Annotated in this window: 52 protein-coding genes and 2 tRNA genes (2 of these 54 running past the window's edge); 24 read left to right on the forward strand and 30 right to left on the reverse strand. The window is 70.1% G+C overall.

Features of this window, described 5'->3' with window-relative positions; translation table 11 throughout:
* From IF655_RS01540 to IF655_RS01570, 7 genes are all read left to right on the forward strand, one after another.
* A protein-coding gene (locus IF655_RS01540; protein WP_199581566.1) for a DUF3662 and FHA domain-containing protein crosses the window boundary here: on the forward strand, positions 1 to 491 show its 3' portion. 358 nt of this gene lie to the left of the window's left edge; the window shows 491 of its 849 coding nt (coding positions 359–849); the start codon falls outside the window, past its left edge; its stop codon occupies positions 489 to 491.
* A 10-nt stretch (positions 492 to 501) separates the two neighbouring features.
* Positions 502 to 1,038 (forward strand): FHA domain-containing protein, encoded by a 537-nt coding sequence (locus IF655_RS01545; RefSeq protein ID WP_199581567.1) that lies wholly within the window; start codon positions 502 to 504, stop codon positions 1,036 to 1,038.
* Between the two features lie 132 nt (positions 1,039 to 1,170).
* A complete protein-coding gene (locus IF655_RS01550; protein WP_206775275.1) occupies positions 1,171 to 2,703 on the forward strand; it encodes a Stp1/IreP family PP2C-type Ser/Thr phosphatase in 1,533 nt (510 codons plus the stop codon).
* A gap of 27 nt (positions 2,704 to 2,730) precedes the next feature.
* Positions 2,731 to 4,206, forward strand: coding sequence for an FtsW/RodA/SpoVE family cell cycle protein (locus tag IF655_RS01555; RefSeq protein ID WP_199581569.1), 1,476 nt, complete (start codon positions 2,731 to 2,733; stop codon positions 4,204 to 4,206).
* A 187-nt stretch (positions 4,207 to 4,393) separates the two neighbouring features.
* Positions 4,394 to 5,869, forward strand: coding sequence for a penicillin-binding protein 2 (locus tag IF655_RS01560; protein ID WP_199581570.1), 1,476 nt, complete (start codon positions 4,394 to 4,396; stop codon positions 5,867 to 5,869).
* Between the two features lie 170 nt (positions 5,870 to 6,039).
* Positions 6,040 to 8,031, forward strand: a complete 1,992-nt coding sequence (gene pknB / locus IF655_RS01565) for a Stk1 family PASTA domain-containing Ser/Thr kinase (RefSeq protein ID WP_199581571.1) — start codon at positions 6,040 to 6,042, stop codon at positions 8,029 to 8,031.
* A 98-nt stretch (positions 8,032 to 8,129) separates the two neighbouring features.
* Positions 8,130 to 8,804: a restriction endonuclease gene (locus IF655_RS01570; protein ID WP_199581572.1), complete on the forward strand. Its 675-nt coding sequence runs from the start codon at positions 8,130 to 8,132 to the stop codon at positions 8,802 to 8,804.
* A 3-nt stretch (positions 8,805 to 8,807) separates the two neighbouring features.
* On the opposite strand, the gene IF655_RS01575 is transcribed toward IF655_RS01570, so the two are convergent.
* From IF655_RS01575 to IF655_RS01595, 5 genes are all read right to left on the reverse strand, one after another.
* Positions 8,808 to 9,560, reverse strand: a complete 753-nt coding sequence (locus tag IF655_RS01575) for a class E sortase (RefSeq protein ID WP_199581573.1) — start codon at positions 9,558 to 9,560, stop codon at positions 8,808 to 8,810.
* A gap of 31 nt (positions 9,561 to 9,591) precedes the next feature.
* Positions 9,592 to 10,698: a class E sortase gene (locus IF655_RS01580; RefSeq protein ID WP_199581574.1), complete on the reverse strand. Its 1,107-nt coding sequence runs from the start codon at positions 10,696 to 10,698 to the stop codon at positions 9,592 to 9,594.
* Entirely contained in the window at positions 10,695 to 11,336 is a 642-nt protein-coding gene (locus IF655_RS01585) for an aminodeoxychorismate/anthranilate synthase component II (RefSeq protein WP_199581575.1), read from the reverse strand. The genes IF655_RS01580 and IF655_RS01585 overlap by 4 nt, the downstream gene beginning before the upstream one ends.
* Positions 11,333 to 11,515: a hypothetical protein gene (locus IF655_RS01590; protein ID WP_199581873.1), complete on the reverse strand. Its 183-nt coding sequence runs from the start codon at positions 11,513 to 11,515 to the stop codon at positions 11,333 to 11,335. The genes IF655_RS01585 and IF655_RS01590 overlap by 4 nt, the downstream gene beginning before the upstream one ends.
* A gap of 204 nt (positions 11,516 to 11,719) precedes the next feature.
* A complete protein-coding gene (locus tag IF655_RS01595; RefSeq protein ID WP_199581576.1) occupies positions 11,720 to 12,505 on the reverse strand; it encodes a DUF881 domain-containing protein in 786 nt (261 codons plus the stop codon).
* 151 nt (positions 12,506 to 12,656) lie between these two features.
* Between IF655_RS01595 and crgA the strand changes: the two genes are divergently transcribed.
* Complete coding sequence (gene crgA, locus IF655_RS01600) at positions 12,657 to 12,911, forward strand: cell division protein CrgA (protein ID WP_199581577.1); 255 nt, start codon at positions 12,657 to 12,659, stop codon at positions 12,909 to 12,911.
* 274 nt (positions 12,912 to 13,185) lie between these two features.
* Here crgA and IF655_RS01605 read toward each other — a convergent pair whose 3' ends face one another.
* Together IF655_RS01605 and IF655_RS01610 are read right to left on the reverse strand one after the other, a co-directional pair.
* On the reverse strand, positions 13,186 to 14,088 hold the full coding sequence (locus tag IF655_RS01605; RefSeq protein WP_199581578.1) for a rhomboid family intramembrane serine protease: 903 nt from the start codon (positions 14,086 to 14,088) through the stop codon (positions 13,186 to 13,188).
* Between the two features lie 147 nt (positions 14,089 to 14,235).
* Entirely contained in the window at positions 14,236 to 14,811 is a 576-nt protein-coding gene (locus IF655_RS01610) for a peptidylprolyl isomerase (RefSeq protein WP_199581579.1), read from the reverse strand.
* Between the two features lie 319 nt (positions 14,812 to 15,130).
* Between IF655_RS01610 and IF655_RS01615 the strand changes: the two genes are divergently transcribed.
* The gene (locus IF655_RS01615; protein WP_199581580.1) at positions 15,131 to 15,832 is read left to right on the forward strand and encodes a DUF5324 family protein; all 702 of its coding nucleotides are present in this window, start codon (positions 15,131 to 15,133) and stop codon (positions 15,830 to 15,832) included.
* A gap of 86 nt (positions 15,833 to 15,918) precedes the next feature.
* On the opposite strand, the gene IF655_RS01620 is transcribed toward IF655_RS01615, so the two are convergent.
* From IF655_RS01620 to IF655_RS01630, 3 genes are read right to left on the reverse strand one after another with little or no spacing between them, the layout of a single operon-like run.
* A complete protein-coding gene (locus IF655_RS01620) occupies positions 15,919 to 16,605 on the reverse strand; it encodes an SDR family NAD(P)-dependent oxidoreductase (RefSeq protein WP_199581581.1) in 687 nt (228 codons plus the stop codon).
* A 30-nt stretch (positions 16,606 to 16,635) separates the two neighbouring features.
* A complete protein-coding gene (locus IF655_RS01625; RefSeq protein ID WP_199581582.1) occupies positions 16,636 to 17,028 on the reverse strand; it encodes an ester cyclase in 393 nt (130 codons plus the stop codon).
* Positions 17,029 to 17,043: 15 nt separating this feature from the next.
* The gene (locus tag IF655_RS01630) at positions 17,044 to 17,784 is read right to left on the reverse strand and encodes an SDR family NAD(P)-dependent oxidoreductase (RefSeq protein ID WP_199581856.1); all 741 of its coding nucleotides are present in this window, start codon (positions 17,782 to 17,784) and stop codon (positions 17,044 to 17,046) included.
* Positions 17,785 to 17,876: 92 nt separating this feature from the next.
* Between IF655_RS01630 and IF655_RS01635 the strand changes: the two genes are divergently transcribed.
* A complete protein-coding gene (locus IF655_RS01635) occupies positions 17,877 to 18,485 on the forward strand; it encodes a TetR/AcrR family transcriptional regulator (RefSeq protein ID WP_199581583.1) in 609 nt (202 codons plus the stop codon).
* A gap of 103 nt (positions 18,486 to 18,588) precedes the next feature.
* Here the strand turns inward: IF655_RS01635 and IF655_RS01640 are convergent.
* Positions 18,589 to 18,661: transfer RNA gene (locus IF655_RS01640), tRNA-Ala, on the reverse strand.
* Positions 18,662 to 18,841: 180 nt separating this feature from the next.
* On the opposite strand from IF655_RS01640, the gene IF655_RS01645 reads away from it, so the two are divergent.
* Entirely contained in the window at positions 18,842 to 19,393 is a 552-nt protein-coding gene (locus IF655_RS01645; RefSeq protein ID WP_199581584.1) for a helix-turn-helix transcriptional regulator, read from the forward strand.
* A gap of 84 nt (positions 19,394 to 19,477) precedes the next feature.
* Positions 19,478 to 20,770, forward strand: a complete 1,293-nt coding sequence (locus tag IF655_RS01650) for a serine/threonine-protein kinase (protein ID WP_199581585.1) — start codon at positions 19,478 to 19,480, stop codon at positions 20,768 to 20,770.
* Here IF655_RS01650 and IF655_RS01655 read toward each other — a convergent pair.
* Together IF655_RS01655 and IF655_RS30955 are read right to left on the reverse strand one after the other, a co-directional pair.
* Positions 20,734 to 22,158, reverse strand: coding sequence for a hypothetical protein (locus IF655_RS01655; protein ID WP_206775276.1), 1,425 nt, complete (start codon positions 22,156 to 22,158; stop codon positions 20,734 to 20,736). The genes IF655_RS01650 and IF655_RS01655 overlap by 37 nt on opposite strands.
* Before the next feature lie 216 nt (positions 22,159 to 22,374).
* Positions 22,375 to 22,503, reverse strand: coding sequence for a DLW-39 family protein (locus IF655_RS30955; protein ID WP_003999697.1), 129 nt, complete (start codon positions 22,501 to 22,503; stop codon positions 22,375 to 22,377).
* A gap of 370 nt (positions 22,504 to 22,873) precedes the next feature.
* Here IF655_RS30955 and IF655_RS01665 point away from each other — a divergent pair, with 370 nt between their 5' ends.
* Positions 22,874 to 23,257, forward strand: a complete 384-nt coding sequence (locus IF655_RS01665) for a DUF6344 domain-containing protein (RefSeq protein WP_199581586.1) — start codon at positions 22,874 to 22,876, stop codon at positions 23,255 to 23,257.
* 128 nt (positions 23,258 to 23,385) lie between these two features.
* Here the strand turns inward: IF655_RS01665 and IF655_RS01670 are convergent, their stop codons facing one another.
* The gene (locus IF655_RS01670; protein ID WP_199581587.1) at positions 23,386 to 23,574 is read right to left on the reverse strand and encodes a ferredoxin; all 189 of its coding nucleotides are present in this window, start codon (positions 23,572 to 23,574) and stop codon (positions 23,386 to 23,388) included.
* A 539-nt stretch (positions 23,575 to 24,113) separates the two neighbouring features.
* Between IF655_RS01670 and IF655_RS01675 the strand changes: the two genes are divergently transcribed.
* Positions 24,114 to 28,307: an AAA family ATPase gene (locus IF655_RS01675; protein WP_199581588.1), complete on the forward strand. Its 4,194-nt coding sequence runs from the start codon at positions 24,114 to 24,116 to the stop codon at positions 28,305 to 28,307.
* Positions 28,308 to 28,508: 201 nt separating this feature from the next.
* The gene (locus IF655_RS01680; protein WP_199581589.1) at positions 28,509 to 29,756 is read left to right on the forward strand and encodes an MFS transporter; all 1,248 of its coding nucleotides are present in this window, start codon (positions 28,509 to 28,511) and stop codon (positions 29,754 to 29,756) included.
* Between the two features lie 13 nt (positions 29,757 to 29,769).
* On the opposite strand, the gene IF655_RS01685 is transcribed toward IF655_RS01680, so the two are convergent.
* The 10 genes from IF655_RS01685 to dnaA all read right to left on the reverse strand — a co-directional run bounded on the left by IF655_RS01685 (position 29,770) and on the right by dnaA (position 43,451).
* Positions 29,770 to 30,198 carry a hypothetical protein gene (locus tag IF655_RS01685; RefSeq protein WP_199581590.1) on the reverse strand — a complete coding sequence of 143 codons (429 nt, stop codon included), beginning with the start codon at positions 30,196 to 30,198 and terminating at the stop codon, positions 29,770 to 29,772.
* 183 nt (positions 30,199 to 30,381) lie between these two features.
* A tRNA-Ile gene (locus IF655_RS01690) sits at positions 30,382 to 30,455 on the reverse strand.
* Between the two features lie 89 nt (positions 30,456 to 30,544).
* A complete protein-coding gene (locus IF655_RS01695) occupies positions 30,545 to 31,342 on the reverse strand; it encodes a DUF3566 domain-containing protein (protein ID WP_199581591.1) in 798 nt (265 codons plus the stop codon).
* 15 nt (positions 31,343 to 31,357) lie between these two features.
* Positions 31,358 to 33,976, reverse strand: a complete 2,619-nt coding sequence (gene gyrA / locus IF655_RS01700; RefSeq protein WP_199581592.1) for a DNA gyrase subunit A — start codon at positions 33,974 to 33,976, stop codon at positions 31,358 to 31,360.
* A 42-nt stretch (positions 33,977 to 34,018) separates the two neighbouring features.
* On the reverse strand, positions 34,019 to 36,091 hold the full coding sequence (gene gyrB / locus IF655_RS01705; protein ID WP_199581593.1) for a DNA topoisomerase (ATP-hydrolyzing) subunit B: 2,073 nt from the start codon (positions 36,089 to 36,091) through the stop codon (positions 34,019 to 34,021).
* Positions 36,092 to 36,462: 371 nt separating this feature from the next.
* Complete coding sequence (locus IF655_RS01710) at positions 36,463 to 37,005, reverse strand: DUF721 domain-containing protein (RefSeq protein WP_199581594.1); 543 nt, start codon at positions 37,003 to 37,005, stop codon at positions 36,463 to 36,465.
* A 13-nt stretch (positions 37,006 to 37,018) separates the two neighbouring features.
* Positions 37,019 to 38,140, reverse strand: coding sequence for a DNA replication/repair protein RecF (gene recF, locus IF655_RS01715; protein WP_199581595.1), 1,122 nt, complete (start codon positions 38,138 to 38,140; stop codon positions 37,019 to 37,021).
* A 75-nt stretch (positions 38,141 to 38,215) separates the two neighbouring features.
* Positions 38,216 to 39,091 carry a phosphogluconate dehydrogenase (NAD(+)-dependent, decarboxylating) gene (gene gnd, locus IF655_RS01720; protein WP_199581596.1) on the reverse strand — a complete coding sequence of 292 codons (876 nt, stop codon included), beginning with the start codon at positions 39,089 to 39,091 and terminating at the stop codon, positions 38,216 to 38,218.
* Between the two features lie 231 nt (positions 39,092 to 39,322).
* On the reverse strand, positions 39,323 to 40,453 hold the full coding sequence (dnaN, locus tag IF655_RS01725) for a DNA polymerase III subunit beta (RefSeq protein WP_199581597.1): 1,131 nt from the start codon (positions 40,451 to 40,453) through the stop codon (positions 39,323 to 39,325).
* A 1,090-nt stretch (positions 40,454 to 41,543) separates the two neighbouring features.
* Positions 41,544 to 43,451 carry a chromosomal replication initiator protein DnaA gene (gene dnaA / locus IF655_RS01730; RefSeq protein ID WP_199581598.1) on the reverse strand — a complete coding sequence of 636 codons (1,908 nt, stop codon included), beginning with the start codon at positions 43,449 to 43,451 and terminating at the stop codon, positions 41,544 to 41,546.
* A gap of 396 nt (positions 43,452 to 43,847) precedes the next feature.
* On the opposite strand from dnaA, the gene rpmH reads away from it, so the two are divergent.
* The 9 genes from rpmH (at position 43,848) to IF655_RS01775 (ending at position 50,754) form a co-directional block, all read left to right on the forward strand.
* Positions 43,848 to 43,985 (forward strand): 50S ribosomal protein L34, encoded by a 138-nt coding sequence (rpmH, locus tag IF655_RS01735; protein ID WP_018547628.1) that lies wholly within the window; start codon positions 43,848 to 43,850, stop codon positions 43,983 to 43,985.
* 21 nt (positions 43,986 to 44,006) lie between these two features.
* Positions 44,007 to 44,378: a ribonuclease P protein component gene (rnpA, locus tag IF655_RS01740; RefSeq protein WP_199581599.1), complete on the forward strand. Its 372-nt coding sequence runs from the start codon at positions 44,007 to 44,009 to the stop codon at positions 44,376 to 44,378.
* Positions 44,375 to 44,737 carry a membrane protein insertion efficiency factor YidD gene (gene yidD, locus IF655_RS01745; protein WP_199581600.1) on the forward strand — a complete coding sequence of 121 codons (363 nt, stop codon included), beginning with the start codon at positions 44,375 to 44,377 and terminating at the stop codon, positions 44,735 to 44,737. The genes rnpA and yidD overlap by 4 nt, the downstream gene beginning before the upstream one ends.
* 3 nt (positions 44,738 to 44,740) lie before the next feature.
* A complete protein-coding gene (gene yidC / locus IF655_RS01750) occupies positions 44,741 to 46,036 on the forward strand; it encodes a membrane protein insertase YidC (RefSeq protein ID WP_199581601.1) in 1,296 nt (431 codons plus the stop codon).
* A 15-nt stretch (positions 46,037 to 46,051) separates the two neighbouring features.
* Positions 46,052 to 46,567 carry a R3H domain-containing nucleic acid-binding protein gene (locus IF655_RS01755; RefSeq protein ID WP_199581602.1) on the forward strand — a complete coding sequence of 172 codons (516 nt, stop codon included), beginning with the start codon at positions 46,052 to 46,054 and terminating at the stop codon, positions 46,565 to 46,567.
* A 123-nt stretch (positions 46,568 to 46,690) separates the two neighbouring features.
* Positions 46,691 to 47,407 (forward strand): 16S rRNA (guanine(527)-N(7))-methyltransferase RsmG, encoded by a 717-nt coding sequence (gene rsmG, locus IF655_RS01760; protein ID WP_199581603.1) that lies wholly within the window; start codon positions 46,691 to 46,693, stop codon positions 47,405 to 47,407.
* A gap of 342 nt (positions 47,408 to 47,749) precedes the next feature.
* Positions 47,750 to 48,823, forward strand: a complete 1,074-nt coding sequence (locus IF655_RS01765; RefSeq protein WP_199581859.1) for a ParA family protein — start codon at positions 47,750 to 47,752, stop codon at positions 48,821 to 48,823.
* Positions 48,820 to 49,908: a ParB/RepB/Spo0J family partition protein gene (locus IF655_RS01770; protein WP_199581604.1), complete on the forward strand. Its 1,089-nt coding sequence runs from the start codon at positions 48,820 to 48,822 to the stop codon at positions 49,906 to 49,908. Before IF655_RS01765 ends, IF655_RS01770 begins: the two co-directional genes overlap by 4 nt.
* 228 nt (positions 49,909 to 50,136) lie before the next feature.
* The gene (locus tag IF655_RS01775; protein ID WP_199581605.1) at positions 50,137 to 50,754 is read left to right on the forward strand and encodes a GNAT family N-acetyltransferase; all 618 of its coding nucleotides are present in this window, start codon (positions 50,137 to 50,139) and stop codon (positions 50,752 to 50,754) included.
* 61 nt (positions 50,755 to 50,815) lie between these two features.
* Here the strand turns inward: IF655_RS01775 and trxA are convergent, their stop codons facing one another.
* The 6 genes from trxA to murJ all read right to left on the reverse strand — a co-directional run.
* Positions 50,816 to 51,148, reverse strand: coding sequence for a thioredoxin (gene trxA / locus IF655_RS01780; RefSeq protein WP_199581606.1), 333 nt, complete (start codon positions 51,146 to 51,148; stop codon positions 50,816 to 50,818).
* A gap of 42 nt (positions 51,149 to 51,190) precedes the next feature.
* On the reverse strand, positions 51,191 to 52,162 hold the full coding sequence (trxB, locus tag IF655_RS01785) for a thioredoxin-disulfide reductase (protein ID WP_199581607.1): 972 nt from the start codon (positions 52,160 to 52,162) through the stop codon (positions 51,191 to 51,193).
* Positions 52,163 to 52,345: 183 nt separating this feature from the next.
* Positions 52,346 to 53,221, reverse strand: coding sequence for an anti-sigma factor (locus IF655_RS01790; RefSeq protein ID WP_199581608.1), 876 nt, complete (start codon positions 53,219 to 53,221; stop codon positions 52,346 to 52,348).
* Positions 53,218 to 53,961 (reverse strand): RNA polymerase sigma factor SigM, encoded by a 744-nt coding sequence (gene sigM / locus IF655_RS01795; protein WP_199581609.1) that lies wholly within the window; start codon positions 53,959 to 53,961, stop codon positions 53,218 to 53,220. The genes IF655_RS01790 and sigM overlap by 4 nt, the downstream gene beginning before the upstream one ends.
* 25 nt (positions 53,962 to 53,986) lie before the next feature.
* Positions 53,987 to 55,708, reverse strand: a complete 1,722-nt coding sequence (locus IF655_RS01800; protein WP_199581610.1) for a protein kinase family protein — start codon at positions 55,706 to 55,708, stop codon at positions 53,987 to 53,989.
* Positions 55,709 to 55,825: 117 nt separating this feature from the next.
* Positions 55,826 to 57,671: the 3' portion of a murein biosynthesis integral membrane protein MurJ gene (gene murJ, locus IF655_RS01805; RefSeq protein WP_199581611.1), read on the reverse strand. Its footprint extends 416 nt past the window's final position; the window shows 1,846 of its 2,262 coding nt (coding positions 417–2,262); its start codon lies beyond the right edge, outside the window; it ends in the stop codon at positions 55,826 to 55,828.

Below are 57,671 nucleotides of genomic sequence, written 5' to 3' on the forward strand. Positions count from 1 at the left end.
GCACCCTGGCCTCCTCCAGCAGCCAGCAGGCGCCCGGAGCCCCGCAGCCCGGCGGCCAGCCCCCGGCCGGCCCCCAGGGCGGCTACGGCTACCCGCCCGCCGCCGCCCCGCCCATGCCGTCCGCGCCGCCCCCCGGCGCCCGCCCCGGGGGCTACGGTTACCCGCAGCCCGCCACCCAGCGGCCCGCGGCCGCCCCCATGGGCGGCGGCCAGACCCGCTACTGGATCGAGATCAACGGCACCCGCCACCAGATCTCCCGCGCGACCCTCGTGCTCGGCCGCAGCACCGAGGCCGACGTGCGGATCGACGACCCCGGCGTCTCCCGCCGGCACTGCGAGATCCGGACCGGAACGCCCTCGACGATCCAGGATCTCGGCTCCACCAACGGCATCGTGGTGGACGGGCAGCACACCACCCGCGCTACGCTCCGCGACGGCTCGCGGATCGTCGTGGGCAGCACCACCGTTATCTATAGGCAAGCCGAAGGGTGAAGCGGGGGCAATGTCAGAGCTGACCCTCACGGTCATGCGGCTGGGTTTCCTGGCCGTACTGTGGCTGTTCGTGATCGTGGCCGTGCAGGTCATCCGCAGCGATCTGTTCGGTACGCGCGTCACCCAGCGCGGTGCGCGCCGGGAAGCGGCCCGCCCGCAGCAGGCCGCCCGCCAGCAGGCCGCGCCCCCGCAGCAGCGCGCCCAGCAGGGCCGCCGGGCCCAGCAGAGCGGCGGCGGCCGCCAGCGGCGCAACGCACCCAGCAAGCTCGTCGTGACCGAGGGCACGCTGACCGGCACCACCGTCGCCCTCCAGGGCCAGACGATCACCCTGGGCCGCGCCCACGACTCCACGATCGTGCTGGACGACGACTACGCCTCCAGCAGACATGCCAGGATCTACCCGGACCGCGACGGTCAGTGGATCGTCGAGGACCTCGGCTCCACCAACGGCACATACCTGGACCGGTCCCGGCTGACGACGCCCACGCCGATTTCGCTGGGAGCGCCGATCCGCATCGGCAAGACCGTCATCGAGCTGCGGAAGTAGTACGACAATGAGCGAGCGGAGCGAGCACGCAACGGCGGACCTCACCCCGGTCCCCGGCGCGCTCCCGACCGGAGGGTGGGCAGTGTGGCTCGACACGACCGGCTGTACCCGGAGCCGACGGGCGAGGTGCGCATGAGTCTGTCACTGCGCTTCGCCGCCGGATCGCACAAGGGCATGATCCGGGAAGGCAACGAGGACTCCGGTTACGCCGGTCCGCGCCTGCTCGCCATCGCCGACGGCATGGGCGGCCAGGCGGCGGGTGAGGTCGCGTCCTCCGAGGTGATCTCCACCCTGGTCACCCTCGACGACGACGTGCCCGGCTCCGACCTGCTCACCTCCCTCGGCCAGGCCGTGCAGTACGCCAACGACCAGCTCCGCAGCATGGTCGAGGAGGACCCCCAGCTCGAAGGCATGGGGACCACCCTGACCGCCCTGCTGTGGACCGGCCAGCGCCTCGGCCTGGTGCACGTCGGCGACTCGCGCGCGTACCTGCTGCGCGACGGGATGCTCACCCAGATCACGCAGGACCACACCTGGGTGCAGCGCCTGGTCGACGAGGGCCGGATCACCGAGGAAGAGGCCACCACCCACCCGCAGCGCTCCCTGCTGATGCGCGCGCTGGGCAGCGGCGACCACGTGGAGCCCGACCTCTCGGTCCGCGAGGTCCGCGCCGGTGACCGCTATCTGATCTGCTCCGACGGTCTCTCCGGCGTCGTCTCCCACCAGACGATGGAGGAGACCCTCGCCAGCTACCAGGGACCGCAGGAGACCGTGCAGGAGCTGATCCAGCTCGCGCTGCGCGGCGGCGGCCCCGACAACATCACCGTGATCGTCGCTGACGTCCTCGACCTGGACACCGGCGACACCCTCGCCGGTCAGCTCTCCGACACCCCCGTGGTGGTCGGCGCCGTCGCCGAGAACCAGCTCCACCTGCACGACAACGGCATCATGCAGACCCCGGCGGGGCGCGCCTCCGGGCTCGGCCGCCAGGGCCGCGGCCAGGGCGGCGGCGGAGAGTACGGCGGCTCCGGCTCCGGCGGGGACTACGAGGGCGAGAGCTACACCGACGACGACTTCGTCAAGCCCCGCAAGGGCCGCCGGTGGCTCAAGCGCACGTTCTACAGCGCCCTCGCCCTCGCGGTGATCGGCGGCGGCGTCTACGGCGGCTACCGCTGGACCCAGACGCAGTACTACGTCGGCATCAACGGCAAGCACGTCGCGCTCTACCGGGGCATCAGCCAGAACCTGGCCTGGGTCTCCCTCTCGAAGGTCGAGAAGGACCACCCCGAGATCGAACTCAAGTACCTGCCGACGTATCAGCAGAAGCAGGTCAAGAACACGATCGCGGCGGGCGGCCTCGAGCAGGCCCGCACCAAGATCGACGCTCTCGCGCTCCAGGCGTCGGCCTGCCGCAAGCAGGCCGAACGCGCGGCCGCCGGGAGCGAGAGCGACAAGACGGGCCGGAATTCGGCGACGGGCGGCACCACCACCGCCACCCGCACCTCCTTCACGGCCACGGGGTCCCCGACCCCGAACCCGTCGGGATCGGCCCAGCCGTCCACCGCGTCGCCCTCGAAGTCCCCGACCGCAACCGCCACGCCCCGGCCCGGCCCGAGCCTCTCCAAGGATGAGCAGAAGGTCGTCGATCAGTGCGGCAAGCAGTAGGCAAGCCGTGAGAGGCCCCGTCACACGATGAGCAGTACTACCAACACGCCGACGCACCAGACGTCCACGATCGGCTCCATCGGCGCACCGAGCCGTCGCAACACCGAGCTGGCCCTGCTGATCTTCGCCGTGGTCATCCCGGTGTTCGCCTACGCCAACGTGGGCCTGGCCCTGAACGACGAGGTCCCCACCGGGCTGCTCGGCTACGGCCTGGGTCTCGGCCTGCTGGCCGGCGTCGCCCACCTCGTCGTCCGGAAGTTCGCGCCGTACGCCGACCCGCTGCTGCTACCGCTGGCCACCCTGCTCAACGGGCTCGGTCTGGTGTGCATCTGGCGCCTGGACCAGTCCAAGCTGCTGCAGTCCATCGGCCAGGCGGGCGGCAAGGCGACCAACCAGCTCGTCTACACCGCGCTGGGCATCGTCCTGTTCGCCGTCGTGCTGATCTTCCTCAAGGAACACCGCACGCTGCAGCGGTACACCTACATCTCCATGGCGGCGGCTCTGGTCCTGCTGCTGCTCCCGCTGGTGCCCGGCCTCGGCGCCGACCTGACCTACGGCGCCAAGATCTGGATCAAGATCGGCAGCTTCACCATCCAGCCCGGCGAGTTCGCCAAGATCGCGCTCGCGGTCTTCTTCGCCGGCTATCTGATGGTCAAGCGGGACGCGCTCGCGCTCGCCAGCCGCCGCTTCATGGGTCTCTACCTGCCGCGCGGCCGCGACCTCGGTCCGATCCTGGTGGTCTGGTTCATCTCGATCCTGATCCTGGTCTTCGAGACCGACCTCGGTACCTCGCTGCTGTTCTTCGGCATGTTCGTGATCATGCTGTACGTCGCCACCGAGCGGACGAGCTGGATCGTCTTCGGTCTGCTGATGTCCGCGGCAGGCGCCGTCGGCGTGGCCACCTTCGAGCCGCACGTCCAGACCCGTGTGCAGGCGTGGCTCGACCCGATGCGCGAGTACAGGCTCAGCCGCACGATCACGCACGACGGCATCCCCCACTCCGACCAGCTCCAGCAGGCGCTGTGGGCGTTCGGCTCCGGCGGCACCCTCGGCACCGGCTGGGGCCAGGGCCATTCCGAGCTGATCCGCTTCGCCGCCAACTCCGACTTCATCCTCGCCACCTTCGGCGAGGAGCTGGGCCTGGCGGGCATCATGGCGATCCTGCTGATCTACGGCCTGATCGTCGAGCGCGGTGTGCGCACCGCCCTCGCCGCCCGCGACCCCTTCGGCAAGATGCTCGCGGTGGGTCTGTCCGGCGCCTTCGCGCTCCAGGTGTTCGTCGTCGCCGGCGGTGTGATGGGTCTCATCCCGCTGACCGGTATGACGATGCCGTTCCTCGCCTACGGCGGTTCGTCCGTCATCGCCAACTGGGCCCTCATCGCCATCCTCATTCGCATCAGCGACACGGCCCGTCGCCCCGCGCCCGCCCCCGCCGCCAGTCCCGACGCCGAGATGACCCAGATCGTCCGGCCCGGCGACAACGGACCCGCCGCCGAGGCGTGAGCGCCCGCGACCACGGCGGCGTGGCGGCCCTCAGGGGCCCGCTGCGCCGCCGTACGACCGTCACGGGTCAGCCGGGGCACACAGCCGGTGCCCCTAGACTGTGGGCGGCCGAGGACGAGCGCCAGCACCAGCGACACCGAGAGACTGAAGCAACAGGCGCCCCTGTTAGCTTGTGGAAAGGCCGGACGTGAACAAGCCCCTGCGCCGAATCGCGATCTTCTGCGGACTCCTCGTCCTGGCACTGCTGATCCGCGACAACTGGCTCCAGTACGCCCAGGCCGACAAGCTGCGCACGGACCCCGACAACCGCCGCGTCGCCATCGAGCGTTACGCCTCCCCGCGCGGCGACATCATCGTGGACGGCAACCCGATAACGGGTTCCGTCGAGACCAAGGCCGGCGACTACAAGTACAAGCGCACGTACAAGAACGGGCCCATGTGGGCGCCGATCACCGGCTACTCCTCCCAGGCGTTCGACAGCAGCCAGCTCGAAAAGATCAACGACGGCATCCTCACCGGCAACGACGACCGGCTCTTCTTCCGCAACACCCTCGACATGATCACGGGCAAGCCGAAGCAGGGCGGCAACGTCGTCACCACGCTCAACGCCGCCGCGCAGAAGGCCGCGTACAGCGGTCTGAAGGCCCAGGGCGGCAAGGGCGCCGTGGTCGCGCTGGAGCCCTCCACCGGCAAGATCCTGGCGCTGGCGTCCTACCCGTCGTACGACCCGTCCTCCTTCTCGGGCGACCGCAACAGCGACTCGGCCGCCTGGCAGAAGCTGCAGAAGAAGAACGACTCGTCGGACCCGATGCTCAACCGGGCGCTGCGCGAGACCTACCCGCCGGGCTCCACCTTCAAGGTCGTCACCGCGGCGGCGGCGCTGCAGAACGGCCTGTACTCGTCGGCCGACCAGAAGACGAACTCGCCGCTGCCCTGGGTCATGCCCGGCACGCAGACCGAGCTGAAGAACGAGGGCAACCTGCCCTGCGAGAACGCGACGATGCGTGAGGCGCTGCGCGTCTCCTGCAACAGCGTCTTCGGCAAGATCGGCGCCGACCTCGGCAACGACAAGATGCTCGCCGAGGCGAAGAAGTTCGGCTTCGACTCCGAGCAGTTCGTCCCCGTCCGCTCCAACGCCTCGGTGTTCTCGGACAAGATGAACGACTCGCAGACCGCGCTGTCCTCCATCGGCCAGTACAACACCGCGGCCACCCCGCTGCAGATGGCCATGGTCGCCTCGGCGGTCGCCAACGACGGCAAGCTGATGAAGCCGTACATGGTGGACGAGCTGCAGTCCTCCAACCTCGACCCGATCGAGAAGACCGAGCCGAAGGAGCTGAGCCGCCCGCTGACGGCGCAGAACGCGCAGATCCTCCAGTCGATGATGGAGACCGTGGTCAAGTCGGGCACGGGTACCAAGGCGCTGATCGACGGAGCCACCGTCGGCGGCAAGACCGGTACCGCGCAGCACGGTGTGGAGAACAGCGAGAACCCGTACGCGTGGTTCATCTCCTTCGCCAAGCTCCCCGACAACAGCTCCCCGGTCGCGGTCGCGGTGGTCATCGAGGACGACAACGCCAACCGTGACGACATCTCCGGCGGCGGCCTGGCCGCCCCTATCGCGAAGAGCGTCATGCAGGCGGTCATCAACTCCAAGAAGTGAGCCCGATCACGTCATCTTCACAACGGTGCACGTTGCGATACCGGTCCGGTATCGGGTTACCGGCTTGGCCAGGTCACACAGAGCGGGACGGGTACGGTAGGGCCCGGACGGCAGCCTCCGGCCGCACACACGTGCAGGCCGGGACCGACGGAGAGGGCTGGTAGGTAGCTATGGAAGAGCCGCGTCGCCTCGGCGGCCGGTACGAGCTGGGCCATGTGCTCGGCCGCGGTGGCATGGCCGAGGTCTACCTCGCGCATGACACCCGCCTCGGCCGCACGGTGGCAGTGAAGACGCTCCGCGCAGATCTGGCGCGCGACCCGTCCTTCCAGGCCCGGTTCCGCCGGGAGGCCCAGTCGGCCGCCTCGCTCAACCATCCCGCGATCGTCGCGGTCTACGACACGGGCGAGGACTACATCGACGGGGTCTCGATCCCGTACATCGTCATGGAGTACGTCGACGGCTCCACTCTCCGTGAGCTGCTGCACTCCGGCCGCAAGCTGCTGCCGGAGCGCTCCATGGAGATGACGATCGGCATCCTCCAGGGTCTGGAGTACGCCCACCGCAACGGCATCGTCCACCGTGACATCAAGCCGGCCAACGTCATGCTGACGCGCAACGGCCAGGTCAAGGTCATGGACTTCGGCATCGCGCGCGCCATGGGCGACGCCGGTATGACGATGACCCAGACCGCGGCCGTCATCGGCACCGCGCAGTACCTCTCGCCGGAGCAGGCCAAGGGCGAGCAGGTCGACGCCCGCTCGGACCTCTACTCCACCGGCTGTCTGCTCTACGAACTGCTGACCGTCCGTCCTCCCTTCGTCGGCGACTCGCCCGTGGCCGTGGCCTACCAGCACGTCCGCGAGGAACCGCAGCCGCCCAGCGTGTTCGACCCCGAGATCACCCCCGAGATGGACGCGATCGTCCTCAAGGCGCTGGTCAAGGACCCGAACTACCGCTACCAGTCCGCCGACGAGATGCGCCAGGACATCGAGGCGTGCCTCGACGGCCAGCCGGTCGCCGCCACCGCCGCCATGGGCGCGGTCGGTTACGGCGGCTACCCCGACTCCCAGGCCACCACGGCGATGCGCGCCGAACCGGCCGGGGCGACGACGATGCTCCCGCCGATGTCCCCGGACGACGGCGGCTACGGCTACGACGACCGTCCCGACCGGCGGCGCCAGCCGAAGAAGAGCAACAACACCTCGACGATCCTGCTCGTGGTCGCCGGTGTGCTGGTGCTGGTCGGCGCCATCCTGATCGGCATGTACGCGTTCGGCGGCGACCCCGCGGACAAGCCCTTCGGGGCGCCGAACCTCGTGGGCGTCAAGTACGCGACGGACGCCAAGCAACAGGCGGACAACGTCGGTCTGAAGGTCACCGCCGAACGCAAACCCTGCGAGGACCAGCCCAAGGGCAACGTCTGCTCGCAGAGCCCGAAGGCCGGCGCCAAGGTCAAGAAGGGCGACACCCTCGACCTGGTCGTCTCCACGGGCGCCCCCAAGGTCACCGTCCCCAGTGTGATCGGTCTCTCCTTCGACGACGCCCGCCAGAAGCTGGAGGGCGACGACTACAAGTTCACGGTCAAGAAGGAGACCCGGGTCAGCAGCGAGACCCCCGACCAGGTGCTCGACCAGGACCCGGTGGACAGCAAGCGCGTCCAGAAGGGCTCGACGATCACCCTGATCGTCGCCAAGGCGGCGGAGAAGGTCACGGTCCCGGACGTCACGGGCAAGAGCTGCGACGACGCGAAGAAGACCTTGCGGGACGCGGGTCTGGCCCCGAACGACAACTGCACCGAGACCCCGGTCACCGACCCGAACCAGAACGGCAAGGTCACGACCACCAACCCGCCCGCGAACCAGCAGGTCAACAAGAACACCCCGGTCGCGATCACGATCGGCAAGGCGCAGGACGACCAGCAGCAGTTCCAGCTACCCGACCTCCGCGGCCACCAGCTCAAGGAAGCCCGCGAAACGCTCCAGGGCTTGGGCCTCAACGTCGCGACCCCGAACAGCGGGGAAGACGACGCCACGGTGTTCGGTTCCAACCCCGCCCCGGGCGCCACGGTCAAGAAGGGCGACACGATCACCCTCCAGGCCGCGAAGCAGGGCGGCGGCAACAACGGCGGCTTCCCGAACATCTTCGGCGGCACCAACGGCTGACCACCCCGCCCACTCCAGGCCCCCGGCACCACACGGTGCCGGGGGCCTCGTGCTTTCCGCGCTCGTACCCTCGCCCGCGCGTCGGTCGTTGACAGGACATGATTGATCAGACCGCACTCCTGGAGTCCCGGGCCCTCCGCAGCTCCGTGCTGGATCGCACGGACGTGCTGGACCGGGTGAAGACACTCGCGCTGCTGCCGGACGGGCTGCATGTGACGACGGCGATGGTGGCGGCGTACTTCGGGGTGAGTGTCGAAGCCATCCGACAGATCAAGGCGCGGCACCGCGAGGAGCTGACCGCGAACGGGATGGTGACACTTCAGGGCCGTGACCTGCGGGAATTTAAGCGTGACATCTTGTCACGCTATTCCGGAAGTTATCCACAGCCCCGATCCGGCCTCACCCTCTACTCCCGCCGAACCGTCCTCAACATCGCCATGCTGCTCCGCGACAGCGGGATCGCACGGCAAGTGCGCACCTATCTCCTCGACATGGAGCACCTGGCCCGCACCGGACTCCTGAACGAATCCGCCGACCACCCGGCCGAGCCCGCCACCCCCGAGATCCTCTCGCTGGCCGCCCTGGACGCCCGCATCGACCAACGCGTCCACCACGTCCTCGGCCGCACCGTCGTCCCGATGTTCAACGCGCTCATCGAGACCTCGGGCGAGCACCACCGACGGCTGACCGCGCTGAGCGGTGACGTGCGGCGGGTCGAGAACCGGCTCAGGCTGCACTCGGCGCGGTTGCGGCGGCTGCAGGGGAGCTGGTGAGGGTCAGCGGAGTTCCTTCGGGGGCGTGCGCTTGCTGTCGACCTTCTGGACGCGTTCCAGTTCGCCCCAGACCACGTAGCGGTAGCGGCTGGTGTAGACCGGGGTGCAGGTGGTCAGGGTGATGTAGTGCCCGGGCTTCTTCTTGCCGGATTCCTCGGGGACCTGGTCGATGACGTCGACGTTGTACTTCGAGGTCTCGGGGAGGATCGCGTAGACCTTGTAGACGTACCAGTCGTCCTTGGTCTCGAAGACGACCGGGTCGCCCTCGCGGACCTTGTCGATGTTGTGGAACTTGGCGCCGTGGCCGTCGCGGTGGGCGGCGAGGGTGAAATTGCCCTTCTTGCCGGTCATGGGGAGGACGGCCTTGTCGGGGTCGGTGTAGTAGCCCGCCACACCCTCGTCGAGGACGTCGGTGGAGGTGCCCTTCTCCACCAGCACCGTGCCGTTGTGCATCGAGGGGACGTGCAGGAAGCCGATGCCGTCCTTGGTGTCGAGCTTGCCGGGACCGGTGTCGGCCGAACGGGCCCAGTGGTCGCGGACCTTGTCGGCCTGCCGGTCGGCGTGCCGGTCCGCGACGACGTTCGTCCACCACAGGGAGTAGACGACGAACAGTCCGAGGACCACGCCCACCGTCATGAGGACTTCGCCGAAGAAGCTCACCACCAGGGCGACTGGCCCGGGCCCGGGGCGGCGCGCGCCGCTGCCCGCGCCGGACGCGTCCGTGTGTTCTTCGGTGTCGTCGGCGGTCGCTGCCACTCGTCCTGTGCCCCTGTTCGACTCGGCTCGGCTACTCGATGAGCGCGTCCGGCTTGCCCTTGCTGCGCGGGCGTTCCTCGACCATCTTGCCCCAGACGATCAGCCGGTACTTGCTGGTGAACTCCGGAGTGCACGTGGTGAGGGTGATGTACCGGCCCGGCGCCGTGAAACCCGACCCCTTGGGCACCGCGTCCAGCACACTCGTGTTGGACGGCGGCGTCACCGGAAGCATCGAAGTGACCTTGTACACGAAGTACTTGTCCTGTGTCTCGACGACGACCGGGTCACCCGCGACGAGCTTGTTGATGTACCGGAACGGCTCACCGTGCGTGTTGCGGTGTGCTGCCAGACCGAAGTTGCCCGACTTGTCGTACGGCATCGCGGTCTTCAGCGGCGCCTCGCCGTAGTGCCCGACCATTCCCTTGTCGAGCACCCGCTTGTTGCTGACGCCCTCGGCGATCGGCACCACCACGTCCAGCTTGGGTATGTGCAGGATCGCGAAGCCCTGTCCGGGCTCGAAGACACCCGGCGCCCGCTTGCCGCTCGCCCAGTCGTCCTGGAGCTGATGCGTCTCGCTGCCCGCCTGCGCGTGCGCGCGCACGTTCGTCCACCAGAGCTGGTAGGTGACGAACAGCAGCATCAGCACGCCGGTGGTGATGAAGACCTCGCCGACCGCCCGGCTCGCCACGACCGCCGCGCCGGGCTTGCGCGCCCGCGCCTGCCGCCGGGCCTCGACCCGGGACAGCGGCCGCCCGGAGTCCGCTTCCGCCGAACTCGCCCCGCCCGCCGTGTCCTTGGCCCCGCCGTGCCGTCCGCCGCCCCGCCCGCCGCCGCGCTTGGCGGCCTTTCTGCGGGCCGCGCGGCCCCCCGGAGCACCCGCGGCACCCGACCGCCCCGAAGCGCCCGCAGAGACGCCCTCAGACCCGCTCCCGGGGCTCGGTGACGTCCCGGGGAGCCGCAGCGCCATCGTCTGCTCGTTGGAGGGCGGCTCCATCGCGCCCCCCGGCACGCCCCCGTGCCCGTCCACGGCCGGCATCCTGGCCGTCGGCGGGTCGCCCGCGCCCGTGAACACCGGGCCGTAGGACCCGTACGGCGCCTCGCCGTACACGTCCTCGCGCTCGGGGCGCAGCGCGGTCACGCCGTGGACCTGCCCACCACCGGGGCGAGCCCCGCCGACCTCGCCACGGCACCGCGGTCGCCGCACTCCGCCAGCCAGTTGGCCAGCATCCGGTGCCCGTGCTCGGTCAGCACCGACTCGGGATGGAACTGCACGCCCTCCACCGGGAGTTCCCGGTGGCGCAGCCCCATGACGATCCCGTCCTCGGTGCGGGCGGTGACCTCAAGCTCGGCGGGGACGGTGGCCGGTTCGGCGGCCAGCGAGTGGTAGCGGGTCGCGGTGAAGGGCGACGGCAGCCCGGCGAAGACGCCCTTGCCGCCGTGGAGCACCGGGGAGGTCTTGCCGTGCAGCAGCTCGGGCGCGCGGTCGACCACGCCGCCGTACGCCACCTGCATCGACTGCATCCCCAGGCACACCCCGAACACCGGCACACCGGTCGCGGCGCAGTGCCGGACCATGTCCACGCACACCCCCGCCTCCTCCGGCGTGCCCGGACCCGGGGAGAGCAGGACGCCGTCGAATCCGTCCTGGGCGTGGGCCGTGGTCACCTCGTCGTTGCGCAGCACCTCGCACTCGGCGCCGAGCTGGTAGAGGTACTGGACGAGGTTGAAGACGAAGCTGTCGTAGTTGTCGACAACGAGAATCCGCGCGCTGCTCACTGGTGGTCCACCGTCACATCGTTGAAGGGCAGCAGTGGTTCGGCCCACGGGAACACGTACTGGAACAGGACGTAGACCACGGCCAGGGCGAGCAGGAGTGAGAGCAGGGCCTTCACCCACGTGTTGCCCGGCAGATGCCGCCAGATCCAGCCGTACATGCCGTCCCTTCCGTTCCTCACGGCACAGACTCACGCCGTACGGCACCAGACTAACGGCGCCGGACGGCCTCCCGGCCGTTGTCCACAGGCCGGGTCGACACCCGGACTTACGTGCCCCAGCGTCGATCACCTCAACGTGTGACGGAACGGGTTGCGCGGCACCCTTTGTCGATCTCTTACGAAGCGCCTCGCGCAGCCCGCCTTGCGAGGCTTCGCGTGAAGCTCCTACTTCGCCGGGCGCGCGTAGTGCAGGTCCACGGTGCCCGTGTAGCCGGGCAGGGTCACGTTCCCGTCGTCCGCGACCTGCCAGCCGAGCCCGTAGACGTTGACGTACACCATGTACGTCTGGATCGCCTTGCTGTCGGCCAGCGCCTGCTTGAGCCGGTCCGGATCGCCCACCGCCGTGATCTTGTACGGGGGCGAGTAGACGCGGCCCTGGAGGATCAGGGTGTTGCCGACGCAGCGCACCGCGCTGGTGGAGATCAGCCGCTGGTCCATGACCTTGATGCCCCGGGCGCCGCCGTGCCACAGGGCGTTGACCACGGCCTGGAGGTCCTGCTGGTGGATCACCAGGTAGTCGGGCTGCGGCTCGGGGTAGCCGGGGAGCTTGGCGGTGGCGTTGGGCGGGGCGTCGTTCAGGGTGACGGTGATCGCCTTGCCGGTCAGCGCGTGCGTGCCCGCGTCGCGCTCAAGACCGCCGAGCTTCTCGTCCTGGGTGCGACTGCTGCCGTCGTCGCTCTCGGCCAGGGACTCCACGCGCTCGCGCAGGGTCGCGTTGGACTCGTCGAGACCCTTGTTCTTGCGGCTGCGCTCCTGGATCAGGTCGGACAGCTTGAGCAGCGAGGTGTCGGTGCGGATGTCCGTGCCCTTGGCGGTGTCGAAGCTGGTGAAGAAGATCAGCCCGGCCAGGGCGAAAACGCCCGCCGTGAGAATCCGCACCGGCTTCAGGCGCGCGCGGGGACGGGTCGGACCCGTTGATCCCGTACCGGGGGAGTCGGCAGAATTGCTCAACGTACCCTTATCTCCTTCGGCGCCGTAGAAGCACTACGCTAACGGACGCCCGGGGGAGCGCTCAGTGTGCCCTTACTGTCCCCTTGTACGCTGCCCCGAGCCCGACCCGTTACCTGCGCGGCCACGCAGCGCATCGACAGGAGAGACCCTCGTGCCGAAGTCACGTATCCGCAAGAAGGCCGACTACACGCCGCCGCCCGTGAAGCAGGCGCAGGCCGTCAAGATCGGCAACAGCGCCTGGGTCGCGCCGGTGATGCTGGCCATGTTCCTCATCGGTCTGGCGTGGATCGTGGTCTTCTACGTGACCGACGGCTCGCTGCCGATCGACAGCCTGGACAACTGGAACATCGTGGTGGGCTTCGGCTTCATCGCGGCGGGGTTCGGCGTCTCCACGCAGTGGAAGTAGCGGGTCCGCCCGACGGGGCCCGGACACCTCTGCCCACGGCCCTTCACTGAGTTATCCACAGCCTTGGGCAGAGTTTCCACATGTGCCTGGGGAAAAGAAACTACGATCTGTGGATAACTCATCGATCGTTGACGCCGGTGTGACTGCCCTACCGGCTGCAGAATCGCCACTGCCCCCTGTCTGACCTGCGGGAACTCATCCGAGCGATAGGGGGCACGCCTGTTCCCGCACGCTGTGCACAAGATCGCGCACACGCTGTGGACAACGGTTCGGATCAGGTGAGCTGAGCCGTTCTCACCAGGGTGAGAATCGCCACCACGACGAGCACCAGCGCACAGGCGCCGTACTGGATCAGCGCCCGGCGGTCGCGCGGGGCGTGGATCATCGCGTAGCCGACGCCGAGACCGGCGACCAGTCCGCCGATGTGCGCCTGCCAGGCGATGCCGGGGACCTGGAACGTGATGATCAGGTTGACCACCAGCAGCGCGATGACCGGTCGCATGTCGTAGTTGAGCCGCCGCACCAGGACGACGGTGGCGCCGAAGAGCCCGTAGATCGCGCCGGACGCCCCCAGGGAGGGCTCGTTGGGCGCGACCATCAGATAGCTGAGCGCGCTGCCCGCGAGTCCGGAGACCAGGTAGAGGGAGAGATAGCGGGCGCGCCCGAGGGCGGCTTCGAGCGGGCCGCCGATCCACCACAGGCTGAGCATGTTGAACGCGATGTGCAGGAAGCCGCCGTGCAGGAACATCGCGGTCAGCAGCCGGTAGTACTGACCGTCCGCCACCCCCTGCACGCCGAGCTGCGGGACGAGGGCGTTGCCGATCAGCTCGAACCGGTTGGTGAAGGCGCCCCCGACGATCTGCTGGACCGCGAAGAAGACGACGTTCAGTCCGATGAGGACCTTGGTGACGAGCCGGGGGTCGGCGGTGTGCCGCCCTCCGGCCAGGGTGCGGGGCGCGGCTGAGGGCGGAGCCGGGGTCGCGGCGCCGGGAGCGGGCGTGTGCGCGGTGCCGCGCACACAGTCGGGGCAGTGGAAGCCGACCGAGGCGTCGACCATGCACTCCGGGCAGATCGGCCGGTCGCAGCGGGTGCAGCGCACACCGGTCTCGCGGTCCGGGTGCCGGTAGCACGCGGGCAGGCTCCGGGCGTCCCGGGCGCCGGCTGCGGCCTGGTCCATGAGATCCCCTTGTCCGTCGCGGGACATCACCGGGCGATACCCCGCCCTGCCCATCCTTACGGACGAGCGGTGCGTTTGGTTCCCCTCCGGGTTTTTCGTCCCCGACTCCGCGGTGCCCCGACTCCGCGGTGCCCCGGCTTCGGCGGACTACCCGGCGGTCTCCATGTTCTTGCCCGTCTGGTCCTCTCCCCGCTCCTGCCCCGTCCGCTCCACGACCACGGTCAGGATCACCACGTCCTCCACCGGACGGTGATCGCGCCCGGTGGGCACCGCCGCGATGGTGTCGACCACCTTGCGGCTCTCCGCGTCGGCGACCTCGCCGAAGATCGTGTGCTTGCGGTTGAGCCACACGGTCGGCGAGACGGTGATGAAGAACTGCGAGCCGTTGGTGCCCGGACCGGCGTTGGCCATGGCAAGCAGATAGGGGCGCCCGAAGGACAGGTCGGGGTGGAACTCGTCCGCGAACTGGTAGCCGGGACCGCCGATGCCGGTGCCGAGCGGGTCACCGCCCTGGATCATGAAGCCGCTGATCACCCGGTGGAAGACCGTTCCGTCATAGAGCGGGTCCGTGCTCTCCGTGCCGGTCTCGGGGTTCTTCCAGGCGCGCTCGCCCTGGGCGAGTTCGACGAAGTTCCTGACGGTGGCCGGGGCGTGGTGCGGGAACAGCCGGATCCTGATGTCGCCGCGATCCGTCTTGAAAGTGGCGTAGAGCTGCTCGGCCACGGGGTGCCTTCCCTCTTGCTTCCGTCGTTCGTTTCCGTCGTCATTCCCGGAAAGGCTTCGATCGTCGCACGCCGGGGGAGGGCGAACCCCGGACGAGCACGAGTTCCGCGCCGTACTGCCACCGGTTCGCCGCGGAGAGCGGCGCGCGGCGGGGATTCGTGGCAGGGTCGGCGGTGGGGCCGTTGCCCGGATTTCCGTAGGTGTGAAGCGATCGGCACCCGTATGCCCGCTCGCACATGCCGTGCGGGCCCCGGACAGGCATGATCCGTAACAGGGTGGACAGTCGACATACCGTACCGCCACCGAGGAGGAGGTTCCCGTGACCCGCATCGAGAGCGTGCGCGCCGCGACCGGCTCGGCGAAGGACAGCGTGCTGCACGCCGCGGACGTGGTGGCGCCCTACGCCGACACGGCCAAGGAGCGTGCCGCGTACTACGCGCAGGAGGCACGCGTACGCCTCGCGCCCGTGATGTCCCAGGCCGCCGACCAGGCACGCGTGCAGTACGACGCGCTGCTCGCCCCGCGTCTTGAGCAGGCCCGCGCCCATGTCCCGCCGAAGGTCGACCAGGCCGCCCAGGATGCCGCCGAGCGCACCCGCAAGGCGGCCAAGCAGGCGGCGGAGTACTCGCGCCCGCGGATCGAGCAGGCCGTGGCCGCGGCCACGCCGGTCTACGACGAGGCCGCGACGCGTGGTGCCGCCGCCCTGGTCGCGCTGCGCGGCAATGTCTCCGCCAAGCAGATCAAGAAGCTGGCCCGCCGCAACGAACGCCGCGGCACGGCTCGCACCGTCCTGAAGTACGCGGCCCTGGCCAGCATCGTCGCCGGCACCGCGCTGGCCGTGTGGAAGTGGTGGGACAAGCAGGCCAACCCCGACTGGCTGGTCGAGCCCCCCGCCGCCACCGAGATGCCCGACGCCGCCCGGCTGCACTCGGTGGACGGCACCGGCACCTCTCCCCTGGACCCCGAGGTCCGCGCGAAGCAGAACGAGGAGGACTCGTCCAACGGCGACGAGAACAGGTGACGACCGGCTCGGCCGGCGTCATCGGATCAGCAGGGGCAGGCGAGGTACGCGTCGCCTGCCCCTGCTGATTCCTGTTCCGGTACCGACTACCAGGGCAGTTCCCCGTTCTCGTCCTGGAAGGTCCCCGTCGGGCCGTCCGCGCCGAGCGTCGCAAGGCGTACGACGACCCGGGCACTCGCCTCCGGCTCCCTGCCGATGCCGAACGCCGCGGTCATGTCGGTCGCGGTCGGACCGGGCTCGACCGCGTTGAACTTGATGCCCGGATGAGCCTTGGCGTACTGGACCGTCAGCATGGTGGCCGCCGCCTTGGAGGCGGAGTACAGAGGCAGCGGCAAGGTGGACTCCAGCCGGTCCGGGTTGGTCACCGCCCAGAACGAACCGGCGCTGCTCGACACGTTGACGACGACGGGGTTCGAGGACCCGCGCAGGAGGGGCAGCGCCGCCTCCGTGACGCGCACGATGCCCACCGCGTTGGTGTCGAACGCCTTCAGGGCGGCGGGTCCGTCGATCGGTCCCTCCGCCAGGATGCCCGCGTTGTTCACCAGGACGTCGAGGCGCCCCTCCTCCTCTTCGATCTTCCGCAGCGCGTCGCGCACGGACGCGTCGTCGGTCACGTCGAGCTGGACGAAGCGCGCGCCGAGCGCCGCCGCGGCCTTCTCGCCCCGGTCGGTGTCGCGCGCGCCGAGGTAGACGACGTGGCCCGCCGCCAGAAGCTGCCTGGCCGTCTCGTAGCCGATGCCCTTGTTGGCTCCGGTGATCAGTGTGATGGTCATGAACGTCCTTTCGAATTGCCGGGGGTCGGGTCAGCGGGTCAACTGGCGGCGCAGTTCGCCCGCGTCGTGCAGCGCGGTCATGTGCACGAACCGCCCGTCGCGGACCTGGTAGACGGCGTACTCGGTGATCTCGAAGGAGGCGCCGGTGGGAGCCACGCCGAGCCACTCCTTCACCGGAGTACCCGTGTTGACGAGGCGTGCGGCCAGCCGGTCGCCGTCGAAGAGCAGTTCCCGCAGCTCCCAGTGGAGGTCCGGAACCGCGTCCACGTCGTGCCGCTGCACCGCGAGGAGGTCGGCACGGGCGGCCGGCTCGCCGTTCAGGGTGGTGCGCTCCGCGATGAACTCGTCCATGCCGTCGAACGCGTGGGCGTTGAGCGCGTCGATGTAGCGCAGATAGAAGGCGCGCAGATCGCTGTCGGACATGAGGGACCTCTCCGCTCAGATCTGGTTCATGCCGCCGTCGACGTACAGGCTGGAGCCGGTGATGAAGCTGCTCTGACCGGAGGCGAGGAAGGCCACCGCCGCGGCGGTCTCCTCCGGGCGCGCGAGCCGCCCCAGCGGGACGCGTGCCGCCAGTTGACGTTTGAACTCCTCCGGGGTGGCGGTGAGCCCCACCAGCGCGGGAGTGTCGGTCGGGCCGGGCGTGACCGTGTTGACGCGGATGCCGCGCCCCTTGAGTTCGTTGGCCCAGGTCCGGGCGAGCGAGCGGGTGGCTGCCTTGGTCGCCGCGTACACGCCCATCCCCTCGTCGCCGGTGTCCACGGTGGTGGAGCCGTTCAGGATGACGGACGCCCCGTCGTTGAGCAGGGGCAGCGCCTTCTGCACGGTGAACAGCGTGCCGCGGACGTTGATGCCGAAGAGGGTGTCGACGTGCTCCTCGGTGGCTTCCGCGAGCGGCACGAGCGAGGCGATGGAAGCGTTCGCGAACAGGACGTCCAGGCCCTGTCCCCGGGCGCGGACCGCGTCGTAGAGGCGGTCCAGATCAGCGAGGTCCGCGATGTCGCCGACCACCGGCGTGGCGGCGGGACCGATCGCCTCGGCGGCGGCGTCCAGCTCGGTCTTGCGCCTGCCGGTGATGAACACGTGCGCGCCCTCCGCCGCCAGCCGTACGGCGCTGGCCAGGCCGATTCCGGTACTGGCGCCGGTGACGAGAGCGGTCTTTCCGTCCAGCAGTCCCATGACGAACAGCTCCTCGATTTCCGCATCGATCACTACAGAATTCAACCGTAGCACTTCTGTAGCGATCGATGCGGAAGCAGTAGGCTGGGATCGTGGAGACGAAACGGACCAGCCCCGTCGGCCGACCGCGGGGATTCGACGCGGACGAGGCCCTTGAGCGCGCCATGCTGTTCTTCTGGCGGCACGGCTACGAGGGGGCCAGCACCGCCGGTCTGGCGAAGGCGATGGGGATCTCCACCACGAGCATGTACGCGGCTTTCGGCAACAAGGAGCAGTTGTTCCGCCGGGCCCTGGAGCGCTACACCGAGGGACCGAGCGCGTATCTGGCCCGGGCCGTGGAGGAGCCGACCGCCCTCGGTGTCGCGACGGCGGTCCTGGCCGGGGCGGTGCGCACCACCACCCGCCCGTCCCACCCGCACGGCTGCCTGGGCGTCTCCGGCGCCCTGACCACCAGTCACTCCGGGGAGGAGGTCCGTGACCTTCTCGTCTCCTGGCGCGACAACGGCTACTGCTGCCTCAAGCAGCGCTTCGAGCGAGCCGTCGAGGAGGGCGACCTGCCCGCCGACAGCGACCCCGGCCTGCTGGCCCGTTACGTCACCACCGTCGCCTACGGCATCGCCGTCCAGGCCGCGAGCGGCGTCTGCCGCGACGAACTCCAGGAACTGGCCGACGCCGCCCTGCGCGCCTGGCCGCTGCGCTGAGCGAGGCGAGAAGGCGCGCAAGGTGCCGACGCGGTGCTGACGTTGTGCACGCGAAGATCCCCCCTGATCCGCGTTTCCGCAGGTCAGAGGGGATCTCGGGGGGTGGAGCCTAGGGGAGTCGAACCCCTGACATCCGCCATGCAAAGACGGCGCTCTACCAACTGAGCTAAGGCCCCGTGCAGCAGCGTCCGGCCGGAGAAGCTCTCCCGGCGGTCGCCGCAGACCAGAGTACCGGGTCACCCGGGGTATCCGGCAAAAACTTTGGGGCTCCCCCCGTCCGAACACGCTCCGTAGGATGCTCGACAAGGTTCGCGTGAGCGAACCGCGGTTCAATGGGGAAGCGATGGGGAGACGCAATGGACGCCGCACAGCAGGAAGCGACCGCGAGAGCGCGGGAGCTGCAGCGGAACTGGTACGGGGAGCCACTGGGGGCGCTCTTCCGTAAGCTCATCGAGGATCTCGGGCTCAACCAGGCCCGGCTGGCGGCGGTTCTGGGTCTGTCCGCTCCGATGCTGTCGCAGCTCATGAGCGGCCAGCGCGCGAAGATCGGCAATCCGGCGGTGGTCCAGCGGGTGCAGCTCCTGCAGGAGCTGGCCGCACAGGTCGCGGACGGCAGCGTCAGCGCGGCCGAGGCGACCGAGCGGATGGACGAGATCAAGAAATCCCAGGGCGGCTCCGTGCTCAGCAACAACACCGCGCAGACGACGAACAGTTCGGGCGCGCCGACCGTCAAGCGCGTCGTCCGCGAGATCCAGTCGCTGCTGCGCTCCGTGGCCGCCGCGGGCGACATCATCGAGGCCGCCGAAAGCATCGCCCCGGCCCACCCCGAGCTGGCAGAGTTCCTCCGGGTCTACGGCGCGGGGCGCACCTCAGAGGCGGTCGCGCACTACCAGTCCCACCAGAGCTGACCGCCGCCCGGCGCGCGTCCCGGTGGGGGTCGGGACGCGGACCGGACGGCGCACCGCACCGGACCAGGGGGAGGAGCCGCACGCATGGGTGAGGTGTTCGGCGGCCGGTACGAGCTGGCCGACCCGATCGGGCGCGGTGGCGTGGGCGCCGTCTGGCGCGCCTGGGACCACCGGCGGCGGCGTTACGTGGCAGCGAAGGTGCTCCAGCAGCGCGACGCCCACGCCCTGCTGCGCTTCGTCCGCGAACAGGCCCTGCGCATCGATCACCCGCACGTCCTCGCCCCGGCGAGCTGGGCAGCCGACGACGACCAGGTGCTGTTCACCATGGACCTCGTCTCCGGCGGCTCGCTGGTGCACCTGGTCAACGACTACGGCCCACTGCCGCCCCGCTTCGTGTGCGAGCTGCTCGACCAGCTCCTGTCCGGCCTCGCCGCCGTCCACGCCGAGGGCGTGGTGCACCGGGACGTCAAGCCCGCCAACATCCTGCTGGAGGCGACCGGCACCGGGCGCCCCCGGCTGCGCCTGTCCGACTTCGGCATCGCGATGCGCCTGGGCGAACCCCGGCTGACGGAGACCGACCTCGTGGTCGGCACCCCCGGCTATCTGGCGCCCGAACAGATGCTGGGCGGCGACCCGGACTTCCCGGCCGACCTGTTCGCGGTGGGACTCGTCGCCCTGTACCTGCTGGAGGGCGCCAAGCCGGACGCCAAGGCGATCGTGCGGTACTTCATGGAGCACGGCACACCAAGTGCGCCCGCGCGGATCCCCGAGCCCCTGTGGCAGGTCGTGGCGGGTCTCCTCCAGCCCGATCCAGGGGCGAGGTTCCGCTCGGCGACGGGGGTGCGCAAGGCGCTCGCCTCGGCCGTCGAACTCCTGCCGGAGCCCGGTCCCGACGACGAACCGGTCGAGATCTTCGACCAACTCGGTCCACTGCCGGAGGGGTTCGGGGCGGAAGGTCCGACGAAGCGGGCTTCCGGGATACGTCCCGACGCCGTACGTCCCGATGCCGGGCGTCCGGAGGGTGTACGTCCCGACGCCGTACGTCCGACCGCGCCTCCCACCCCCGACCCCCGCACCGTCCACCCCGCCATGTCCGACACCGGAAGCTTCCATCTGCCTCCCCCCGCGCCCCGGGAAGCGTCCGGCACCCCCGTACCGCAGGCGGCGCCCGCACCCCCCGCTCCGGCCACCGAAGCACCGACCGTCGCTCCTCCCGCCGAACCCCCGACCGCCCCGTACACCGCGCAGGGTCGCCGCGCCCCCTCACACCGCCATCACAGGCGCCGCCCGGGTCCCCCGGCCAAGGTGGCGGTCCCCGTCGTGCTGCTCGCCCTGGCCTGCTACGCCGTCGGCTTCTGGGCGCTGGTACGGATCTGAGCCCGGCGGGACGCCAGGGTCCAGGCGCCGAGACCGAGCAGCAGCGCGGTCCCGGTGCCGATGCCCCCCGCCGCGAGGAGACGCATCGTGGTGCCGTCGTCCCCGCTCTCGCCGGTGACCGCGTCGTGCCAGTCCTGGGAGCTGACCTCGAAGAGACCGTCCGGCACCGACTTCCCGGCGTACCGAGGTCCGTCGTGCAGGTGTCCGTCGAGGCGCACGGTCAGCGTCACCTCGTAGGGACCGGACCCGAAGCTGTCGGCCAGGCGCGAGCTGACGTGGACGACCAGGTAGTACCGCCCGGCGAAACGCACGGTGTTCTCGTCGTCGGTGACGGCGTAGCGGTTGGCGTACTCCACCGGCGGCACGGGCGGCAGGGCGGCGGTGCGCGGGGTTCCGGTGAAGCCGAGGGAGGCGTCCTCGACGCGGCCGCGCGCGGGGTTGTGCAGGGCGAGGTCCAGGGCGCCGCCGACATAGCCGCTGCCGCTGGCGGCGCCGAGTTCGGCGGTGGCGTGGAGCTGCTGACCCCAGCCGACGGGCACCGCGTAGAAGAGGGTGGTGCCGGGGGCGGCACGGGTGCGCCAGATGCCCTCGCCCAGCGGGCGCGCGGTGGCGAATCCGGCGCCGCCGGACCGGGTGCGGGCGGTGCCGACGGGCGGCCGGGGTGTGGCAGAGTCCCAGGTGGCGGGCGGCGTGGTCGGTCCGGGCGTGGTCGGGCGGGACTCCGTGACGGGCGCGATCTCCAGGTCCCAGGTCCGGCGGGATCCGGAGTCCCCGCTGTCCAGGCGCTCGACGAGCAGGTAATAGGTCCCCGCGCCCGCGCACAGGGTCCGCCCGGTGTCGCGCTGGGCGAGCGCGGTCACGGGTCGCGGGCTCAGGGCGGCGCCGATGGTGGCGGAGGCGTAGGAGCAGGCGTTGCCGTCGGTGTCGCGGAGCGAGACCCGGATGCCGTCCGTGGAGGCGACGGGGGCGCCTGCCGGGGGTACGGCGGTGACGGGGGCGTAGGCGGTGGTCTTCGCGGTGAGGTCGAGGCGGTAGTAGAGCTTGCCGTGGGCGGGGAGTGAGCTGCGGTAGGTATGGCCCGCCGTCAGCGGCCGCGCCGCGGAGGTGCCCGGTTCACCGGACATGGTCTCGGCCCCGGTGGCGAAGGCGTACGGCCGGGGTCCGGACGGCGCGGCTTCGGCGGTCCCGGCCGGGGTGGCCGCCAGGACACACAGGAGGCTCGCCGCGAAGAGGGCGGCGGTGCGGTGAGGGCGGTGGCGGTGGCGTCCGGTCCGGGGGTCCGGTGCCGGTGCGGCGTACTGCCGTCGTGCCCGTGCGGTGGTGAACCCCCGCAGTACCCGCCCCGCGCGTCCTCGCCCCCGCATGGACACCCCCGGTCCCTCCCCCATCGTCCGCACCACGCCTGGGGCCCATCCTGCACCGGGAGCCCTTGCTCCATCCGCGCATTCCGCGCGGTCGTCCGAAAGGTCCGGGCCGTCCGGGCCGTTTCCCACGGGGCTACACCAGCCTCCGGAGACCGGCAACCGGAGACGGCCGGGCCCGGACAACGCGGAACCCCGGTCGCTCGGGGCGGCCGGGGTTCGGTTCAGATCGTGGTGCCGGGGTCAGGAACCCGTGGGCACGGAGTCGGTTGCCTCCGTCCACAGATCCTGCTCGGCGCGATCCGCCTGGATCTGGCGGTACACGAGGAGACCGCCGATGGCGGCCAGTGCGACCAGGAGCAGCTTCTTCACCGCGCGACCTCGTCTTTCGTTGGCGTTGGGGACCTCTGGCGCCCGACTATACACACCGGCCGATATCGATCGGTGACCTGCGTCGGGGGCCGCCGCACGCCCCAACTCCCGCTTCTCCGCCCGCGATAGCCGAGCGGAAGGGCGCTCGTCCGGAGGGTGATCACGAGGGCGCTCGCACCCGCACGCACGGTCAGTTTTCTCCCACTTCCTTCTCATCACCTGGTTTTGCGGGGTTTTCCGGGCTCTTGCGGCCATCCGTGTGGTGTTCATCTGAACATCGACGCGCCACGGCGCGAGGTCCACCACTTCGGGACGCTCATACACATCATGAGGAAAGTACGCAAATCGCCCAACCCGAAAGTGAGGGGACATGGCCCGCACCAAGGTCATGAAGCTGTGGACCGCGTTCGTCACCGCCTTCCTGGCGCTGTGCACGGCGCTCGGACTCGTCACCGCGACCGCCCCGACGGCGGCCGCCCGGACCGGAAGCCCGACCGAGAGCCCGAGCCGGAGCACCGAGCACCACACGGCGCCAGCGACCACCGCGGCGGCACAGCACAGGATCTGGCCGCACGCCAGGGCCCTGCCCCCCACGATGAAACAGCGCATCCGGGCCGAGGCCCACGGAAAGTCCCCCCACTGCCGGAGCCGTTCCCGCACCGCCGACGACACCGCGACGAAGATCCCGCACCGGCTGTACGTCCCGGAACAGACGGAGAGCGGCGACCGCCACACCCAGCAGCTCGACTGCTGAGGAACCCCTCGGCCCCACAGAACCGCTGACGTCTCGACACCCGGCGACTTGCGTACGCGACCGTCGATGCGAAACCCCTGGCCGACCCGGCCGGGGGTCAGCGCCGCTTCCACCGCGGCACCGTGCCGCTACTCCTCCAGCACCACAGCCCGGGAGGGACACTTCTCCGCCGCCTCCCGCACCGCCGGATCGTCCCCGGACTCCTCCTGGCCGGGCCGGACCACGCCGTACCCGTCCACGAAGTCGAACACCGCCGGCACCCGGAACGCGCAGTCGGACGAGCCGTAGCAAGCGTCCCGGTCCACGGAGACCTTCATGTGTCCTCCCCTTCTCGGGCGGCGGGCCCGGGTCGTCACGGGAACCGGCTCCCGCGCGGGCTGCCCCCGCGCCCAGCACGACCCTGCCCCCTCGGCACCCGCCTGAACCGGACCCGAGGCAGGCGCGGACACCGCGCGCCACCGCCCGTCCGGCACCGGTCCCTCCCCTCGTGGGGACCGGTACCGAACCGAGCGGGGGTCCGGGAGCCCCGCGCCGCATCGGCATGCCCGGCGCGAGGTCGTGCGGAGCAGATACGGACACCACCCGGGCTCCGAGCCGGGCGACACGGGCCCACCGGGCGCGTCCCGGCGAAGTTGACCGAGAACTTTCGACGCCCCGGGGCTCTGTCCCGGCGGGCGGGCCCTTGGCCTGTCCGAACGGTGTGTGACAGCTCCGCTACCAGGTCGTGATCCTGCCATCCGGTGCGCCCACAGAGGAGATCCCGGTCCCCGAGACCCGGGCTTTCGCGCAGGTCAGCCGTATAGGGTGAGTTTTCCGGTCCGGACGTCCAGAAGCGGGGGAAGTAAGGGGTGGGACCTTGGGTTCCGACTCAGGGGCACGCACAGCCTTGGCCGAGCGCCTCGCCCTGCTCTACCGGGAAGCCGGCAACCCGCCCCTCAAGAGCGTGTCCGAGGCCGTCGTCCGGCTCCAGCGCGTGGACGAACGCGGGCGGCCGGTACGGGTCTCCGCGCAGCGCATCAGCGACTGGCGCCGGGCCAGGAACGTCCCCGCCCAGTTCACCGCCCTCGCCGCCGTCCTGCAGATCCTGATCCCCGAAGCCCGGCGCACACGACCCACCCCGGTCTCCGGCGGGCTGTACGACCTGACGCAGTGGCAACGGCTGTGGGAGACGGCGCTGGCCGATCCGGTGGGCGAGAAGCCGCAGCCGCAGGCGGGGGAGGAGAAGCGGCAACCGCCGTCCCAGGCACCGCCCGTGCCGGGCAGCGTCTGCCCGTACCGGGGTCTCGCGCCCTACCGGCGGGAGGACGCGCAGTGGTTCTTCGGCCGCGAGCGCGGTACGGACGCCCTGGTGAGCCAGCTCCGCGCCGCCGGGCGCACGGGCGGTCTGGTCATGCTGGTCGGTGCCTCGGGTGCGGGAAAGTCCTCCCTCCTCAACGCCGGTCTCGTCCCGGCCGTACGGGACGGCGCCCTGGGCAATGACGGCGGGCCCGTGCTGCACCTGGTCCCCGGCGCCGATCCGCTCGGCGAGCTGATCCAGCTCGTCCCCGCCCTCGAACCCCTCGCCGCCGAGGCACTCGCCGCCGAGCGGAAGGCGGCACGCGATCCGTCGGCGCCCGGCGCGGACACGCCTCGGCTGACTCGGGCGGTCCGGGAGGCGGTGTTGGCGTGGGCTCGGGGCGCGGCGGCGGGCGGGCTCGCCGTTTCACGTGAAACGAAGGTCGACGGCTCCTCTGTTTCACGTGAAACAGGAGCTGGCACTTCCGTCGTTTCACGTGAAACAGCGCCCGGGGTTTCACGTGAAACAGGCGCCGCCATCCCCGCTCCGCGCGCCGAACGACGCCCCCGTCCCGTCCTGATCGTCGACCAGTTCGAGGAGACCTTCACGCTCTGCCCGGACGAGGCCGAGCGCCGTGTCTTCCTGCGCTTCCTGCACGCCGCCTGCACGCCCGGTCCGTACACACCAGATCCGTCCGCACCCGGCGCTGCCGCGCCCGTCCTCGTCGTCCTCGGCATACGCGCCGACTTCTACGAGGAGTGCCTCGGCTACCCGGAGCTGGCCGATGCCCTCCAGCACCGGCACATGGTGCTCGGTCCGCTGACCACCGCCGAGCTGCGCGAGGCGGTGACCGGTCCCGCCAAGGCGGTGGGCTTGGAGCTGGAGGCGGGACTGACCGAGCTGATCGTGCGCGAGGTGACCGCCGACGGTCCGCGCGGAGCACACGACGCGGGCGTGCTGCCCCTGCTGTCGCACGCCCTGCTCGCCACCTGGCAGCGCCGCAAGGGCGGTCGGCTGACCCTCGCCGGATACCGCGCGGCCGGTGGCATCCAGGGCGCCGTCGCCGCCACCGCCGAGCGCGCCTGGTCCGGTCTCGACCCGGCCGCACGCAGCGCAGCCCGGCTGCTCCTGCTGCGCCTGGTCCGGCTGGGCGAGGACACCCACGCCACCCGCAGGCGCGGCACCCGGCGCCAACTGGCCGAGGAGTCCAACGACCCGGGCAAGACCGAGGAGTCGCTGGAGGCGCTGGTCCGCGCCCGGCTGGTCACCCTGGACGCGGACACCGTCGAGATCACCCACGAGGCGCTGCTGCACGCCTGGCCCCGGCTGCGCCACTGGATCGACGACAACCGCACCGAGCATCTGCTGCGCCAGCGCCTGGAGGAGGACGGCCGGGCCTGGGAGTCCTCGCACCGGGACAACTCGCTGCTGTACCGGGGCTCCCGTCTGGAGCAGGCCCGCGACTGGGCCGAGTCGGCGGGGGACACCTATCTGACCCGGGGCGCGAAGGAGTTCCTGGCCGCCTCGGTGCGGCTGCGTCGGCGCACGGTGATCATCAGCCGGGCCGCGGTCGCGGCGCTGGTGGCGCTGGCCGTGCTCGCGGCGGGCTCGGCGGTGATCGCCTCGCGGCAGCGGGACGACGCGGTGTTCCAGCAGGTGCTGGCCGAGGCGGACCGGGTGCAGCACACCGACCCCTCGCTCGCCGCGCGTCTGGACCTGGTGGCCCACCGGCTCCGCCCGGACGACGACGGCGCCTACAGCAGGCTGATCTCCATCGTGAACGCCCCGCTCGCCACCCCGCTGTCCGGCCACACGGGAGCCGTCTACCTCACCACCTTCAGCCCCGACGGCCACACCCTCGCCACCGCGAGCTACGACCGCACCGTCCGCCTGTGGGACACGACCGACCGGAAGCACCCCACCCCGCTCGGCAAACCGCTGACCGGCCACACCGGCTGGGTGAGCAGCGCGGTGTTCAGCCCGGACGGGCACACCCTCGCCAGCGCGGGCGACGACGGCACGATCCGCCTGTGGAACACGACCGACCGGAAGCACCCCACCCCGCTCGGCGCCCCCCTCACCGGCCACAAGGGCACGATCTACCTGGTCGCCTTCAGCCCCGACGGCCGTACCCTCGCCAGCGCGGGCGAGGACCACACCGTACGGCTGTGGAACGTGGCCGACCCGCGGCGTCCGAAAGCCCTCGGCGCGCTGCGCGGCTCCACCGCGGCGGTGCGCTCCGTGGCGTTCAGCCCCGACGGGCACACGCTCGCCTCGGGCGGCGACGACGACACGGTCCGCCTCTGGGACGTGGCCGATGCCCGACGCCCCCGGGCGATCCACCGGGTGCTCACCGGGCACACGGACCTGGTGCACTCGGTCGCCTTCAGCCCCGACGGACGCACCCTGGCCAGCGGCAGCGCGGACGACACGATCCGGCTGTGGAACGTCGCCGACCCGAAGCGTTCGGCTCCGCTGGGCGGACCGCTGACCGGGCACACCGGACCGATCTGGTCGGTGGCGTTCAGCCCGGACGGCGGCCGCCTCGCCGCCGCCAGCGCGGACAGCACCGCCAGTCTGTGGAACGTCGGGGATCCGGCGTCGCCCTCGCAGGTGGGCGAGCCGCTGGCGGGCGGCAGCGGCGAGATGTACGCCCTCGGGTTCAGCCCGGACGGCCGTACGCTCGCCACCGGCAGCGGCGACGGAAAGGTCCGGCTGTGGTCGGTGCCGGTCTCGGACATGATCGGGCGGGTGGGGGCGTTCCGGCCGGACGGCGAGGTGCTCGCCACGGCCGCGCGGGACGGCCGCGTCCGGCTGTGGAAGGTGACGGCGCCCGGACGCCCGGTTCCGCTGTCCGCCCCGTTCATGCCCGCCGACGGCGGCGAGCGCTCGCTGACGTACTCCCCCGACGGACGCACCCTCGCCGTCCTCACCGGTACCGGCTCGGTCCGCCTGTGGAACGTCGCCGACCCGGCCCACCCGGTCCCCGCCGGGCGTCCGCTGCGGCTGCAGACCCGGTTCATGGGCTCGGACGCGCTGGCCTTCAGCCCCGACAGCCGCGTCCTGGCCACCGCCTACGACGAGCACCGGCTGCGCCTGTGGGACGTCGCCGACCCGGCGCATCCGGCGCCGCTCGGCAAGCCGCTCTCCGGCCACCGGGGGTACATCAACGGCCTGGAGTTCGCCCCGCACGGCCACACCCTGGCCAGCGGCAGCGCGGACGGCACGATCCGGCTGTGGAACGTACGCCGCCCGGCGCACCCGGTCCCGCTCGGCCGTCCCCTCACCGGCCACTCCGGTCCGGTCAACGCCCTGGCGTACAGCCCCGACGGACACACGCTCGCCTCCGGCGGCGACGACGACACGGTCCGGCTCTGGAACGTCACCGACCCGTCCGCCGCGACACCCGTCGGCCGGACCCTCACCGGTCACACCGAGGCGGTCACCTCGCTGACCTTCAGCGCGGACGGGCACACACTGGCTAGCGGGGGAGACGACAACACGGTCCGGCTGTGGGACGTCACCGACCCGGCGTCGGCCGCGCCCATCGGCCAGTCCATGAGCCCGTACGCCAAGACGGGCAACTTCCTGTCCTTCAGCCCCGGCCGCCAGGTCCTCGGGGTGTCCAGCGGCGCCGACACGGTCCGCCTGTGGAGCCTGGACACCGACGCGGCGATCCGGCACATCTGCTCCCTCACCCGGGACGTCCTCACCCCGGCCAGGTGGCACGAGTACCTTCCCCGCCTCTCCTACGACCCGCCGTGCCGGGACTGACCCCTCAGGATCAGCCAACTCCCCCAATCTTCAAGCCCGTTGTTCACCCCCCCGGCTCGCTCCACCCTCTCCGACCTTGTACCCTTGGCCATAGCCCGACCGCTGACGCATCCCCCGTCGTCAGCGGTCGGGTCTTTGCGTCGGGCACGAAGTGGCCTGATCGATCCGGGCGTTGACCCTCGCGGGGGTAGGGTCCGCCGAATGGATCTCCGCGCGTCCCTGTCCGTGCTGGGCAACCGGTCGTTCCGCCTCCTGCTGGCGGCCCGGCTGATCTCCGCGAGCGGGTCGGCGATGGCGCCCGTGGCGCTCGCCTTCGCCGTCCTCGGCTTCGACGACCGCCCCACGGCGCTGGCGACCGTCCTCGCGGGCAACACCCTCCCGCAACTCGTGCTCCTGCTGGCCGGGGGCGTCGCCGCGGACCGGTTCTCCCGCCGTGGCGTCATCGTCACCGGCAACCTGGCGGCCGCCCTCTCCCAGGCCGGTGTCGCCGTCCTGGTCGCCACGGGCACCGCCGACGTCGCGCGGGTGGCTCTGCTGGCGTGCGTGACGGGTGCCGCGAACGCGCTGATGAGCCCGGCCATGAACAGCCTGCTGCCCCAGCTCGTGGACGCCCGGCACCTCCAGGAGGCCAACGTCCTCGTCCGGCTGCCCACCAACGTCCTGAGGATCGCCGCCCCCGCGCTGGGCGGCGCGCTGGTCGCCCTGGCGGGACCGCAGTGGGTCCTGGGCTGGGACGCGGCGAGCTTCACCCTGGCGGCGGTGCTGTGCGCGTTCCTGACCCTCTCCGGTGCGGCGAGGACCGTCCCCGGCGCCTCCGTGCTGCACGACTTCCGCACCGGCTGGCGGGAGTTCGCCCGGCGCCCCTGGATCTGGTCGTACACCCTGTCCGGGACGGTCGTCGTGGCCCTGTGGCTCGGCGGTTACCAGCTCCTCGGCCCCCTCGTCCTGGACCACGCGGGCCTGGGCGCGGCGGCCTGGGGGATCGTGCAGGGCAGCTTCGCCGTAGGTCTCGTCCTCGGCGGTCTCGTCGCCCTGCGCTGGAAACCCGAGCGGCTGATGATCGCGTGCGTGGCCACGGGGCTCCCCATGGCCCTCCCCCTCGCGGTGCTGGCGACCGGCCCCCACCTCGCCGTGCTGGCCACCACGGCTGCCCTGGCCGGCATCGGCCTCGACCTGTCCATCGTCTACTGGAACACCGCCCTCCAGCAGGAACTCCCCGCGGACGTCCTGGGCCGGGTGACCTCTTTCAACTCCCTCGGCGAACTCCTCGCCGTCCCCCTCGGCTACGTCCTCGTCGGTCTGACCGCCACCACCACCGGCACGACCCCCGTCCTGCTCACCGCCGCCGCCCTCATCCTCCTGGCCTCGGCCGCCCTGTTCGCCGTCCCCAGCCAGTGGACGATCCACCGCGCACCCCGCACACCGGCACCCCGGCCCGCGACGGCGTGAGCACCACCACCGGTCAGCGCGGACCGCGCCGCGGCGGCCGCAGCAGAGCCCAGACGGCAACAGTCCCGACGTGCCACGCGACCCACCCGGTGAACCGCCGGAACGTGGAACGGCGCAGGGTGCAGAGCCAGACGTAGGCACTCAGCGAAACGCAGAGACAGCCCCAGCTCTGCCACCAGAAGTCCCACCCCACCGGATCCCGGCTGACGAGCAGCCAGAACCCCCAGACCGCCACCGTGGCTCCCTCCCACGCCGCCAGCCCCGCCCCGAGCACATGCCCTTGAGCCGCCCACCGGGAGGCGAGCAGCCCGACGGGAATCTGGACGCCCACATGAAGCATCAGCACCCAGAGCATCAGCGCGAACTCCTGGCCGTAGGTCTGCGTCGACACGACCGGCAGCAGATGCATCCCGATCAGCAGCAGCACGCCACTCACATGCATGGCCACGAGATTCAACGGCACATGCCACCCCGCCACCCACCGACGCGGCTCACCACTCACCCGCACCACGACCACGACCTCCCCCGGTGACCCCAACGGGCCCCCCTGCCCGGATCCTACTGACGGGCTCCCGGGGAAAGCCGAAGACCCCCGGCCCAAGTGGACCGGGGGTCTTCGCAGATGTGGGGCTAACAGGATTTGAACCTGTGGCCTCATCCTTATCAGGGATGCGCTCTAACCAACTGAGCTATAGCCCCGCCGCGCTCTGCGGTGTATGTCCCGCGCGCTGACTCCTGAAGATTAGCGCACGACCGGGGCAGTCCCAAAATCGGTTGTCGGGGGACGGTCACTCGTCCTCGGCGAGGGTCAGCTCGACGCCGCCCACGAAGCCCGCGGAGAGGTTGTAGATGAAGGCGGCGAGGGTGGCCAGCGCCGTCGCGAGGACGACGTCGATCACGGAGATGATCGTCGCGAACATCAGGACGTGCGGCAGCGAGAGGTACGACTGCAGGTCGAAACCATTCGCCTCGCTGGACCCGGTCGCCTCGGAGATCGTGCCGCCCACCGTGGAGAACACGCCCATCGCGTCCATGACCATCCACAGCACCGCCGAGGCGACGATCGTGCAGATGCCCAGCGCGATGGAGAGCAGGAAGCTGACCTTCATCACCGACCACGGGTCGGCCTTGGCCACCCGCAGCCGCGCCTTGCGGGTGCGCGGCGCCGTACGCGCGCCGGTGCGGGCGACGCGCATCGCGTCCGCCGGCGGCTGCGCGGGGTATGCCTGCGGGGGGTGGTAGGGACCGGCGGGCTGCTCGGGGCCGCGCTCACCGGGGAGCGGCGAGCCGCCGGACTTGCCCTCCGCGGCCCCGGCCTGTCCGCCGCGGGTGTCCGTCACAGTGCCCCCCTGGGATGCGGCCCCGTCCGCCTCGGCGGGCGGGACCGGCTTGAGGTTCGTCGTGGGCGGGTCGGCCGGAGCGCCCCCCGAACCCGCCTTCCCCTTCTTGCCCGCAGTGTTCCCTGCGTTCCCTGCGTTCCCTGCATTCCCTGCGTTCCCTGCGTTCGCGGCGGAGCCACGGCCGCCGCCGTCCGTCTCCGTACCCGTTGAGGTACCGGCCGATCCGGCGCCCGTGGCTCCGCTCACGTCTCACTCCTCGCGCTACTCGGCCGAGGGCGCCTCACCCTCGTCCGTCTCCTCGGCCTCGATCACGACCACGGTCTCGGTCTCGTCGACGACGTCCTCGCCGTCGACCTCCTCCGCCTCGCGACCCGCCTCGGCGTTACGTGCGATGCCGACCACGGCATCGCGCTTGCCCAGGTTGATCAGTTGGACGCCCATGGTGTCACGGCCCGTCTCCCTGACTCCGCTGACTCGCGTGCGAATCACACCGCCGGACAGGGTGATGGCGAGGATCTCGTCGGTCTCCTCGACAATCAGCGCGCCGACGAGCGATCCACGGTCCTCGACGATCTTGGCAGCCTTGATGCCGAGACCGCCACGTCCCTGGACGCGGTACTCGTCGACGGCCGTGCGCTTGGCATATCCGCCGTCCGTCGCGGTGAACACGAACGTACCGGGTCGCACCACATTCATCGAGAGCAGTTCGTCGCCCTCGCGGAAGCTCATGCCCTTCACACCCGAGGTGGCACGGCCCATCGGACGCAGTGTCTCGTCCGACGCGGTGAACCTGATGGACTGCGCCTTCCGGCTGACGAGGAGCAGGTCGTCGTCCGCCGAGACCAGCTCGGCGCCGATCAGCTCGTCGTCCGCGCCGTTCTCCTGCGCACGCAGGTTGATGGCGATGACACCGCCGGAGCGCGGCGAGTCGTAGTCCTTCAGCGGGGTCTTCTTCACCAGACCCGCCTTGGTGGCCAGGACCAGGTACGGCGCCGCCTCGTAGTCACGGATCGCGAGGATCTCGGCGATCGCCTCGTCCGGCTGGAAGGCCAGCAGGTTCGCCACGTGCTGACCCCGCGCGTCCCGGCCGGCGTCCGGCAGCTCGTACGCCTTCGCGCGGTAGACCCGGCCCTTGTTGGTGAAAAACAGCAGCCAGTGGTGCGTGGTGGAGACGAAGAAGTGGTCGACGATATCGTCTTCCTTCAGCTTCGCGCCCCGCACGCCCTTGCCGCCGCGCTTCTGCGCCCGGTAGTCGTCGGTCTTGGTCCGCTTGATGTAACCACCACGCGTGACCGTGACGACGATGTCCTCCTCGGCGATCAGGTCCTCGATGGACATGTCGCCCTCGTAGGGGATCAGCTTGCTGCGCCGGTCGTCGCCGAACTTGTCGACGATGGCGGCCAGCTCGTCGTGGATGATCTGGCGCTGCAGGGACTCGGAGGCGAGGATCGCGTTGTACTCGTTGATCTTCACCTGGAGCTCGTCGTGCTCCTGGACGATCTTCTGGCGCTCCAGGGCGGCCAGACGGCGCAACTGCATCTCGAGGATGGCGTTGGCCTGGATCTCGTCGATCTCCAGGAGCTCCATCAGGCCCGTGCGGGCGATCTCGACGGTGTCGCTGGCGCGGATGAGCGCGATGACCTCGTCGATGGCGTCCAGGGCCTTCAGCAGACCGCGCAGGATGTGCGCGCGCTCCTCGGCCTTGCGCAGCCGGAAGCGCGTACGGCGGACGATGACCTCGATCTGGTGCGTCACCCAGTGGCGGATGAACGCGTCCAGGGACAGCGTGCGCGGCACCCCGTCGACCAGCGCCAGCATGTTGGCACCGAAGTTGGTCTGCAGCTCCGTGTGCTTGTACAGGTTGTTCAGGACGACCTTGGCGACCGCGTCCCGCTTGAGGACGATGACCAGGCGCTGACCGGTGCGCGAGGAGGTCTCGTCGCGCACGTCGGCGATGCCGCCGATCTTGCCGTCCTTCACCAGGTCGGCGATCTTCTGCGCGAGGTTGTCCGGGTTCACCTGGTACGGCAGCTCGGTGACGACCAGGCACTGACGGCCCTGGATCTCCTCGACCTCGACCACCGCGCGCATCGTGATGGAGCCGCGACCGGTGCGGTACGCCTCCTCGATGCCCTTGCGGCCCACGACCAGCGCGCCGGTCGGGAAGTCGGGACCCTTGATCCGCTCGATCAGGGCGTCGAGCAGCTCCTCCTGCGAGGCGTCCGGGTTCTCCAGGTGCCACTGGGCACCGGCGGCGACCTCGCGCAGGTTGTGCGGCGGGATGTTGGTCGCCATGCCGACCGCGATACCGGCCGAACCGTTGATCAGCAGGTTGGGGAAGCGGGCGGGCAGGACGGTCGGCTCCTTGGAGCGGCCGTCGTAGTTGTCCTTGAAATCGACGGTGTCCTCGTCGATGTCGCGGACCATCTCCATGGACAGCGGCGCCAGCTTGCACTCGGTGTAGCGCATGGCGGCGGCCGGGTCGTTGCCCGGGGAGCCGAAGTTGCCGTTGGAGTCCACGAGCGGCATCCGCATCGCCCACGGCTGGGCGAGGCGGACCAGGGCGTCGTAGATCGAGCTGTCGCCGTGCGGGTGGTAGTTACCCATGACGTCACCGACGACACGGGCGCACTTGTAGAAGCCGCGCTCGGGGCGGTAGCCGCCGTCGTACATGGCGTAGAGCACGCGGCGGTGGACCGGCTTGAGGCCGTCCCGGACGTCGGGCAGCGCCCGGGACACGATGACGGACATCGCGTAGTCCAGGTACGAGCGCTGCATCTCCGCGTCGAGTCCGACCGGCTCGATGCGCAGCGTCGCCGGAGTCGACTCGGTCTCGGGCGTCACTGGCTCAGGGGTGAAGTTCGGGGTCTCGTCGGCCATTGCTGGTGAAGATCCTTCCTGGTGCGGTCAGCGGAGACCGACTCAGATGTCGAGGAAGCGGACGTCCTTGGCGTTGCGCTGGATGAACTGGCGACGTGCCTCGACGTCCTCGCCCATCAGCACCGAGAACAGGTCGTCGGCCTGGGCGGCGTCGTCGAGGGTGACCTGGCCGAGGACCCGGTGCTCGGGGTCCATGGTGGTCACGCGCAGCTCCTCGGCGTTCATCTCGCCGAGACCCTTGAAGCGCTGGATGGAGTCCTCGCGGATGCGCTTGCCCCGCTGGCGGCCCATCTCGATCAGCGCGTCGCGCTCACGGTCGGAGTAGGCGTACTCGATGTCGTCCCGACCCCACTTGATCTTGTACAGCGGGGGACGCGACAGGTACACGAACCCGGCCTCGACCAGCGGCCGCATGAAGCGGAACAGGAAGGTCAGCAGCAGGGTGTTGATGTGCTGGCCGTCGACGTCGGCGTCCGCCATCAGGATGATCTTGTGATAGCGGAGCTTGTCGATGTCGAAGTCCTCGTGCACACCGGTGCCGAAGGCGGAGATCAGCGCCTGGATCTCCTGGTTCTGCAGGATCTTGTCGATCCGCGCCTTCTCGACGTTGAGGATCTTGCCGCGGATCGGGAGGATCGCCTGGAACTCCGGGTTGCGGCCGGACTTGGCCGAACCGCCGGCGGAGTCGCCCTCGACGATGAAGATCTCGCACTTGGCCGGGTCGTTGGACTGGCAGTCCGACAGCTTGCCCGGCAGCGACGCCGACTCCAGCAGACCCTTGCGACGGGTGAGGTCGCGCGCCTTGCGGGCGGCGACACGCGCGGTGGCCGCCTGGATGCCCTTGCGGATGATGTCCGCGGCCTCGACCGGGTTGCGGTCCAGCCAGTCGTTCAGGTGCTCGTAGACCGCCTTCTGCACGAAGGTCTTGGCCTCCGTGTTGCCCAGCTTGGTCTTCGTCTGGCCCTCGAACTGCGGCTCGCTCAGCTTGACCGAGATGATCGCGGTCAGACCCTCGCGGATGTCGTCGCCGGTGAGGTTGTCGTCCTTCTCGCGAAGGAGCTTCTTGTCGCGCGCGTACTTGTTGATCAGCGACGTCAGCGCGGCGCGGAAGCCCTCCTCGTGCGTACCGCCCTCATGCGTGTGGATGATGTTCGCGAAGGAGTACACGCCCTCGCTGTAACCGCTGTTCCACTGCATGGCGACCTCGAGGGACAGGCTCTTGTCCTTGTCCTCGGCCTCCAGGTCGATGATCGTGGGGTGCACCACCTCTCCCTTGCGGGAGTTGAGGTACTTCACGTAGTCGACGATGCCGCCCTCGTAGTGGTACGTGACGGACTTGACCTCGTCCTTCTCGTCCGCACCCGCCTCGTCGGCACCGCTGGTCGCCTTCGCCACCGCGCGCTCGTCGGTGAGCCGGATCGTCAGGCCCTTGTTGAGGAACGCCATCTCCTGGAAACGCCGCGACAGCGTCTCGAAGGAGTACTCCGTGGTCTCGAAGATCTCCGGGTCCGCCCAGAAGGTGACCGACGTGCCGGTCTCCTCCACCGTCTCGTTCCGCTGCAGCGGGGCGGTGGGGACGCCCATCTTGTAGTCCTGCGTCCAGCGGTGGCCGTCCGTCTTCACCTCGACGGCGACCTTCGTGGACAGCGCGTTCACGACGGACACACCCACGCCGTGCAGACCACCGGAGACGGCGTACCCGCCGCCGCCGAACTTGCCGCCCGCGTGCAGCACGGTCAGCACGACCTCGACGGCCGGCTTGCCCTCGGAGGGCACGATGCCGACCGGGATGCCTCGGCCGTTGTCCACCACACGGACCCCGCCGTCCGGCAGGATCGTCACGTCGATGGTGTCCGCGTAACCGGCCAGCGCCTCGTCGACCGAGTTGTCGACGACCTCCTGCACCAGGTGGTGCAGACCGCGCTCACCGGTCGAGCCGATGTACATACCGGGTCGCTTGCGGACCGCGTCCAGCCCTTCGAGCACGGTGATGGCACTGGCGTCATAAGAGGTGGAGGCGGCGGGGGCCTCGCCGTTGACGCCGGCGTCGGTGGACGGGATGTTCTCGTTGGGGTTGCCGGAATCGGCCACGAAGCGCCCTTTCTGGCACAGCACGAGCCGGGCTCCCGGGGGAACCCCCTCTGGGGGAGGGTTGCCGGAGCGGCTGCGGCATGTTGCGTTTGGTAAGCCTGGATCAGCGTTGCTCAGCTTTTCCCGGACAGTCCCCACGAGTGGGGCGGGATTCGCCTTCCAGTCTACCGGTAGCGCCGACAGTGATGGGGGTTTGCGGGCACCTGAGTCCCCATGTGCCGCCCTGAACCGGCCTCGATGGCATCCCGATATACGGAAGGGGGCTCCAAGGGGCTCACAGCGGCGCTCAGAGCTTTCGGCCGTCATCCCTTGTCCAGAGGGGGGTACGCACTCCATCGGCGCAGGTGCGCAGCGGTGTGAACACGCTCCGCACAGGACCGGGGACGTGAGGTACGTCACCCGTAGGTGTCGCCCGGACCCCGGCTTCCAGGGGCTCTGAGAGGGCCGTAACGGCGTGTGGGAGCGCTCGGACCGTGCACCTTGATCATGCGGATCGAGCCGTGCCCGAGGTCCTCGTTCAGCCGCGCGACCAGAGCGGGGGCAAGGAGCCGGAGCTGCGTCGCCCACGCCGTCGAGTCGCACAGCACCGACAGCACCCGCTCGTCCTCGTCGTAGCGCTCCGGCACACAGTGCTTCGCGAGATCGTCGCCGACGATCTGCGGCCAGCGGCCCATCACCCCGCCCACCGCCGCGGGCGCCTCCCAGCCCCGCTCGTTGATCAGCCGGTTGATCGCCGCGCCCAACGCCATCGGGTCGCGCCCGTCCGCGCGCGCGCCGGAGCGCAGTCCGCCGCGGCGCGCCTGCTTCTTCTGCCGCGCCGCGTCACCGCGCGCGCGTGCCTGCTCCTTCGCCGCGCGCAACGCCACGCGCGCGAGGTCGACGCCGGTCGGCTCGGCGGCCCGCTTCTCGCCGTCCCCGGCGGGCTGATCCGTACTCATCCGCGCTCCGTGCTCATACGCGCTCAACCGTCCCACCGGAGACCGCGTAGCGCGCGCCGGCCAGCACGTGCGGCACGTCGTCGTCCACGGCGGCGGTCACCAGCACCTGCTCGCCCGGCGCGACCAGCTCCGCGAGCCGCTCGCGGCGGCGCGCGTCCAGCTCCGCGAAGACGTCGTCCAGGACCAGCACCGGCTCGTTGCCCTCCGAGCGCAGCAGGTCGTACGAGGCCAGCCGCAGCGCGAGGGCGTACGACCAGGACTCACCGTGCGAGGCGTACCCCTTCGCGGGCATGCGGCCGAGCTTGAGCACCAGGTCGTCGCGGTGCGGACCCACCAGGGTCACCCCGCGCTCGATCTCCTGCTTGCGGGCGTCGCCCAGCGCGGCCGAGAGCTGCTCGTACAGCTCCTCGCGGGTGTGCGCCTCGCCCGGGGCCGACGGCTTGTACTCCAGCGCGAGCGGGCCACCGCCGGGGGCGAGCTGCTCGTACGCCTTGTCGGCGAGCGGCTGGAGCGCGGCGATCAGGTCCAGGCGCTGGGCGAGCAGCTCGGCGCCCGCGCGCGCGAGGTGCTGGTCCCAGACATCGAGCGTGGAGAGGTCCATGGAGCGCCCGCCGTGCCTGCGCGCGAGCGCGGCGGTCTTCAGCAGGGTGTTGCGCTGCTTGAGCACCCGCTCGTAGTCCGAGCGCACGCCCGCCATGCGCGGGGAGCGCGCGGTGATCAGCTCGTCCAGGAAGCGGCGCCGCTCACCGGGATCGCCCTTGATCAGCGCGAGATCCTCCGGCGCGAACAGCACGGTCCGCACGATCCCGAGCACGTCCCTCGGTCTGACCTGCGAGGACCGGTTGATACGGGCCCGGTTGGCGCGGCCCGGGTTCAGCTCCAGCTCGACGAGCTGCTGCCGGTCGCCCTGCCGCACTTGCGCCCGCACGATCGCCCGGTCGGCGCCCATGCGGACCAGCGGCGCGTCGGCGGAGACGCGGTGGCTGCCCAGGGTGGCCAGATAGCCGACCGCCTCGACCAGATTGGTCTTGCCCTGGCCGTTGGGCCCGACGAAAGCGGTGACGCCCGGGTCGAGGGGAACCTCGGCCCGGGCGTACGAGCGGAAGTCGGCCAGCGAAAGATGCGTGACGTGCATGGTCGTTCGCCGACCTCCCTCAAGGTGTGGATCGCGGGACGCGTCCCGGCGTCCTGACGTCCGGTGTCCTGTGGACTACTTCTTCTCTACGGCGTGGCCGCCGAACTGGTTGCGCAGCGCGGCGATCATCTTCATCTGCGGCGAGTCGTCCTGGCGGGACGCGAACCGCGCGAACAGCGACGCGGTGATCGCGGGCAGCGGCACCGCGTTGTCGATCGCGGCCTCCACCGTCCAGCGTCCCTCACCGGAGTCCTGGGCGTAACCGCGCAGGCCCTCCAGGTGCTCGTCGTCGTCCAGCGCGTTGACCGCGAGGTCGAGCAGCCAGGAACGGATGACCGTGCCCTCCTGCCAGGAGCGGAAGATCTCGCGGACGTTCTCCACGGAGTCGACCTTCTCCAGCAGCTCCCAGCCCTCGGCGTACGCCTGCATCATGGCGTACTCGATGCCGTTGTGGACCATCTTCGCGAAGTGGCCCGCGCCGACCTTTCCGGCGTGCACGGAGCCGAAGTCGCCCTCGGGCTTGAGCGCGTCGAAGACCGGCTGCACCTTGGCCACGTTCTCGGCGTCGCCGCCGTACATCAGCGCGTAGCCGTTCGCCAGGCCGTGGACGCCGCCGGAGACGCCGCAGTCGACGAAACCTATGCCCTTGGCGGCGAGCTGCTCGGCGTGCTTCTCGTCGTCCGTCCAGCGGGAGTTGCCGCCGTCCACGACCACGTCACCGGGCTCGAGCAGCTCGGCCAGCGCGTCGACCGTGCCCTGGGTGGCCTCGCCCGCCGGGACCATCACCCACACCACGCGCGGTCCGCTGAGCTTGCCCACCAGCTCTTCCAGGCTGTGGACATCCGCGATGTCGGCGTTGCGGTCGTATCCGATGACGGTGTGGCCGGCGCGGCGGATGCGCTCGCGCATGTTGCCGCCCATCTTGCCGAGACCGACGAGACCGAGCTCCATCAGTTGGTTCCTTAATTCGCTGTGTGGCAGAGGGGACACCAACGTGCCCGACCCCAGAGCCTATCCCCGCCCTGACCTGCACAACTGTGGGCATAGGCGCTCATACGTTCCCACCCACGCCGGTGTCCGCGCCCAGCGCCGTGAGCGTCCCCACCCCGCCGAACCGCCGCAGAGCGACAGTGCCGGGCACCCACAGAAGGCACCCGGCACTGTCCACACCTGTGGAGAACCTCAGCCGCTCAACCGCACCGGCATGATCAGGTACTTGTACGCCCCATCAGCCTCGGCATCCACCGCGGGCTTCCCGCTCAGCAGCGCCGGCTTGGTCGACGTCGTGAACGACAACTGCGCCACCGGCGAGTCGATCGCGCTCAACCCGTCCAGCAGGAACGTCGGGTTGAAGGCGATCGAGATGTCGTCACCCTCCAGCGCCGCCTCGACCCGCTCCACAGCCTGTGCGTCGTCACTGGAGCCCGCCTCGAGCGTCAGCACACCCTGCTCGAAGCTCAGCCGCACCGGCGTGTTCCGCTCGGCCACCAGCGCCACACGCTTGACCGCCTCGACGAACGGCGCCGTCTCGATCACCGCGACGGAGTTGAACTCGGTCGGAAAGAGCGTCCGGTACTTCGGCAGGTCGCCCTCGAGGAGACGCGTGGTCGTACGACGCCCCGCGCCCTCGAAGCCGATGAGCCCCTCGCCCGCGCCGGAGCCGGACAGCGCCAGCGTGACGCTGTCACCGGCGCCGAGGGACTTGGCGGTGTCCAGGAGCGTCTTGGCGGGCACCAGGGCGACCGCGGAGGCGTCCGGGTTCTCCGGCTTCCACAGGAACTCGCGGACGGCGAAGCGGTAGCGGTCGGTGGAGGCGAGGGTCACGGTGTCGCCCTCGATCTCGATGCGCACACCGGTGAGGACGGGCAGCGTGTCGTCACGCCCGGCGGCGATGGCCACCTGGGACGCGGCGGCCGCGAAGACCTCGCCGGGGACGGTGCCGGTGGCGGTCGGCATCTGCGGCAGCGCCGGGTACTCCTCCACCGGCAGGGTGTGGAGCGTGAAGCGCGAGGAGCCGCAGACCACGGTCGCCCGCACACCGTCGGTGGAGATCTCCACGGGGCGGTTGGGCAGCGCACGGCAGATGTCGGCCAGCAGGCGGCCGGAGACGAGGACCGTGCCCTCCTCCTCGACCTCGGCCTCGACGCCGACCCGGGCGGAGACCTCGTAGTCGAAGCTCGACAGGCTGAGCTGGCCGTCCTCGGCCTTGAGCAGCAGCCCGGCGAGGACAGGCGCCGGCGGACGGGCCGGGAGGCTGCGTGCCGCCCACGCCACTGCCTCCGCGAGTACGTCGCGTTCCACCCGGATCTTCACCGTAAGCCGCCTCCTGCTGTTGCTTCTGAGTCCTCCGACTCGGCGTCGCCGCCCATCACGAGGGGAAGGACACCGGGGACCAGTCTGACGCACCGCGCTGACATCAGGTGCCGGTCGGGGTCAAGTCGGACCGAGGGGCGGTCGGGCCACCGAGGGCGAGTTGTGCACAGCCCCCGCTTCAAAACGGTTTCCAGGCTCTCTCTAGTTGGGAGTAGTAGTAGGGCCTGTGGATACCGTGGATAACCTCGTTTGCCCAGCTCAGGGCCACAATTTTATCCACCGGCCCTGTGCATGGAGCCCGTGGATAACTCAGGGGTTCTGTGGAGAACAGAAAGTTCTGCACACACCGTCCCCAGGGAGGGCCGAGTTCTCCCCAGGTGCGTCCCCAGGTTTACCCACGTTTCCCACAGCCCAACCCGGCAGCTTCGTGTGACGGCTTTCACTCGATGCGGCGATCGGGGCTTGCGGGTTGCCGAACAGTGGACAGCCATGTGGAGAAGGGTCCGATCGCTGGGGAAAACCGCCCCCAGCCTGTGGGTTCTCGGTGGACAACCTTTTCCACACCCTGGGGGCGGGGACGTTTTCCACACCCTGTGGAGATCCTTCGTCCACGAATCCACAGCCCCCTGAGCTGCACGGACGCGCCTGACCCCGCTGCCCTGTGGACACAGCTTGGGACAACTTCGCCGTCCCCATGGTGTGGACGGAAAAAAGTCGCCGAATCTGTGGAGGAAGGCCGTAACCCGGGGGCTAATCGAACACCCGGGGGTGGTGGGGCGCCGGGTCGGGGTGCGGTCGGAGGGGGCGCGAGGGGGTCGCGAGGGCTCGCGAAGGGGTCGGTCGAGGCTCCAGGAGGGAGCCGGATGGGGGTCCGGGCGCCTCGGACCGCGTCGCGGACGCTCGTGCGGGGGCGTTCCACAGGGCTGTGGGTGACGTGCGGCGGGCAGCCGGTGCTGAGTGCGGCGGGCGCGCACCGGGTGCTCGCGCCTCAGCCTGGGTCACCGACCCGGTGGGCACAGGAAAGCGCCCCCGGGATCCCCCAGGGGCGCTCACACGGCCGACGCGGCACGAAGCCGCCGCACGGCCGTACTCAGCCGTTCTTGATGCGGTTGGTCAGCTCGGTCACCTGGTTGTAGATCGAGCGCCGCTCGGCCATCAGCGCGCGGATCTTGCGGTCGGCGTGCATGACGGTCGTGTGGTCGCGGCCGCCGAACTGCGCGCCGATCTTCGGCAGCGAGAGGTCGGTCAGCTCGCGGCACAGGTACATGGCGATCTGCCGGGCGGTGACCAGCGCGCGACCGCGCGAGGTGCCGCACAGATCGTCCACGGTCAGCCCGAAGTAGTCGGCGGTGGCCGCCATGATGTCCGTCGCCGTGATCTCGGGCGCGCTGTCCTCGCCGCCGGGGATCAGGTCCTTGAGGACGATCTCCGTGAGCCCGAGGTCGACCGGCTGCCGGTTGAGCGACGCGAACGCCGTCACCCGGATCAGCGCGCCCTCCAGCTCGCGGATGTTCCGCGAGATGCGGGAGGCGATGAACTCCAGCACCTCCGGCGGGGCGTTGAGCTGCTCCTGGACCGCCTTCTTGCGCAGGATCGCGATCCGGGTCTCCAGCTCGGGCGGCTGGACGTCGGTGATCAGACCCCACTCGAAGCGGTTGCGCAGCCGGTCCTCCAGCGTGACGAGCTGCTTGGGCGGCCGGTCGGAGGACAGCACGATCTGCTTGTTGGCGTTGTGGAGCGTGTTGAAGGTGTGGAAGAACTCCTCCTGCGTCGACTCCTTGTCCGCGAGGAACTGGATGTCGTCCACGAGCAGGATGTCCATCTCGCGGTAGCGCTTGCGGAAGCTGTCGCCCTTGCCGTCGCGGATGGAGTTGATGAACTCGTTGGTGAACTCCTCCGAGCTGACGTAGCGCACGCGCGTGCCCGGGTAGAGGCTGCGCGCGTAGTGCCCGATCGCGTGCAGCAGGTGCGTCTTGCCGAGACCCGACTCCCCATAGATGAAGAGGGGGTTGTACGCCTTGGCCGGTGCCTCGGCGACGGCCACCGCGGCCGCGTGCGCGAAGCGGTTGGACGCGCCGATGACGAACGTGTCGAAGAGGTACTTCGGGTTGAGCCGCGCGGTCGGCTCGCCGGGTCCGCCGGCCGGGGGCGTCGAGGAGCCGCCGGACGAGCCGCCGCGGCCGGTCCCGGCGGCGGGCAGCGAGGGTCCGCCCCGGTGGGCGCCGCCGCCTGACGGGGTGTCGGGAAGCTCGCGGCGGACCGGGTCGCGCTGGTCGTACTCGGTGCGGGACGTCTCGTAGTCGGAGCGCTGCTCGTAACCGGGGCGCTCGCGGCTCGCGCGGTACTCGGGCGAGGTGCCGTAGGTGTCGCGCCCGGAGCCGCCGTAGGAGTCCTGCGAGGACGGCGAGGCGTAGGGGTCGCGCTCGGGGAAGCCGAGGCGGGGCTGCTGCCAGCCGTAGTCGTCCTGCCCGGTGCGCGGCCAGGCGCCCGGCTCGGGGCGCTGGTACTCGGCCGGGTAGGCGGGGCGGACGGTGGGCAGCTCGGTGGGCGGGCGCTCGGCGCGGGAGGCAGGTCCCTCGTCGGGGAGCTGCTGGTCGTCGGCGCGGTGGCGGCCGTAGCCCTCGTACGGGGCGGAGGGCAGCTCCGGCTCCTCGTAGCGGGGCCGGTCCGCGCTCTCGTGCGGGGGCTGCGGCTTGGGCGCGGCGGGCGCGGGCCTGCTGCTCGCGGAGTCGTCGACGGTGATCGCGGTTCGGATGGGGCGCCCGCACTCCCGGCTGAGGGTCTCGCTGACGACGGGGGCGAGGCGGTCCTCGAAGGCGCGCTTGGCGAATTCGTTCGGCACGGCGAGCAGGGCGGTGTCCGCGACCAGGGCGAGAGGCTGGCAGCGCCGGAGCCAGTGCTCGTCCTTGGCGTCCACACGCTGTCCCGGACCCTCGCCGAGGAGTTGCTCCAGTACGCGTGGCCACACTGCGGCAAGATCGGCAGGTACGTCAGCCACAGGGCACGCTCTCTCGCAGATCCCACGAACGTGTGGTTGTGGGATGGGTCGGGATGAAAATCGGGTGGATGGGCCGGGCAATCCCGCTCGGGCGGGGATAAGGGAACGAATCGGAGTCCAGCCACGGTAGTCAGCGTGGCGGGTAGGGTTCAAGTTGTTGTCCCCAGCCTGTGGACAGTGTCCCTCGGTGGGCGCCGGTTTGACCGGATGGCGTAGCCGCGCGTACCGTAACCAGGTCGAGTTGTCGATGGCTGCTGCCGCCTGCCTCCGATGGGCACAGATCGCTACAGGTGATCGGGAAGCGGTGCACACGGGCGTGACGCGAGCTACTCGTGGGCGCACGGTGACAGCCAGGACGGCACCCCGCCAACTACCGATTCTTTCTGGAGCCCCCGAGTGAGCAAGCGCACCTTCCAGCCGAACAACCGTCGTCGCGCGAAGACCCACGGCTTCCGCCTGCGGATGCGCACCCGTGCCGGCCGCGCGATTCTGGCGAACCGCCGCAGCAAGGGTCGCGCCGCCCTGTCCGCCTGATCCTGACCAGGTCGTGACGTCGTGCTGCCCACCGACCACCGGCTGAGGCGGCGCGAGGACTTCGCGACCGCGGTACGACGAGGGCGCCGGGCAGGCCGCCCGACCCTCGTCGTCCACTTTCGTAGCGGTGCCACGGACCCGCACGCGCCTGGGGAGAGCGCTCCCCCGACGCGTGCGGGTTTCGTCGTGAGCAAAGCTGTGGGTGGCGCGGTCGTGCGCAACAAAGTGAAGCGCAGACTTCGTCACCTGATGCGTGACCGAGTTGCCCTGTTTCCCCCCGGTAGCCTGGTAGTCGTACGAGCGTTGCCCGGATCGGGAGACGCTGACCACGCACTGCTGGCCCGAGACCTGGACGCCGCCCTGGAGCGGCTGCTGGGAGGGGGCGCGCGATGAAGTACCCACTGCTGGCCCTGATCAAGTTGTACCAGTGGACGATCAGTCCACTGCTCGGGCCGGTGTGCAAGTACTACCCGTCGTGCTCTCATTACGGCTACACGGCCATCGACCGGCATGGTGCGATCAAGGGAACGGCCCTGACCGCCTGGCGCATCCTCCGGTGCAATCCGTGGTCGCTGGGTGGTGTGGACCATGTCCCCCCGCGCAAGCGTCCGCGGTGGCACGAAATGCTGCGCGGCGCCTGGAGCGCACGCAGGGGCGGAACCTCCGCCGCCGAAACGGCCACCGAGGCGAAGCTATCCGAGCCTCCTTCGAGCCCGGCCGCAGAGACCTCGTCCCATGCCCAAGGAGCATGATTAGTGGACACGATTGCCAGCTTCTTCAGCTTCATCACGACACCCGTCTCCTGGGTCATCGTCCAGTTCCACACGGTGTACGGGACGATCTTCGGTCCTGACACGGGCTGGGCCTGGGGCCTGTCCATCGTGTCCCTGGTGATTCTGATCCGCATCTGCCTGATCCCGCTCTTCGTGAAGCAGATCAAGGCGACGCGCGCGATGCAGACGCTCCAGCCTGAGATGAAGAAGATCCAGGAGCGCTACAAGAACGACAAGCAGCGTCAGTCCGAAGAGATGATGAAGCTGTACAAGGAGTCGGGCACCAACCCGCTCTCCTCGTGCCTTCCCATCCTGGCGCAGTCTCCCTTCTTCTTCGCCCTCTACCACGTGCTCAACGGCATCGCGTCGGGCAAGACCATCGGTGTCATCAACACCTCGCTGCTGGAGAGCGCCCGCAAGGCGCACATCTTCGGCGCCCCGCTCGCCGCGAAGTTCAAGGACAGCGCCGACACCATCGCGGCGATGCACGCCTCGGTCACCGACGTGCGTGTCGTCACCGCGATCATGATCGTCCTGATGTCGGCGTCGCAGTTCTACACGCAGCGCCAGCTCATGACCAAGAACGTCGACACCACGGTGAAGACGCCGTTCATGCAGCAGCAGAAGATGCTGATGTACGTCTTCCCGGTCATGTTCGCCGTCTTCGGCATCAACTTCCCGGTCGGTGTCCTCGTCTACTGGCTGACCACCAACGTGTGGACCATGGGCCAGCAGATGTACGTCATCCGCAACAACCCGAACCCGGGCTCCAAGGCTCAGGCGTCGTACCTGGAGCGTCTGACCAAGCACGTCACGCACCACGGCAAGGTCCGCCGGCGCAGCGAGCGCACGATCGTCAAGGCGATCGTCGCCAAGGGCCGCGACCGCAACGAGGCCGAGCGGAAGTTCATCAACGCGCTGAGCAAGGCAGGTCTGGCCGCCCAGGCCGACGGCTCCGTGGTCAAGAGCGACACCCAGGCCGTGGCCCAGACCGAGGACGGTACGGCGACCACCGCCGCGGCCACCCCCCGGCGCCAGCAGCCCAAGCGGCAGAGCAAGGCCCAGCGTCACCAGGGCACCACCAAGCAGCCGGGTGGCGCCACCGCGACCACCTCGCTGGAGAAGTCCGACGAGCCTCCGTCCGACGAGCCTCAGGACGACGCCAGGCCCGCCGCTGCCAAGCAGCCCCAGAAGTCCGGTTCCGGCACCCGCAGCAAGGCCCAGTCCGGGCAGAGCAAGGGTGGTCCGCAGCGGCCCAAGTCCCCGTCCAAGAAGTAAGAAGGAGCCCATCCCGTGACGGAAGGCACCACCACCTCCGCCGCTGCCGAGGGTGCAGACACCCTGACCCGCCTTGAGCAGGAGGGTGAGATCGCCGCGGACTACCTGGAGGGTCTGCTCGACATCGCCGACCTCGACGGCGACATCGACATGGACGTCGAGGCCGACCGCGCCTCGGTTTCGATCATCAGCGATGCCGGTGGCCGCGACCTCCAGAAGCTGGTCGGCCGGGACGGGGAGGTGCTGGAGGCGCTGCAGGAGCTGACGCGCCTGGCCGTGCACCGGGAGACCGGCGACCGCAGCCGTCTGATGCTCGACATCGCGGGCTACCGGGCCAAGAAGCGCGCCGAGCTGGCCGAGCTGGGCGCGAAGGCGGCCGCCGAGGTCAAGAGCTCGGGCGAGCCCATGAAGCTCAAGCCCATGACCCCCTTCGAGCGCAAGGTCGTGCACGACGCGATCAAGGGCGCGGGACTGCGCAGCGAGTCCGAGGGCGAGGAGCCCCAGCGGTTCGTCGTCGTACTGCCCGCCTGATCGGCCCCTGTTCCACCGGCCCCGTCTGTTGCGTCTGAGGCGCAGACGGGGCCGAACTTTGTCAGCCTGTAGTTCTGGTGGCCGGCGCGGGATGCGTCGGCGCTGTACGGAAGGACGGTCCCCGTGACGGAGGCAGCGGAGCTTCCCCCCGCGCCCGAACAGGCGCGGGAAGTATTTGGCGATCGCTTCGACGACGCGGTGCGGTACGCGGAGCTGCTGGCCGAGGCAGGTGTGCAGCGCGGTCTGATCGGTCCCCGGGAAGTGCCCCGGCTCTGGGAGCGTCATCTGCTGAACTGCGCGGTGCTCTCCGAGGCCGTTCCCGAGGGGGTGACGGTCTGCGACGTCGGTTCGGGCGCGGGTCTGCCCGGCATTCCGCTGGCCCTGGTGCGGGACGACCTCAACATCACCCTGCTGGAGCCGCTCCTGCGGCGCACCACGTTCCTCACCGAGGTCGTCGAGCTGCTGGGCCTGGACCATGTGACCGTGGTGCGCGGACGGGCCGAGGAGATGCTGGGGAAGGTGCCGCCGGTGCATGTGGTGACGGCGCGCGCCGTGGCCCCGCTGGACCGCCTGGCCGCCTGGGGCATCCCGCTGCTGCGCCCGTACGGCGAGATGCTGGCGCTGAAGGGGGACACCGCCGAGGAGGAGCTGAAGGCGGCGTCCACCGCGCTCGCCAAGCTCGGTGCGGTCTCGACCTCCGTCCTCCAGGTGGGCGAGGGCGTCGTGGACCCGCTGTCGACCGTCGTGCGGGTCGAGGTCGGTGAGAGCCCGGGCGGTGTCCGCTTCGCCGCCAAGCGCGCCAAGGCGGCGCGGACGGGGCGGACGCGCAGGCGCCGCTGAGTCAGATCGCTGGAGATGGGGTGTGCCCCGGGACGGAGAGCCCCGGGCACACCCCATCTGTCGTGTTCGGGCGGCGTCCTCCCGTGTTTGGGCGGCGTACTCCACACAAGCTGCCAAAGCCGGGCGGGTCGGAGTGTCGCGAGGACCCGGTCGCCGTGGCTGGGCATCGTGTTTCACGTGAAACGTCGCTCACTGCTGCACGGCATCATCGGCCGGAGTCACGCTGCGGCCGAACCCAGGGACCGGAAGCCGCTCGGTTCACTCGGAGAGGTACCGCAGGTGTCCACAGAGGTGGATTTCTCCACAGAAGGCCAGGGCTCACTGGTTCGCGGCACCGAAGGCATGGGAGGCTCTGTTCATTGCGAGCCTGAAGTCGAGGAGAGTGAATCCGTGCGGTCCGACGCCAATATCGCGGGACCGATGACCGATCCGGTCCCCGGTCCCCGAACCGAGTCGATGGGGGCAGATGTTTCACGTGAAACACCGCCCCCGATGGACGACACTCCCATCGGTCGCGCTGCCCAACTAGCGGCGGAGGCCCTCAGCCGCGCCGGAGAGGGCCTGCCGAGGCCCGAGCAGACCCGCGTCATCGTGGTGGCCAACCAGAAGGGAGGCGTGGGCAAGACGACGACCACCGTCAACCTTGCCGCTTCGCTGGCGCTGCACGGCGGCCGGGTCCTGGTGGTCGACCTCGACCCACAGGGCAACGCGTCCACGGCACTGGGGATCGATCACCACGCGGAAGTGCCGTCCATCTACGACGTCTTGGTGGAGAGCAGGCCGCTCTCCGAGGTCGTCCAGCCGGTCCCGGACGTCGAGGGTCTGTTCTGCGCCCCGGCCACCATCGATCTCGCCGGTGCGGAGATCGAGTTGGTGTCCCTGGTGGCGCGCGAGAGCCGACTCCAGCGCGCGATCCAGGCGTACGAACAGCCGTTGGACTACATCCTCATCGACTGCCCGCCCTCGCTGGGCCTGTTGACGGTCAATGCGCTCGTCGCCGGCCAGGAGGTCCTCATCCCCATCCAGTGCGAGTACTACGCGCTGGAGGGGCTGGGACAGTTGCTGCGCAACGTCGATCTGGTGCGGGGTCACCTCAACCCGACGCTGCATGTGTCGACCATCCTGCTGACGATGTACGACGGCCGGACGCGTCTCGCCTCCCAGGTCGCGGAAGAGGTCCGTACCCACTTCGGCGACGAGGTGCTGCGGACGAGCATTCCGCGCTCGGTCCGTATCTCCGAGGCTCCCAGCTACGGGCAGACGGTACTGACCTACGATCCAGGTTCGAGCGGGGCCCTCTCCTACCTTGAGGCGGCCCGAGAGATCGCGCTGAGGGGTGCGGGAATCGGCTACGACCCGACCCACGCCCATGTCGGCACCCAGAACGACCGGAACATGGTGGAGGGGTCACAGTGAACGAACGACGGAGGGGGCTGGGTCGTGGTCTCGCCGCATTGATCCCCGCTGCCCCGACCGAGAAGAGCCTGGCGTCCAGCGCGCTGGGCAGCGCGGCACCCGCGTCTCCCGCAGCGGCTCCGCTGCTGACCGCCGACCGGGGTACCGCCGAGGCGCCCACTGTGCCCGGGCCCACCCAGGAACTCGAGGACTCCCCTGCGAACCCGGTGGCGGAGCTGCCCGCCCCGCCGATGGGCGCCTACTTCGCGGAGATCCCGCTCGACTCCATCACGCCCAACCCGCGTCAGCCCCGCGAGATCTTCGACGAGGACGCGCTGCGCGAGCTGGTGACCTCCATCCAGGAGGTCGGACTCCTCCAGCCCGTCGTCGTGCGCGAGCTGGGCGGGGACCGCTACGAGCTGATCATGGGCGAGCGCCGCTGGCGCGCCAGCCGCAAGGCGGGACTGGAGGCGATCCCGGCGATCGTCCGCGCCACGGAGGACGAGAAGCTCCTCCTGGACGCCCTACTGGAGAACCTGCACCGCGCCCAGCTCAACCCGATCGAAGAGGCGCACGCCTACGATCAGTTGCTCAAAGACTTCAACTGCACCCACGACCAGTTGGCCGACCGGATCGGGCGCTCCCGCCCCCAGATCTCCAACACGCTCCGTCTGTTGCGCCTCTCGCCGACCGTGCAGAAGCGCGTCGCGGCCGGAGTGCTCTCGGCCGGTCACGCCCGGGCGCTGCTGTCCGTCGAGGACTCCGAGGAGCAGGACCGGCTGGCGCACCGGATCGTGGCCGAGGGACTGTCGGTGCGCGCGGTGGAAGAGATCGTGACCCTGATGGGCTCGCGGCCGCAGAAGACCTCGCGCTCCAAGGGTCCGCGCGCCGGAGCCCTGGTGTCCCCCGCCCTCAGCGATCTGGCCACGCGGCTGTCGGACCGCTTCGAGACCCGGGTGAAGGTGGACCTCGGGCAGAAGAAGGGCAAGATCACCGTCGAGTTCGCCTCGGTCGAGGACCTGGAGCGCATCCTCGGCACACTCGCCCCCGGCGAGGGTCCCCTGCTTTCCACGGGTCTCCAGGAGGACGAGGAGCAGGACGCCTGATCCACGGCGGCCCTGCCGACGACAGCGCGGGGAGCGGATCGTGTCCGGTCTGTACCGGAACACGGTCCGCTCTTTGCTTTGAGCCGGTATCGAGGGAATCGCATCGTGGATACGATGCGAACGGGTAGGGCGCAGCGGTCGGCGGATTCGCCGATGGGCTGCTCGGGAGACGGAGCGCTCTGACAGCCGCTCGCGCTGCACGGCCTTAGGAAGCGAGGAACAGCCTTCATGGGGCGTCGGCTCGTACCGCTCACGCTGGACAACCTCAAGGACCTTCCCCAGCGCTGTCGCTCGTGCGTCTTCTGGGAACTAGACCCCGTCAGCGGAGAGGCCGCGGTGAAGGCGGGGACAGCCGCGGGCGAGAAGGAGGCGTGGATCTCCGCCGTTCTGCTCGACTGGGGTTCGTGCGGCCGCACGGTCTACGTGGACGACGTGCCGGTGGGCTTCGTGCTCTACGCACCGCCCGCCTATGTGCCGCGCTCGGCGGCGTTCCCCACCAGTCCGGTCTCGCCGGATGCCGTACAGCTCATCACCGCGTTCGTGCTGCCCGGCTATCAGGGACAGGGGCTCGGCCGGACACTGGTCCAGGCGGTCGCCAAGGATCTGCTGAGACGCGGCTTCAAGGCCATCGAGGCGTTCGGCGACACTCGCTGGAAGGAACCGGCCTGCCTCCTCCCCGTGGACCATCTCCTCGCGGTCGGCTTCAAGACGGTACGGCAACACCCGCAGCATCCCCGGCTGCGGCTGGAGCTGCGCTCGACGCTGTCCTGGAAGGAAGACGTGGAGATGGCCATCGACCGGCTGCTGGGGGCCGTACAGAAGGAGCCCGCGCTGCGGCCGTTGTAGCGGGATGCACGAAGGGGCCGGTCCTCATCAGGACCGGCCCCTTCGTGTTTCACGTGAAACGTCACTCGGCGATGAACTCTTCGAGGTCGCGCACGAGCATGGCCTTCGGCTTGGCGCCGACGATCGTCTTGACGACATCGCCACCCTGGTAGACGTTCAGGGTCGGGATGGACATGACGCCGTACTTGGCGGCCGTGTTCGGGTTCTCGTCGATGTTGAGCTTGACGACCTCGATCTTGTCGCCGTACTCGGCGGCGATGGCCTCGAGGGACGGAGCGATCTGGCGGCAGGGACCGCACCACTCGGCCCAGAAGTCCACCAGGACGGGCTTGTCGCTCTTCAGCACGTCCTTCTCGAAGTTGTCATCGGTCACGGTCTTCAGGTTGCCGGCCACAGCGGGCTCCTCTTTTCTGCTCGTACGGTGGGGGTGGGGAGGTCAGACGGCCGCGGTCTTCTCGGGCTCGGCCTGGTCGGTGTCCAGCAGCGCGGCCAGGTAGCGCTCGGCATCGAGGGCAGAGGCACAGCCGGTGCCGGCCGCGGTGATCGCCTGACGGTAGGTGTGGTCGACGACGTCACCCGCGGCGAAGACGCCGGGCACGTTGGTCCGGGTCGAGGGAGCGGCGACCTTCAGGTAGCCCTCCGCGTCCAGGTCGAGCTGTCCCTTGAACAGCTCGGTGCGCGGGTCGTGACCGATGGCGATGAACAGACCCGTGACGGGCAGCTCCGAGACCTCGCCCGTCTTGACGTTGCGGAGCTTGAGACCGGTGAGCTTCTGCTCGCCGAGGATCTCCACGACCTCGCTGTCCCAGGCGAACTTGATCTTCGGGTCGTTGAAGGCGCGCTCCTGCATCGCCTTGGAGGCGCGCAGGGTGTCACGGCGGTGGACGATCGTCACCGACTTGGCGAACCGCGAGAGGAAGGTGGCCTCCTCCATCGCGGTGTCGCCGCCGCCGATCACGGCGATGTCCTGGTCCCGGAAGAAGAAGCCGTCACAGGTGGCGCACCAGGAGACGCCGCGGCCCGAGAGGGCGTCCTCGTTCGGCAGCGCGAGCTTGCGGTGCTGCGAGCCCGTGGCGACGATGACGGCCTTCGCGCGGTGGACCGTGCCCGAGGTGTCGGTGACGGTCTTGATCTCACCGGTCAGGTCGACGGACACGATGTCGTCCGGGATCAGCTCGGCGCCGAAGCGCTCGGCCTGCGCCCGCATGTTGTCCATCAGGTCGGGGCCCATGATGCCGCTCGGGAAGCCCGGGTAGTTCTCCACCTCGGTGGTGTTCATCAGCGCGCCACCGGCGGTGACGGCGCCTTCGAACACCAGGGGCTTCAGGGACGCGCGCGCTGTGTAGAGCGCCGCCGTGTAGCCTGCGGGCCCGGAGCCGATGATGATCACGTTACGGACGTCGCTCACGGCTTGTTTCCTCGTCTCTGGTCTGTGTCAGTCGACCGGTGAAAGCCCCTTTCGGGACTCCCACCCCACCCAACCGATCCTACGGGCCGCGCATTCCCCCGTTGCCCGGGCGCACGGAGGCGGCATGGGGAGCCATCTACTCTCCCGGATGACCGCAGGGGACCGAATGACGCGTGTGACGCCTCAGTTGCGTGGGAGGGACTGCTTCAGCAGGACGTCGCCGGAGGAGGCGGGCCGGTGCACGGTGCAGGAAGCGTCTACGACATAGACGAGAACACGCGTGCCGTCCGCGGTGTCGGGAAGCACGACCAGATAGGCCCTCCTCCCGGCGTAGGTGCCCGTCTTGGCGGCGAGCACGTCGTTGCGGGAGTCCACCGCCTGCCGTACGCAGTAGGGCACCGGGACGGCGGTCTGGATGAGGGTGTTCGCGCTCTGCGTCGGCCCGCCCGGCGAGACCGTCGCGCTCTCCTCGCGCGGCCGCTGGGTGCCCCGCTGAAGCCCCTTCTGCGCGGTGAGGAGACCTTTCACCTGGCTCTGCACGCTGGCCCCGGAGAACGTGGTGACGGCCGGGGCGGGCTTGGTGCGGGCGGAGGTGTCGGGGGAGTCGTTGCCGAGCGACTGAAGAAGCAGGGAACCGGCTCCCACTACGGCAGCGGTGAGGACGGCGCCGAGCGCGACGGTCCGGCGGCGACTGCGGCCGCGTTCCTTGCGCCCGGGACCGGTGGCGGCGGACGGACGCCCAGTGGGGCGTCCGGGTGCCGATGTTTCACGTGAAACCTGCTTCTCGGTTTCACGTGAAACATGCTGAGGGACGTTTGCTTCAGCGGCCAGGGCGGCGTCGATCCGGTCCGCGACGTCCTGCGGCATAGGCGGCGGCTCCGGCACACTGCCCAGCAGCGTCCGGATCTCCTCCAGGGACGCCTGGACGTCGGCGCACTGCTCGCAGCCCTCCAGATGCCGACGGAGGTCTGCGCTGCGGGTCGGCGCGAGGATGCCCTCGGTGAGGTCGGAGAGCTCGGTGACGTCCGGATGCCCGGCCGTGTCTGTCGAGGACGTCATGCCCGTCCACCTCCGCCCTTCACGACGGCCGAATCGCTCGGTCCTGTGTCCTGTGACCCGGCACTGCTCTGTGAGCCGTCACCCGGAGAATCTGTCGCAGGTGGGACGGATGCCCCGTGCACCCGGTTCCGTCCTGACGCGGGTTCTTTCCTCTCACCCGGGGCATCGGGACGCAGATGGGTGAGCAGTGGAAGAAGTCTGGCGCGACCCCGGGCGCAACGGCTCTTCACCGTCCCCGTGGGCACGTCGAGAATGCGCGCGGCCTCGGCCACCGGGTAGCCCTGCATGTCCACCAGGACCAGCGCGGCGCGCTGCTCCTTCGGGAGCGTCCCCAGCGCCTGGATGAGCTGCCGGTGCAGGTCGTTCCGTTCGGCTGGGGCGGAGGCGGACTCGTGCGGCTCCAGCAACTGCTCCAGCCGCTCGGTGTCGTCCACCGGCGCCGTCCTCCGGGAGGCGGTCTTGCGGGCGCGGTCCAGGCAGGCGTTCACCGTGATGCGGTGCAGCCAGGTCGTGACGGCCGACTGCCCCCGGAAGGTGTGTGCGGCCCGGTAGGCGGAGACCAGCGCGTCCTGGACCGCGTCGGCGGCTTCCTCCCGGTCCCCCAGCGTCCGCAGGGCCACGGCCCAGAGCCGGTCCCGATGCCTCCGGACCAGCTCGCCGAAGGCATCGGGGTCGCCGTCCACGTGCTGGGCGATCAGGTCCTGATCGCCCACTTCCTCGTATCCGGCGCCCTGCGCCATCTGCCCCCTCCGGCCGGACGAGACGTCAGCCCGTGAATCGGACTTCGGTGATGGCCTGCTTGTAGCCCGCCATCGAATACGAGGCCGCGTCGTAGCCGGACTTCGGCACGGCGGTCAGCCACACGAGGACGTAACGCGTCTTCACCGACTTGCCGGGCTTCACCGTGGCGGTCGTGCCCGAGGTGGTGACGTCGCCGATCCGCTTCATGGAGTCCAGCGACGGCGGTGTCAGCGAGTCGGCCGCGTACAGCTCGACCGTGGTGTGGTCGCCGCCGTAGCGGAGCCCGACCGTGGCCGCGTCGAGCTTCTGGTCGGACCCGAGGTCGTACATGATGCCGACGCCGGGCTTGTAGGGAGCGATCACGGGACCTTCGTTGAAGGACTTGGTCCGCCAGAACGTCGACGTGCTGCCGTCGTAGGTCTTGCCGACATCTCCGGGGTGCTGCGCGTCGCCCTTGGCGACGAACTCCTGGGCTCCCTGGATTTTTATCGGCTTCGGGATCGCCTTGGCCGCGTTCTTGTCGCCGCTGTCCTGCGTCTGGGTGTTGTTGCCGTCCTTCGGCTTGTCGCCCTGGCCCATCAACGCCTCCGCCAACTGCCAGCTACCGAGACCGAGCGCGGCGATGAGGAGGGCGGAGACCGCCCACTTCAGCGCCTTGCCGGTACGGCTCTGCAACGGAGGGGGCGGCGCCGTGAGCGGCTGGGTGAGGCCGGGACCGGCCGCGGGACGGCCGTACGTGCCCTGCTGGTACGTGGTGCGCTGGTACTCCGGCGGGGCGGTGAACGCGGGCTCCGGCGGGCGGATGCGGGGCATCTCGCCGATCGCCTTGACCAGTTCCTCCGGCGTGGTGCACGGGGACTCGTGCCGGGAGGCGGTGGCACCGTCGTTGACGAGCGCCCGCATCGCCAGCTCGGACAGCCCCCGGTGGACGCCCGCGCGCACCTGGTCGGGTGCGACGAGACCCACGTCCTTGGGCAGCCCGGTGAGGCCGTAGGCGTCGCTCTCGTACGGCCAGCGCTGCGTCAGCGCCGCGTAGAGCAGTGCGCCGATCGCCTCGGTGTCCGTGCGCTGCGGGGTGTCGGAGGAGATGCCGCGCAGCGCCGCGTTCACGGCCAGGCCGCGGATGCGCCACTGTCCGGTGGAGGTGCGCAGCACGGCGTTGGGGTTCAGCCGCAGATGGGCCAGGCCGTCCCGGTGCGCCGCCGCCATGGCGGACGCGAGCTGACTGACCATCTGGTAGGCGTCGTGCGGCTCCAGCGGGCCCGTGGCGAGCAGCGTCGTCAGCTCGGTGGCATCGGGCAGCCACTCGTGCACGACGTAGACGAGGTCGTCCTCCTCGACCGCGTCGAGGACCTGGACGAACCGCGGGTCGCCCAGGAGCGCCGCCGCGCGGGCCGCCGCCAGGACGGAACGGGCCCGAGGGTGCTGGGCCGGCAGAATGTGCACGCCGACGGCGCGACGAAGTTTCTCGTCGACCGCACGCCAACTGCTGAATCCGTCCAGACGGGTGACGCACTCCTCGAGACGGTAGCGTCTGGCCAGCTTGTGACCGCTGTGCAGGTCCGGGGGCGCGGGCGTCGTTGCGATGGTCTCCGTCCCGCTGTTCCCCTGTGCCTCGGTGCTGTCCGTGTCCAGCTCCAAGTTTTTGGCCGTCCCGTCGGACGTGGACTGGCCCGCCTTGGCGGTCAGTGGCTGCTCGCCACTGTTGTCTGCCACGTCGACGGCAGCCGTGCTCCGTTCCGCCACCGTCGTCCCTGCCTCCCCATCCGTTGCACGCTGTCCGACGCCGAAACCAATTGTGCCCACAGTCCGCCGCTATGCACGACACGCGGCGACGGACGATGGTTGTGCGCCTACCCCGCCTCAGCGTCCCAGACGCCCGCGGACCATTCCCACGAGCGAGTTGAGTTCCTCGATCCGCATCCTCCTCGCGGCGACGAAGAAGATCCCAAGCAATACCGCACCACCGACCACGAGCGCCACGAAGGATCCGAACACGCCCTGGCCCAGAGTGTGCCCGATGCCGTAGCAGGCCGCACCGCTGAGGAGTGCCGCGGGCACCGAGGCGATGCCGAGCCGCGCGTAGGTACGCAGCACCCGGGAGCCGTCCAGGTCGCCGCCCAGGCGCTTGCGCAGCCGCCGCCAGGCGACGCCGACACCGATGGCGTAGGCGAGACCGTACGCGGCCGCCATGCCCGCGACCGCCCAGCGGGACGGCAGCAGGACGAAGCAGAGGGCCGAGGCGCCCGCGTTGACCACCGCGACGATGACGGTGTTGTAGAAGGGCGTCCGGGTGTCCTCGTAGGCGTAGAAGGCGCGCAGGACGACGTACTGCACCGAGTACGGGATCAGGCCCAGACCGAAGGCCATCAGCATGTAGCCCATGTTGGTGGCCGCGCCGGTGCCCGAGGAACCGAAGATCAGCGTGCACATCGGGATGCCGAGCGCCAGGAAGCCGAAGGCGATGGGCACGATGGCCACGGCGGTCGTCCGCAGACCCTGCGAGATGTCGTCGCGGACCGCGCCGGCGTCGCCCTCGGCGGCCGAGCGCGAGATGCGCGGCAGCAGCGCTGCCATCAGGGACACCGTGATGATGGCCTGCGGCAGGCCCCAGATGAGCTGGGCGTTGGCGTAGGCGGCGAAGCCGGTGCCCTTGGCGTCCGAGTCCTCGCCCGCCGCGGTGGAGAGCTGGGTCACGATCATCGCGCCGGCCTGGTTGGCGAGCACGAAGAGGACCGTCCACTTGGCGAGCATCGCGGCCTTGCCCAGGCCGTGGCCCTTCCAGTCGAAGCGCGGGCGGATACGGAAGCCCGTCTCCCGCAGGTAGGGGATCATCGCCAGGGCCTGCACGACGAGACCGAGCAGCACGCCGATGCCGAGCAGCCGCTGGCCCTCCACCGGGATGTTGGCGACGGTCATGTGGGAGTTGGCCGAGGTGCCGTAGACCCAGATGAACGTGCCGAGCGTCACGATGATGACGATGTTGTTCAGCACCGGGGTCCACATCATCGCGCCGAACTTTCCGCGCGCGTTGAGGATCTGACCCATCACCACGTGGACGCCCATGAAGAAGATCGAGGGCAGGAAGTAGCGGGTGAAGGTGACCGCCACGTTGTCGGCCGCCGGGTTGGTCGCGACCGAGTCCGACAGCAGGCGGACCAGGAGCGGGGCGGCGAACATCGCGACGCCCGTGAGCACGGCGAGCGCCACCATCACGAGGGTCAGCAGCCGGTTGGCGAACGCCTCGCCACCGTCCTCGTCCTCCTTCATGGCCCGCACGAGCTGAGGCACGAAGACGGAGTTCAGACCGCCGCCGACGGTCAGGATGTAGATCATCGTCGGGAGCTGGTAGGCGACCTGGAAGGAGTCACCCAGGAAGCCCAGGCCCAGCGCGGAGACGATCAGCGCCGAGCGGACGAATCCGGTGAGGCGGGAGACCATTGTGCCCGCCGCCATGACGGCGCTGGAGCTGAGCAGACCGCCCTTCTTGGGCGCGGCGGCAGGGGCGGGGACCGCGGGAGCCGCGGCGGGCCCCGAGGGCCCGGGCACCGGGGCGGGCGGCTGCGTGCGGTTCCCGGGTGCGGGAGGCTGCGTGCCGCCCGGTCCTGCCTGGCCCGGTGCCGACGGCCCGGAGGCGGTCCGCGCGCCCGTGGCCGCTGCGGCGCCGCCGTGCTGCTGGTCCTTCAGCAGATGCGCGAAGGCGTCCGGC

The organism is Streptomyces sp. DSM 110735 (assembly GCF_016482685.1).
Lineage (GTDB): Bacteria > Actinomycetota > Actinomycetes > Streptomycetales > Streptomycetaceae > Streptomyces.

What these genes read in the sequence shown, in the direction of transcription:
- IF655_RS01545 (WP_199581567.1), top strand. Translation starts at nt 502, where the DNA reads ATGTCAGAGCTGACCCTCACGGTCATGCGGCTGGGTTTCCTGGCCGTA.
- IF655_RS01550 (WP_206775275.1), top strand. Translation starts at nt 1,171, where the DNA reads ATGAGTCTGTCACTGCGCTTCGCCGCCGGATCGCACAAGGGCATGATC.
- IF655_RS01555 (WP_199581569.1), top strand. Translation starts at nt 2,731, where the DNA reads ATGAGCAGTACTACCAACACGCCGACGCACCAGACGTCCACGATCGGC.
- pknB (WP_199581571.1), top strand. Translation starts at nt 6,040, where the DNA reads ATGGAAGAGCCGCGTCGCCTCGGCGGCCGGTACGAGCTGGGCCATGTG.
- IF655_RS01570 (WP_199581572.1), top strand. Translation starts at nt 8,130, where the DNA reads ATGATTGATCAGACCGCACTCCTGGAGTCCCGGGCCCTCCGCAGCTCC.
- IF655_RS01605 (WP_199581578.1), bottom strand. Translation starts at nt 14,088, where the DNA reads ATGGACCAGGCCGCAGCCGGCGCCCGGGACGCCCGGAGCCTGCCCGCG.
- IF655_RS01620 (WP_199581581.1), bottom strand. Translation starts at nt 16,605, where the DNA reads ATGACCATCACACTGATCACCGGAGCCAACAAGGGCATCGGCTACGAG.
- IF655_RS01625 (WP_199581582.1), bottom strand. Translation starts at nt 17,028, where the DNA reads ATGTCCGACAGCGATCTGCGCGCCTTCTATCTGCGCTACATCGACGCG.
- IF655_RS01630 (WP_199581856.1), bottom strand. Translation starts at nt 17,784, where the DNA reads ATGGGACTGCTGGACGGAAAGACCGCTCTCGTCACCGGCGCCAGTACC.
- IF655_RS01645 (WP_199581584.1), top strand. Translation starts at nt 18,842, where the DNA reads ATGGACGCCGCACAGCAGGAAGCGACCGCGAGAGCGCGGGAGCTGCAG.
- IF655_RS01650 (WP_199581585.1), top strand. Translation starts at nt 19,478, where the DNA reads ATGGGTGAGGTGTTCGGCGGCCGGTACGAGCTGGCCGACCCGATCGGG.
- IF655_RS01655 (WP_206775276.1), bottom strand. Translation starts at nt 22,158, where the DNA reads ATGGGGGAGGGACCGGGGGTGTCCATGCGGGGGCGAGGACGCGCGGGG.
- IF655_RS01665 (WP_199581586.1), top strand. Translation starts at nt 22,874, where the DNA reads ATGGCCCGCACCAAGGTCATGAAGCTGTGGACCGCGTTCGTCACCGCC.
- IF655_RS01670 (WP_199581587.1), bottom strand. Translation starts at nt 23,574, where the DNA reads ATGAAGGTCTCCGTGGACCGGGACGCTTGCTACGGCTCGTCCGACTGC.
- IF655_RS01680 (WP_199581589.1), top strand. Translation starts at nt 28,509, where the DNA reads ATGGATCTCCGCGCGTCCCTGTCCGTGCTGGGCAACCGGTCGTTCCGC.
- IF655_RS01685 (WP_199581590.1), bottom strand. Translation starts at nt 30,198, where the DNA reads ATGCATGTGAGTGGCGTGCTGCTGCTGATCGGGATGCATCTGCTGCCG.
- gyrA (WP_199581592.1), bottom strand. Translation starts at nt 33,976, where the DNA reads ATGGCCGACGAGACCCCGAACTTCACCCCTGAGCCAGTGACGCCCGAG.
- IF655_RS01710 (WP_199581594.1), bottom strand. Translation starts at nt 37,005, where the DNA reads ATGAGTACGGATCAGCCCGCCGGGGACGGCGAGAAGCGGGCCGCCGAG.
- recF (WP_199581595.1), bottom strand. Translation starts at nt 38,140, where the DNA reads ATGCACGTCACGCATCTTTCGCTGGCCGACTTCCGCTCGTACGCCCGG.
- gnd (WP_199581596.1), bottom strand. Translation starts at nt 39,091, where the DNA reads ATGGAGCTCGGTCTCGTCGGTCTCGGCAAGATGGGCGGCAACATGCGC.
- yidD (WP_199581600.1), top strand. Translation starts at nt 44,375, where the DNA reads ATGAAGTACCCACTGCTGGCCCTGATCAAGTTGTACCAGTGGACGATC.
- IF655_RS01765 (WP_199581859.1), top strand. Translation starts at nt 47,750, where the DNA reads ATGGGAGGCTCTGTTCATTGCGAGCCTGAAGTCGAGGAGAGTGAATCC.
- IF655_RS01775 (WP_199581605.1), top strand. Translation starts at nt 50,137, where the DNA reads ATGGGGCGTCGGCTCGTACCGCTCACGCTGGACAACCTCAAGGACCTT.
- IF655_RS01790 (WP_199581608.1), bottom strand. Translation starts at nt 53,221, where the DNA reads ATGACGTCCTCGACAGACACGGCCGGGCATCCGGACGTCACCGAGCTC.
- sigM (WP_199581609.1), bottom strand. Translation starts at nt 53,961, where the DNA reads ATGGCGCAGGGCGCCGGATACGAGGAAGTGGGCGATCAGGACCTGATC.